The sequence below is a fragment of the Falsigemmobacter faecalis genome (genome assembly GCF_003863335.1).
Classification (GTDB): Bacteria; Pseudomonadota; Alphaproteobacteria; order Rhodobacterales; family Rhodobacteraceae; genus Wagnerdoeblera; species Wagnerdoeblera faecalis.
In genome coordinates this window covers 56,267-113,683 of the sequence record NZ_RRAZ01000005.1, presented here as the reverse complement: position 1 = coordinate 113,683, position 57,417 = coordinate 56,267, and the positions used below count along the sequence as shown (strand labels likewise).

General features: G+C 64.0%; 47 protein-coding genes, 1 tRNA gene and 1 pseudogene. 15 read left to right on the top strand and 34 right to left on the bottom strand.

Going from position 1 to position 57,417, the window contains the following annotated elements; genetic code table 11:
- Positions 1 to 78: 78 nt before the first annotated feature.
- From EG244_RS04715 to EG244_RS04705, 3 genes are all read right to left on the bottom strand, one after another.
- A tRNA-Phe gene (locus tag EG244_RS04715) sits at positions 79 to 154 on the bottom strand.
- Between the two features lie 134 nt (positions 155 to 288).
- Positions 289 to 858, bottom strand: a complete 570-nt coding sequence (locus EG244_RS04710; RefSeq protein WP_124963857.1) for a sugar transferase — start codon at positions 856 to 858, stop codon at positions 289 to 291.
- A gap of 193 nt (positions 859 to 1,051) precedes the next feature.
- A complete protein-coding gene (locus EG244_RS04705; RefSeq protein WP_124963856.1) occupies positions 1,052 to 1,489 on the bottom strand; it encodes a hypothetical protein in 438 nt (145 codons plus the stop codon).
- Positions 1,490 to 1,754: 265 nt separating this feature from the next.
- Here EG244_RS04705 and EG244_RS04700 point away from each other — a divergent pair, with 265 nt between their 5' ends.
- The 3 genes from EG244_RS04700 to EG244_RS04690 all read left to right on the top strand — a co-directional run bounded on the left by EG244_RS04700 (position 1,755) and on the right by EG244_RS04690 (position 5,291).
- Complete coding sequence (locus tag EG244_RS04700) at positions 1,755 to 2,702, top strand: TAXI family TRAP transporter solute-binding subunit (RefSeq protein ID WP_124963932.1); 948 nt, start codon at positions 1,755 to 1,757, stop codon at positions 2,700 to 2,702.
- Between the two features lie 88 nt (positions 2,703 to 2,790).
- The gene (locus tag EG244_RS04695; protein WP_124963855.1) at positions 2,791 to 4,905 is read left to right on the top strand and encodes a TRAP transporter permease; all 2,115 of its coding nucleotides are present in this window, start codon (positions 2,791 to 2,793) and stop codon (positions 4,903 to 4,905) included.
- Positions 4,902 to 5,291, top strand: a complete 390-nt coding sequence (locus tag EG244_RS04690; protein WP_124963854.1) for a DUF1850 domain-containing protein — start codon at positions 4,902 to 4,904, stop codon at positions 5,289 to 5,291. Before EG244_RS04695 ends, EG244_RS04690 begins: the two co-directional genes overlap by 4 nt.
- Here EG244_RS04690 and EG244_RS04685 read toward each other — a convergent pair.
- The 7 genes from EG244_RS04685 to EG244_RS04655 all read right to left on the bottom strand — a co-directional run bounded on the left by EG244_RS04685 (position 5,275) and on the right by EG244_RS04655 (position 14,085).
- On the bottom strand, positions 5,275 to 7,818 hold the full coding sequence (locus EG244_RS04685) for a sensor histidine kinase (protein ID WP_124963853.1): 2,544 nt from the start codon (positions 7,816 to 7,818) through the stop codon (positions 5,275 to 5,277). The genes EG244_RS04690 and EG244_RS04685 overlap by 17 nt on opposite strands.
- A 29-nt stretch (positions 7,819 to 7,847) precedes the next feature.
- Entirely contained in the window at positions 7,848 to 8,726 is an 879-nt protein-coding gene (locus EG244_RS04680) for a type II secretion system F family protein (RefSeq protein ID WP_124963852.1), read from the bottom strand.
- 3 nt (positions 8,727 to 8,729) lie between these two features.
- Positions 8,730 to 9,662, bottom strand: a complete 933-nt coding sequence (locus EG244_RS04675; RefSeq protein WP_124963851.1) for a type II secretion system F family protein — start codon at positions 9,660 to 9,662, stop codon at positions 8,730 to 8,732.
- A gap of 1 nt (position 9,663) precedes the next feature.
- A complete protein-coding gene (locus tag EG244_RS04670; RefSeq protein ID WP_124963850.1) occupies positions 9,664 to 11,064 on the bottom strand; it encodes a CpaF family protein in 1,401 nt (466 codons plus the stop codon).
- Complete coding sequence (locus EG244_RS04665; protein ID WP_124963849.1) at positions 11,064 to 12,401, bottom strand: AAA family ATPase; 1,338 nt, start codon at positions 12,399 to 12,401, stop codon at positions 11,064 to 11,066. The genes EG244_RS04670 and EG244_RS04665 overlap by 1 nt, the downstream gene beginning before the upstream one ends.
- On the bottom strand, positions 12,398 to 13,261 hold the full coding sequence (gene cpaB, locus EG244_RS04660; RefSeq protein WP_124963848.1) for a Flp pilus assembly protein CpaB: 864 nt from the start codon (positions 13,259 to 13,261) through the stop codon (positions 12,398 to 12,400). Before cpaB ends, EG244_RS04665 begins: the two co-directional genes overlap by 4 nt.
- 107 nt (positions 13,262 to 13,368) lie before the next feature.
- Positions 13,369 to 14,085: a tetratricopeptide repeat protein gene (locus EG244_RS04655; protein WP_199737783.1), complete on the bottom strand. Its 717-nt coding sequence runs from the start codon at positions 14,083 to 14,085 to the stop codon at positions 13,369 to 13,371.
- A 280-nt stretch (positions 14,086 to 14,365) separates the two neighbouring features.
- On the opposite strand from EG244_RS04655, the gene EG244_RS04650 reads away from it, so the two are divergent.
- From EG244_RS04650 to EG244_RS04640, 3 genes and pseudogenes are all read left to right on the top strand, one after another.
- Positions 14,366 to 15,970, top strand: a complete 1,605-nt coding sequence (locus EG244_RS04650) for a type II and III secretion system protein family protein (protein WP_158617236.1) — start codon at positions 14,366 to 14,368, stop codon at positions 15,968 to 15,970.
- Positions 15,971 to 15,984: 14 nt separating this feature from the next.
- Positions 15,985 to 16,431, top strand: coding sequence for a TadE/TadG family type IV pilus assembly protein (locus tag EG244_RS04645; protein ID WP_124963845.1), 447 nt, complete (start codon positions 15,985 to 15,987; stop codon positions 16,429 to 16,431).
- A 419-nt stretch (positions 16,432 to 16,850) separates the two neighbouring features.
- Positions 16,851 to 17,962, top strand: a pseudogene (locus EG244_RS04640) (IS481 family transposase).
- A 228-nt stretch (positions 17,963 to 18,190) separates the two neighbouring features.
- Here EG244_RS04640 and EG244_RS04635 read toward each other — a convergent pair.
- A complete protein-coding gene (locus tag EG244_RS04635) occupies positions 18,191 to 19,876 on the bottom strand; it encodes a pilus assembly protein TadG-related protein (RefSeq protein WP_158617235.1) in 1,686 nt (561 codons plus the stop codon).
- Between the two features lie 138 nt (positions 19,877 to 20,014).
- Here EG244_RS04635 and EG244_RS04630 point away from each other — a divergent pair, with 138 nt between their 5' ends.
- The 3 genes from EG244_RS04630 (at position 20,015) to trpB (ending at position 24,233) form a co-directional block, all read left to right on the top strand.
- Positions 20,015 to 21,220: an MFS transporter gene (locus tag EG244_RS04630; RefSeq protein WP_124963843.1), complete on the top strand. Its 1,206-nt coding sequence runs from the start codon at positions 20,015 to 20,017 to the stop codon at positions 21,218 to 21,220.
- Positions 21,221 to 21,259: 39 nt separating this feature from the next.
- Positions 21,260 to 22,936 carry an alpha/beta hydrolase gene (locus tag EG244_RS04625; protein ID WP_124963842.1) on the top strand — a complete coding sequence of 559 codons (1,677 nt, stop codon included), beginning with the start codon at positions 21,260 to 21,262 and terminating at the stop codon, positions 22,934 to 22,936.
- Between the two features lie 64 nt (positions 22,937 to 23,000).
- Positions 23,001 to 24,233, top strand: coding sequence for a tryptophan synthase subunit beta (gene trpB / locus EG244_RS04620; RefSeq protein WP_124963841.1), 1,233 nt, complete (start codon positions 23,001 to 23,003; stop codon positions 24,231 to 24,233).
- A gap of 212 nt (positions 24,234 to 24,445) precedes the next feature.
- Here the strand turns inward: trpB and der are convergent, their stop codons facing one another.
- From der to EG244_RS04595, 5 genes are all read right to left on the bottom strand, one after another.
- Positions 24,446 to 25,936 carry a ribosome biogenesis GTPase Der gene (gene der, locus EG244_RS04615; RefSeq protein WP_124963840.1) on the bottom strand — a complete coding sequence of 497 codons (1,491 nt, stop codon included), beginning with the start codon at positions 25,934 to 25,936 and terminating at the stop codon, positions 24,446 to 24,448.
- A gap of 66 nt (positions 25,937 to 26,002) precedes the next feature.
- A complete protein-coding gene (locus EG244_RS04610) occupies positions 26,003 to 27,346 on the bottom strand; it encodes an outer membrane protein assembly factor BamB family protein (protein WP_124963839.1) in 1,344 nt (447 codons plus the stop codon).
- Positions 27,347 to 27,397: 51 nt separating this feature from the next.
- Entirely contained in the window at positions 27,398 to 28,069 is a 672-nt protein-coding gene (locus EG244_RS04605) for a hypothetical protein (RefSeq protein WP_124963838.1), read from the bottom strand.
- Between the two features lie 94 nt (positions 28,070 to 28,163).
- Positions 28,164 to 30,005 carry an ABCB family ABC transporter ATP-binding protein/permease gene (locus EG244_RS04600; RefSeq protein WP_124963837.1) on the bottom strand — a complete coding sequence of 614 codons (1,842 nt, stop codon included), beginning with the start codon at positions 30,003 to 30,005 and terminating at the stop codon, positions 28,164 to 28,166.
- A gap of 275 nt (positions 30,006 to 30,280) precedes the next feature.
- Entirely contained in the window at positions 30,281 to 31,498 is a 1,218-nt protein-coding gene (locus EG244_RS04595; RefSeq protein WP_158617234.1) for a LysM peptidoglycan-binding domain-containing protein, read from the bottom strand.
- Between the two features lie 96 nt (positions 31,499 to 31,594).
- Here EG244_RS04595 and EG244_RS04590 point away from each other — a divergent pair, with 96 nt between their 5' ends.
- Positions 31,595 to 32,161: an LOG family protein gene (locus EG244_RS04590; RefSeq protein ID WP_124963835.1), complete on the top strand. Its 567-nt coding sequence runs from the start codon at positions 31,595 to 31,597 to the stop codon at positions 32,159 to 32,161.
- Between the two features lie 206 nt (positions 32,162 to 32,367).
- Here EG244_RS04590 and EG244_RS04585 read toward each other — a convergent pair whose 3' ends face one another.
- Positions 32,368 to 33,570: a pyridoxal-phosphate-dependent aminotransferase family protein gene (locus EG244_RS04585; protein WP_124963834.1), complete on the bottom strand. Its 1,203-nt coding sequence runs from the start codon at positions 33,568 to 33,570 to the stop codon at positions 32,368 to 32,370.
- A gap of 190 nt (positions 33,571 to 33,760) precedes the next feature.
- On the bottom strand, positions 33,761 to 34,504 hold the full coding sequence (gene tpiA, locus EG244_RS04580) for a triose-phosphate isomerase (RefSeq protein ID WP_124963833.1): 744 nt from the start codon (positions 34,502 to 34,504) through the stop codon (positions 33,761 to 33,763).
- 134 nt (positions 34,505 to 34,638) lie between these two features.
- Between tpiA and EG244_RS04575 the strand changes: the two genes are divergently transcribed.
- Positions 34,639 to 35,565, top strand: coding sequence for a carbohydrate kinase family protein (locus tag EG244_RS04575; RefSeq protein ID WP_124963832.1), 927 nt, complete (start codon positions 34,639 to 34,641; stop codon positions 35,563 to 35,565).
- Positions 35,566 to 35,727: 162 nt separating this feature from the next.
- Here the strand turns inward: EG244_RS04575 and EG244_RS04570 are convergent, their stop codons facing one another.
- From EG244_RS04570 to EG244_RS04535, 8 genes are all read right to left on the bottom strand, one after another.
- Positions 35,728 to 36,474, bottom strand: coding sequence for a TIM barrel protein (locus tag EG244_RS04570; RefSeq protein WP_124963831.1), 747 nt, complete (start codon positions 36,472 to 36,474; stop codon positions 35,728 to 35,730).
- 11 nt (positions 36,475 to 36,485) lie between these two features.
- Positions 36,486 to 37,529: a zinc-dependent alcohol dehydrogenase family protein gene (locus tag EG244_RS04565; RefSeq protein WP_124963830.1), complete on the bottom strand. Its 1,044-nt coding sequence runs from the start codon at positions 37,527 to 37,529 to the stop codon at positions 36,486 to 36,488.
- A 96-nt stretch (positions 37,530 to 37,625) separates the two neighbouring features.
- Positions 37,626 to 38,291, bottom strand: coding sequence for a glutathione S-transferase family protein (locus EG244_RS04560; protein WP_124963829.1), 666 nt, complete (start codon positions 38,289 to 38,291; stop codon positions 37,626 to 37,628).
- The gene (locus tag EG244_RS04555) at positions 38,288 to 40,231 is read right to left on the bottom strand and encodes an acetyl/propionyl/methylcrotonyl-CoA carboxylase subunit alpha (RefSeq protein ID WP_124963828.1); all 1,944 of its coding nucleotides are present in this window, start codon (positions 40,229 to 40,231) and stop codon (positions 38,288 to 38,290) included. The genes EG244_RS04560 and EG244_RS04555 overlap by 4 nt, the downstream gene beginning before the upstream one ends.
- A gap of 1 nt (position 40,232) precedes the next feature.
- The gene (locus EG244_RS04550) at positions 40,233 to 41,198 is read right to left on the bottom strand and encodes an NAD(P)H-dependent flavin oxidoreductase (protein WP_124963827.1); all 966 of its coding nucleotides are present in this window, start codon (positions 41,196 to 41,198) and stop codon (positions 40,233 to 40,235) included.
- Between the two features lie 3 nt (positions 41,199 to 41,201).
- Entirely contained in the window at positions 41,202 to 42,806 is a 1,605-nt protein-coding gene (locus EG244_RS04545; RefSeq protein WP_124963826.1) for a carboxyl transferase domain-containing protein, read from the bottom strand.
- Positions 42,807 to 42,816: 10 nt separating this feature from the next.
- Positions 42,817 to 43,311, bottom strand: coding sequence for a lysozyme inhibitor LprI family protein (locus EG244_RS04540; protein ID WP_124963825.1), 495 nt, complete (start codon positions 43,309 to 43,311; stop codon positions 42,817 to 42,819).
- Between the two features lie 31 nt (positions 43,312 to 43,342).
- The gene (locus tag EG244_RS04535; RefSeq protein WP_124963824.1) at positions 43,343 to 44,506 is read right to left on the bottom strand and encodes an isovaleryl-CoA dehydrogenase; all 1,164 of its coding nucleotides are present in this window, start codon (positions 44,504 to 44,506) and stop codon (positions 43,343 to 43,345) included.
- A gap of 204 nt (positions 44,507 to 44,710) precedes the next feature.
- On the opposite strand from EG244_RS04535, the gene EG244_RS04530 reads away from it, so the two are divergent.
- From EG244_RS04530 to gluQRS, 3 genes are read left to right on the top strand one after another with little or no spacing between them, the layout of a single operon-like run.
- Positions 44,711 to 45,013: a hypothetical protein gene (locus tag EG244_RS04530; RefSeq protein ID WP_124963823.1), complete on the top strand. Its 303-nt coding sequence runs from the start codon at positions 44,711 to 44,713 to the stop codon at positions 45,011 to 45,013.
- A gap of 41 nt (positions 45,014 to 45,054) precedes the next feature.
- Positions 45,055 to 46,395, top strand: a complete 1,341-nt coding sequence (trmFO, locus tag EG244_RS04525) for a methylenetetrahydrofolate--tRNA-(uracil(54)-C(5))-methyltransferase (FADH(2)-oxidizing) TrmFO (protein WP_124963822.1) — start codon at positions 45,055 to 45,057, stop codon at positions 46,393 to 46,395.
- A gap of 6 nt (positions 46,396 to 46,401) precedes the next feature.
- On the top strand, positions 46,402 to 47,241 hold the full coding sequence (gluQRS, locus tag EG244_RS04520; protein WP_124963931.1) for a tRNA glutamyl-Q(34) synthetase GluQRS: 840 nt from the start codon (positions 46,402 to 46,404) through the stop codon (positions 47,239 to 47,241).
- A 120-nt stretch (positions 47,242 to 47,361) separates the two neighbouring features.
- Here gluQRS and mraY read toward each other — a convergent pair whose 3' ends face one another.
- The 8 genes from mraY to EG244_RS04480 all read right to left on the bottom strand — a co-directional run bounded on the left by mraY (position 47,362) and on the right by EG244_RS04480 (position 56,839).
- Positions 47,362 to 48,444, bottom strand: coding sequence for a phospho-N-acetylmuramoyl-pentapeptide-transferase (gene mraY, locus EG244_RS04515; protein ID WP_124963821.1), 1,083 nt, complete (start codon positions 48,442 to 48,444; stop codon positions 47,362 to 47,364).
- Between the two features lie 2 nt (positions 48,445 to 48,446).
- Positions 48,447 to 49,889: a UDP-N-acetylmuramoyl-tripeptide--D-alanyl-D-alanine ligase gene (locus EG244_RS04510; RefSeq protein ID WP_124963820.1), complete on the bottom strand. Its 1,443-nt coding sequence runs from the start codon at positions 49,887 to 49,889 to the stop codon at positions 48,447 to 48,449.
- The gene (locus EG244_RS04505; RefSeq protein ID WP_124963819.1) at positions 49,886 to 51,370 is read right to left on the bottom strand and encodes a UDP-N-acetylmuramoyl-L-alanyl-D-glutamate--2,6-diaminopimelate ligase; all 1,485 of its coding nucleotides are present in this window, start codon (positions 51,368 to 51,370) and stop codon (positions 49,886 to 49,888) included. The genes EG244_RS04510 and EG244_RS04505 overlap by 4 nt, the downstream gene beginning before the upstream one ends.
- A 30-nt stretch (positions 51,371 to 51,400) precedes the next feature.
- A complete protein-coding gene (locus EG244_RS04500) occupies positions 51,401 to 53,188 on the bottom strand; it encodes a peptidoglycan D,D-transpeptidase FtsI family protein (RefSeq protein WP_124963818.1) in 1,788 nt (595 codons plus the stop codon).
- Complete coding sequence (gene ftsL, locus EG244_RS04495) at positions 53,185 to 53,538, bottom strand: cell division protein FtsL (RefSeq protein WP_124963817.1); 354 nt, start codon at positions 53,536 to 53,538, stop codon at positions 53,185 to 53,187. Before ftsL ends, EG244_RS04500 begins: the two co-directional genes overlap by 4 nt.
- Positions 53,539 to 53,542: 4 nt before the next feature.
- Positions 53,543 to 54,544, bottom strand: coding sequence for a 16S rRNA (cytosine(1402)-N(4))-methyltransferase RsmH (gene rsmH / locus EG244_RS04490; RefSeq protein WP_124963816.1), 1,002 nt, complete (start codon positions 54,542 to 54,544; stop codon positions 53,543 to 53,545).
- Positions 54,545 to 54,595: 51 nt separating this feature from the next.
- Entirely contained in the window at positions 54,596 to 55,108 is a 513-nt protein-coding gene (locus tag EG244_RS04485) for a division/cell wall cluster transcriptional repressor MraZ (RefSeq protein WP_124963815.1), read from the bottom strand.
- Positions 55,109 to 55,771: 663 nt separating this feature from the next.
- On the bottom strand, positions 55,772 to 56,839 hold the full coding sequence (locus tag EG244_RS04480) for an Mrp/NBP35 family ATP-binding protein (RefSeq protein WP_124963814.1): 1,068 nt from the start codon (positions 56,837 to 56,839) through the stop codon (positions 55,772 to 55,774).
- A 344-nt stretch (positions 56,840 to 57,183) separates the two neighbouring features.
- On the opposite strand from EG244_RS04480, the gene EG244_RS04475 reads away from it, so the two are divergent.
- The gene (locus EG244_RS04475) at positions 57,184 to 57,411 is read left to right on the top strand and encodes a DUF1127 domain-containing protein (protein ID WP_124963813.1); all 228 of its coding nucleotides are present in this window, start codon (positions 57,184 to 57,186) and stop codon (positions 57,409 to 57,411) included.
- Positions 57,412 to 57,417: the final 6 nt, after the last annotated feature.

Sequence of the window (57,417 nt, the reverse complement as noted above, 5' to 3'; positions counted from 1 at the left end):
GAAAAATATGCCCGATCAAAACGGAAATGACTCCCAACCGGCATCAGGAGTGTTCAGCATATAATCTGGGGGAAGAAGTGGTGCCCGGAGACGGATTCGAACCGCCGACACGCGGATTTTCAATCCGCTGCTCTACCAACTGAGCTATCCGGGCACTCTGTGACAGTGTTTCACTGTCGGTAGCGGGGTAATATCGAAGCCCATCCGCGCTGTCCAGAGGGCGCGGCAGAAAAAACACCGCAAAAGGCAAAATTCCCGATTGTTCCGAAAATTCCTGCACTTAGGCCTTTAGATTCCGGTTACGCCACGCAGAACAATCCGCAGATCCCCCAGCGGCCCCGCGTTGCGCATCCAGGCCAGCGTGATCGCAAGACGGCTCAGATCATCCGCGCTCTCTGCGGTCAGACTGTCAGGCGTAAAGATACCCGGCCGCATCTGCGAGACCAGGCGCACCACCTCGGGATCAAAGCCGGTGACATCCACCGGCAGCGCCCTCGGCCCGACCAGAGACATCGAGCCACCCAGCGCGTTGAAAATCATCGGCAGGGTGTTCAGCCGCGTGCGCATCACAAAGACCCCCACCCGTGTCAGCCGGGGGTCATCCGGCGTGCCGGAGGTTGCCTGAAAGGCGCGCAAGGGCGCATCCAGCCAGACGCAGCGAAAGCGAAGCTGGCGGAATATCTTACCATCCTGGCCGCGCCGCGACAGGCGCAAAAAGGCCGGTCCGGGGCTGTCGAGCCGGATCATAACCACCAGCACAAGGATCAAAGGCAGGAGAAAGGGAAGCGCCAGAGCCAGCAGGATCAGGTCGAAAACGCGGCGAAAAACCCGCTGATAAAGAGACGCGGATACCTGCATGCCACCTGCCCGAAGTCCCCCAAGGGGGGAGGATAACCAACCGCTGCAACTGACAGACGATATAGTTAATCCCTATCGGGAAAGATTCAGGAACACAGGTAAGGAATACCGGACGTTAAGAGTTTACGCCTTATACCACAGGGATTTAGCGACCACTGCGTCACTTGCGACAGCGGCGCAGCCACTGCCGGGCTCAGCCGCCACGACGCAGCAGGAAGCCGATCTCGCGGTTCAGCGCCTGATTGGCCCGGACATATTGCACACCTTGTTTGAACAGATCTGCGCTGAAGCGGGTCACCGGACCTTCACCCGCCTGCAGCTGCTTTCCCAACTGATCCTGCACCCAGACCGGCACCTCCACCAGCGCACAACTGGAAAGATCGACCGCCACGACCTCAAGATCCTGGCCACCGGTGCCGCCGGTTGAGGCGTCAAACCGGCCGAGGCCGACATCCCCGGCACCTGCAGGCGTCACGACCACGACATCCGTCTCTGCCGCGATATAGCCAAGGCGCTGCGCACAGACCGCAACGGAGAACTGCTCCCCGGCGGTGGCGGGTTTCTGATCGGCAAAACCTGCGGCGGGAAGCGCCAGAGCGGCCGAAGTGATGAGGGCTGAGAGAATACGCAAAGGCCTGTCTCCTTACTAATTATGAGAGCACAGGGGCGAAAGACGCCCCGCGACGGCCGCAGAGGCCTTCGCAGATCACAACGCCCGATGCGCAACCCGGCTCCCGCCGCCGAAAAGACAGGCAGGATTTCCGCATTTCGACCCGCCTTCCCCGGCGTCACAGCCGAACAATAGCGCCCGAACCGACAAAAAGAGCTTAACAGACGCGCCTCCTGTCGTCAGGCTCTGGCAATGTTACTCAGGGAGGAGAACAGCTTTGTCTAAAATCAGAACCATCCTCGCCGGAAGTCTTGTCTCGGCGGTTGCCCTTACCGCTGCTGCCACCGCCGCACGGGCAGAGTTTATCAATATCCTCACCGGCGGCACCTCGGGGGTTTACTACCCGCTGGGCGTGGCCCTGTCGGAAATCTACGCCAAGGGGATCGAAGGCTCGCGCACCCAGGTGCAGGCCACCAAAGCTTCGGTGGAAAACCTGAACCTGCTCGCCTCTGGCAAGGGGGAGCTGGCCTTTGCTCTGGGCGATTCTGTGCAATCGGCCTGGGCGGGCGACACCGAGGCGGGCTTCAAGACCCCGCTGACCAATCTGCGCGCCGTGGGCGGGATCTATAACAACTACGTTCAGGTGGTGGCCGAGGCCGCGGCCGGGGTGAAAACGATCACCGATCTGAAAGGAAAATCGATCTCCGTGGGCGCCCCGGCTTCGGGGACCGAACTGAATGCGCGCGCGATCTTTAAAGCCGCGGGCATGAGCTATGACGATATGTCGAAGGTCGAATATCTGCCCTTTGGCGAATCGGCAGAGCTGATCAAGAACCGTCAGATCCAGTCCACGCTGTCTTCGGCGGGCCTGGGCGCAGCCTTCATTAAGGATCTCGCCACCACACATGAGATCACCGTGGTCGAAGTGCCTGCCGAGATCGTCAACGCCATCGGCGCGCCCTATGTCGCTGACGTCATTCCGGCCGGGACCTATAAGGGCCAGGACGCCGATGTGCCGACGGCAGCGATCACCAATATTCTGGTGACCAGCGATAAGGTCTCGGAAGAGACGGTCTATCAGATGACGAAGCTGCTGTTTGAAAACATTGACGCGCTGAAGTCGGCCCATTCTGCCGCCGCAGCGATTGATGCGGCCAATGCCATTAATGCTCTGCCGATCCCGCTGCACCCGGGCGCAGAGAAATACTACCGCGAAATCGGCGTTCTGAAGTAAGCCGCAGCGCCTTTACACGGCCTGTTGCAGCGGCGGCCCTCTCCCGGGGCGCCCGCCGCTGCCTTCTGCCCTTCTTTTCTGAAAGAGAATGACGGTGAGCCAGATCCCCCCTTCCGACAGCCAGCCCACTGCCGAAGAAGCCATTGAGGGCCTTCCCCCGGGCTTCGGCAGCGGCCTGACCGGCCAGATTGCCTATGGCATCGCCTTTTGCTTTTCCCTGTTTCAGATCTGGGTCGCGGCCTATGGGCTGCTGGCAAGCCAGGTTGTGCGCGCCATGCATGTGGCCTTCGTGCTGCTGCTGGGCTTTGCGCTGATTGCCAACCTGGTGGCGAAGACCCGGTATTCCAAAGCTTTTTTCTGGGGCCTGGGGATGCTGGGCTTCAGCACGGGGCTTTATAACTGGATCTTTTACAAAGAGCTTTTGCTGCGCTCGAACTACCTGACGATGACCGATCTGACGATGGGCGCGATTATGATTGCGCTGGTCTTCTGGCTGGGGCGGCGGTTGATGGGCTGGCCGCTGGTGATCATTTCGGGCTGTTTTCTGGCCTATTCCGCCTTTGGCGAACACCTGAGCGGCATGCTGCAGCACCGTGGCTACGACTGGGAAATGCTGATTGAGCATTTCGGCTATGGCACGGAGGGTATCTACGGCTCTCCGGTCTATGTCTCTTCGGCCTATATCTTCATCTTTGTGGTCTTCGCGGCCTTTCTGGAACGCGCAGGCATGCTGGAGCTGTTTAACGATGTCGCGCTTGGACTTGTGGGCCATTGGCGCGGCGGTGCGGCGCAGGTCTGCACGCTGTCTTCGGCGCTGATGGGCACGGTCTCCGGCTCGGGCGTGGCCAATGTGGTGGCCTCCGGGCAGTTTACCATTCCCCTGATGAAGAAATCCGGCTTTCGCGCCGCCTTTGCGGGCGGGGTCGAGGCGACCTCTTCCATGGGCGGGCAGATCATGCCACCGATCATGGGTGCGGTCGCCTTTATCATGGCCGAGACGCTGAACATTCCCTATGGCGATGTCGTCCGCGCGGCGCTGATCCCGGCCTTCCTTTATTTTGGCGTCTGCTTTTGGGTGGTCTATCTGGAATCCGGCAAGCTCAATCTGCTGGGCATCCCCAAGGAACAGCTTCCAAGCCCTTGGGAAGCTTTGAAAAAGCAGTGGATGCTGCTGATCCCGCTGGGCACGCTCGTCTATCTGCTTTTTGCAAACTACACGCCGATCTTTGCCGGATCTATGGGACTTGCGCTGGTGGTTGTGCTGATCCTTGGCACCGCTGTGGCGGCGCAGATCGGCCCCCTGGCCTTTCGCTTTGCCTTCTGGATCGCGCTTGGCATCGCCTCAGCGGCTTTCCTGAAATATGGCGTGGATCTGCTGGCGATGGTGATCGGCGCCATGCTGGTGCTGTGCTTTGTGCTGAAAGGCGCGCGCGAAGCCCTGGTGATCGTGCGCGACTCGCTCGCGCTCGGGGCCAGGAACGCACTTCCGGTCGCGGCGGCCTGCGCCATTGTCGGCGTGGTGATCGGCACCCTGACCCTGACGGGGATCGCCTCCACCTTCATCGGCGCCGTGCTGCGGATCGGAGAGGAAAGCCTGTTCCTGTCGCTGATCCTGGTGATGATCACCTGCCTTGTCCTCGGGATGGGGATCCCGACGATCCCGAACTACATCATCACCTCATCGCTCGCCGGGCCCGCGCTGGAACAACTCGGCGTGCCGCTGCTCATCAGCCATATGTTTGTCTTTTATTTCGGCATCCTGGCGGATCTGACGCCCCCGGTGGCGCTCGCCTGCTTCGCGGCTGCCCCCATGGCGAAAGTCTCGGGCCTGAAGATCTCCATTGATGCCACCAAGCTGGCAATCGCGGGTTTCGTCGTGCCCTTTGTTGCGGTCTATTCCCCGGCCCTGATGCTTCAGGCGCCACATCCCGGATCGGTGATCGCAGAGACCCTTGGATATCCGGCAGAGGTGATCTGGATCACCCTGCAAACGGTTCTGGCCGTGGGTCTTTGGGGTGTGGCTGTGGTCGGCTTTCTGAAGGCAACGGCCCCCTGGTGGGAGCGCGCACTGGCGCTTGGAATAGGGATTTTCCTTGTTATTCCGGGGTTCAGCTATGACGTCGCGGGTCTGGCTTTGGTGGCGCTGTTCCTTGCGCAACATCTGATGCGCAATCGCGGCTCTGCGGGGCTCGTCGCGGGATGATCTGCCTGCTGACTGCCGCGGGGCTGATTTCCCTCGCGGCAGAGACTTTTACGCTCTCCTGGCAGCATTCCACCGCCCGAACCCTCTGGACCGAGACCTGGGAGGCAAAGAACGCGACCCTGCGCCCGATCCTTGCCCGCATCGAGGGACCGGGCGCGGGGATGGAGGCCCCGGAGGGTGCATGGCGCGAGGGAAGCATCTGGATCTGGCATCCGCAGATCGCCCCCCTGCGCGAGGTGCACCTCGCGGCCTCAGGCACCACAGGCAGTGGCTGGCGCCTCTGCGCGGGGGAGATCTGCCATGACGTGGGCACCCGGGCCGGAACGGCCCTGCGGCTGAGTGCAACAGAAGGTGCCACGCCCTGCCCGCTCAATCCTGACCAATGACACGCTGAAAATCACTGAGAAAGCTCTGTATTTCGGCCTCACCCTCTTGGTCTGCCGCGTGAGTGACTTCTGCTTCAGCCGACCCGCTGGCAAAGAGATCGATGACGAGATCGCGCAATTGCGTCAGCCCCACAGGTTTGGTCAGCACGCGGGTGGCACCGCCCTGCTCCATGGCCTCGCGCAACTCGGGCATGGCAGGTGAGACCACGCCAATCACCGGCAATGTCCGATCCTCCCGCCGCAGGGCGCGGATCAGATCCCCGTGCCCTGTGCTGCCCGTCCCGCGTCCGACGAACAGGACATCCGGTCGCTCAACGCGCAGACGGGGCAGCAGGGCGTCACGCTCCGCCAGGACATCCACCCGCCCGAACAGCCCGCGAAGCCGGGCCGACAGCACTTCCGCGGCAACAGGATCATCCTCCAGAAGAAGCGCGCGGCGCATGGGCATCAGAGCGGTGATATCGTCGCGCTCCTCTTCTGGTTCGGTCACATGAAGCACCCGGGCCGGATGGGTGACGATAAAACAGCTGCCGTCGCGATCCGGAGAGGCCTCCTCCAGCACGACATTTCCACCAAGCTGACGCAGAGATTTGCGGACGGCAAAAAGCCCAAGCCGCGCCTGCCCGTCGATCCCGCCCGAGATCAGGCCGAAGGGTTCAAAGAGGCTGGCCTGCCGCAGATGATCAATACCCACGCCATTGTCGCGCACCAGCCAGGTCACAGTCGCCTCCTGGCCCTGCCCGCGTGTCAGAAATCCGCTGACCGAAATCTCGGTGGAGCGGGCATGCGCGATGGCATTATCAATGAGGCGGCACAGCGCCAGGAAGATGCGCCCATGATCACCGTGAAGCCTCAGATCACCCTGACGCGCCGGCACAAAATGAAGCGCCACCCCGGCATATTTCGCCTGAGACGCGAAGGTCTCAGACAGCCACCCCAGCATTTCACTGATATCCCAGGGACCCGTACCCGTCAGGCCACGACTGGTCCCCGCCCCGCTGCGCAACTGGTCAAGACTGTCAGAGAGAAGGCGCAGCGACAGCGCAAACGCCCGCGCTGATTCAGCCCAGGGACGCCCGGAAGTGAGGTGTTCGACCTCCTCCTGAAGCACACTGACCGGGGCCCGCAGGTCGCGCGCCACTGCAATCCGCAAACGCTCTTCACGCGACAGAGCCGAGTAAAGCAACAGCTCAGACTGCTCAGCCCTTTCGCGCTGAACGTCTGCCTCCTGGCTCTGACGCTCCAGCACGATCCAGCATTGCGGATAGCGATTCTCCAGCACGCGAACAGAGAACAGCTGGCGCGTCCACTCCTGCCGCGCCTCGCCCGGTGCCCCGGGGGCGCGCAGGCGAAAGCGCATGGGAAAATCAGCCGGCTGCTCCCCGCGCTGTAGTTTTTGCATCAGATCAAGTGCCACTTTCATCTCAGTCAGGCGCAGGAAATCCGTAAGAGGCAGACTATAGCCGCCCCCAAACGGCTCACCGCCACCAAAGGGGAAATGCACCGCGCCGCTGTCAAAATTGACCCGCAGCACCAGGATGTTCAGCCGCTCCTGCAGGGCAACGAGAACCCTCGGCTGCGGAAGTCCGATCGCGCGCTGTTCACCCTCAGGGCGTACCCGCTCGCGCAGAAAGAGCGCCGCAAGGGTTGCCAGAACCAGCACGGCTGCCATCGCCCGCATCGGCAGCGGCGCGGGGATCAGGCAGGCCACAGCAAGAGGGGCCGCAGCCGGGAGGATAAGTGCCGCCGCCATATCCGGCAAAGAAGAATTTCCCACCAGCAGAAGAAAAAGCGCAGCCCCCAAAAGGGCAAGAACCGCGGTGCTGCCCAGGGGAAGGAAGGCAATATCAGGCAAAAGCTGAACGGACAGAAGCAGTGCCGGAACCCCGATGGGGATCAACAGGGCCTGCACGCCCTTTCCGGCACCCTCACGGTGAACTCGCCCCAATGCGCGCCGTGCCGGACCCGCGGCTGCCAGCGGGAGAAGCGAGAGCGCTGCACAGAGCCCGAGAAGGCCAAGCCCCGGCAGGCGCCGCTCCATCAAATCCCCCATACCCCCGACAACCCAAAAGCCTGCTGTCAGGATGACCACTCCCATGATCGCGCCGGTCAGCTTGACGTTGATGCTGCCGCCAGGATCGCCGATCTCTGGCATACCCCGCGCCATAGCCTGCAAAAGAAGCATCAAAACCCCACCCGCACACCATGCGGCGGCGGCCGGAATAAGTGCCAGTTCCGGAACCCCTTCAAGGCTCAGAAGGTGGCCCGAAAGAAGAACCAGCAGGGCAAGCCCGGACCCGGCGAGAAACCTTGGCGTATCCCCCTCCCGACGGGAACGGATCAGGGCCAGCAGGACCCCATGCGTACAGGCCGAAGCGACGACGACCAATAATTCCGGGCGCTCAGGCCAAACTGCGAGCTGCCCGGCCAGGACCAGGCCCCCAAGGGGCAAAGCGACCAGGGTCAGAAGCCACAGGGTCAACTGTTGCGCCCCTCCGGGGGCCGCGGTCTTCAGCTGCTTTTGCATAGCGCTTTCCTTCTGCGGGGGGGGGGGCGTTACATCAGTTGAGTGATCCGATAGACCGAAGGGGCCAGCAGCAGGATCAGCAGCGGGGGCACCGTGAACATCATCGTCCCCAGGCTCATCTTTGTGGGCAGGACAGCGGCTTTCTCTTCGACTTTTCGCACACGCCGGTCCCGGAGGTCGGCCGCGAAAACCCGCAGACTATGGGCAACCGGTGTGCCCATGCTGGCAGACTGCACCACCAGAGTTGCAAACTGCCTCAGATCATCGTTACCGGTCGACTGTGCGAGATGGTTGAATGCATCCTGGCGATCGGCGCCCGCTGCCAGAGATTTTGTCAGAACCTGAAACCGCACGGCCAGATCGGGATGCACAGCTTCAAGCTCAAGCGAGACGCGCTGTGCAGCGAGATCAAGCGACTGACCCGCTTCAACACAGACGAGCATGAAGTCAAGCGCATCGGGGATCGCAATCTCAATCCTGCGGCGCCAGGCACTGCGGCGTTTTTCGACCACGAAGCTTGGCAGCCAGAAGCCCAGTCCGCCCGCCACCCCGGCAGCCAGAAGTCGCAGGAGCGTCGTCTGATCTGCGAAAAGATCGCTCAGCATAGTCAGCCAAAGGCATAGCCCGGCAAAAAGGGCGGCGGCGGCTAACTTTACGACATAGAAGACAGTCACCGCCAGGGGGTGGTCAAACCCGGCCTGCGCCAGCATCCGCGCTTCAGCCCTTTGATCGCGACCTGCGCCCGGGCGATTTCCGTTGCGCAGATCACTGTCATCGAAATCGGGATCACCCTCCTCGCTTACGGGCCTGCGCAGCATCAGCACGGCAGCGGCGGCGACAGTGGCCGCACCACCGAGGAAGAGAACCATAAGCCATGAAGACGCGGACTGCGGGATCAGAACATTCATCGCCTACTCCACCTGCACCAGCCAGCGCATGTAAAGCAGGTTCAGCACCAGGAGTGCGCCTACGATGGCCAGCAGGGGTTTAAAGAAATCCAGACCCTGTATGTCTTCAAAATGCGCCGGATTGATCAGAAGAACGAGACCAGTGGCAATCAGAGGGAAGGCTGAAAGAAAACGCCCCGACCATCGGGCCTCCGCGATGATGGCGGATATTTTGCGGCGCATCTGCTGGCGTCCGCGGGCAATCTCTGCAAGCCGATCAAGAACATCCGCCAGATTGCCGCCCGTGGCGGACTGAATTGAGACTGCAGCCGCCAGAAATCTGAGATTCTGATTATCGCAGCGCTCCGCAAGGTCGCGCAGAGCACTTGCCACACTTTGCCCGTAGCTGATGCGGTCAGCGGTCAGAGTGAACTCGGCCGCAAGTGGCCCGGTCAGATCACGCCCGGCGCCATGGATTGCAAAGCCGACCGGCTGACCAATTCGCAGAGCACGAACGATCATCTGCATCGCTTCTGGCACAGAATCATCGACGGCAGCCCGGTATTTTGCCTCCCGGTAGCTCCCCCACATCAGCCAGACGGCAGGAGGCGCCAGCAGACCGGCCAGCATCCCCGCCCAGGACCCCGTGACAAGAACCACCATCGCGCTCAGCACCACCGCAAAGAGGGCTGCGAGAAACCAGGCAATAAAGGGCCGCTCGCGCGCGCCTTCGGCAGTGACCTCCCCGAAAAGAGAGAACTTTCTTCGTCCACCGTCATCAAGGCGCAGCGCAGGCCCGCGCGCAGCATCGCTCTCCGTGTCGCCCGCCGCAGCGAGGCGAAGCAGGATCTGTCGGCGCATCAACTGCCGCCGTCCCAGCAGCGGAAGCGCGAGCCCGGCGCTGATCAGCACGATCCCGGCCATCAGCGCCAGCGTTAAAAGCAACGGAAGGCTCATGTCAGGCTCCGTAGATTTCTGTGGGCAAAGTAATACCCCGACGGCGGAAAAGGTCGGTGTAGAACGAGCGGACACCAGCGGCGCGAAACTGCCCTTCCACGCGGTTATCGGTGCCGAGACCTGTCTGCTCGAACCAGAAAAGTTCCTGCATGGAGATGACATCGCCTTCGCAGCCGGTGATCTCAGTCACTGAGGTCACCTTGCGGCTGCCATCCTGAAGCCGGTTCACCTGCACAATGAGATGCACTGCGCCCGCAACCTGCCGCCGAAGCGCGGAAAGCGGGATCTCAATACCCGCCATTGCGACCATATTTTCGATGCGGCTTGCCGCCTCGCGGGCCGAGTTTGCGTGAATTGTCGTCATGGATCCGTCGTGACCGGTGTTCATCGCCTGCAGCATATCGATGACCTCATCGCCGCGGGTCTCGCCGATAATGATGCGGTCGGGGCGCATTCGCAGGGCATTTCGCAGGCAGTCACGCTGTGTCACCTCGCCCTTGCCTTCGACATTGGGCGGACGGCTTTCCATGCGGCCAACATGGCTTTGCTGCAGCTGCAACTCGGCGGTATCTTCGACTGTAATGATGCGCTCGCGCCTTGAAATGAAGGCAGAGAGAGCGTTGAGAAGCGTTGTTTTGCCTGATCCCGTGCCGCCTGAGACGATAACATTCAGCCGCGCAGAAACGGCCGCACGAAGATAGAGCGCCATCTTTTCATTCATCGCGCCAAGGGTGGCGAGTTGTTCAAGGCTGAGCTTGTCGCGGCGAAACTTTCGGATTGAAACCAGTGTTCGATCCACCGCCACCGGGGAAATCACAGCATTGACCCGCGAACCGTCGGACAGCCGAGCGTCCACATAGGGGGTGGATTCGTCCAGTCTTCGGCCGACAGACGAGACGATCTTTTGCAAAATCCGCCGCAGATGTGCCTCATCCTGAAACTGCACATCCGTCAGTTCAAGAAGGCCTCCCTGCTCCACATAGACCTGTTCGGGACCGTTGATCAGTATATCTGAAACACTGTCATCCTTTATCAGGATCTCCAGCGGGCCATGCCCCATAACCTCATGAAAAAGTTCATCAATCAGTCCATCCCGATCCGCTCGGCTCAGCGCCACCGCCTGATGGGGAAGCAGGTCCCGCAGAATCTGCGCAATTTCGCTTTTAATTTCCGTCTCGCTTGCGCGCAGCAGCGCCGCAAGATTAAGCGTCTCCAGAATTTCCTGATGTGCGAGCTGCCGTATCTCGGTGAGTTTTCGGCGCCGGCTGCGCTGTCCTTCGGGATCACTGAGCGGCGGGCCGTCGCCGTCTGCAGGCGTCGGCGGGCTGACCTGGAGGTCTTCTGGTTCCGCTGGCTGGACCATCACGGCTCCGGGGCGACTGTCACGAAATTTGTTGAACATTAAAATCCGCTCCCCTGCAGGCGCTGCTGTTTTGGAACCAGGGCCGCGATCTCTCCCGCGTAGGCCTGCAGGGCGAGGCGCAGAGCGCTGGCGGGCTCGGCCTGGATCAATGCGATACCGCTGTCAGCAGCTTCCCCTACCGCTTGCCCGCCATCAGGCAGCTGCAGATGCACCGGCAGCCCCATCCCTGTTTCAAGGCTGTGAATACGTGCCGCCCATTCCCGGGGAGGGCGCTGCGGGCGGAAGTTTACCACCGGGCAGATCTTTTCGGGCGGAAGCACCTGCGCACTGACGAGACTGCGCAGCCTTTTAAGATTTCCCGCAGAGCGGACATCCAGCCGGGCGATCAGGCAGATCCGGTCGGCAGCCAGATAGGCCGCTTCGGTCCAGTCGGTGACGCTGCCCGGCAAATCGAGAATCAGCAGATCGGCCGAATCCCGCGCGAGACCCAGCAGATACTGCAGATCCGCTCCGCTGACGGCATCAAGGGGCAGGATTTCCGGTGGGGCAGAGAAAACGGTCAGGTTCGGGCGCAGATGCTGCAGGCTCTGTCGGAACATATCGCCATCCACCGCGCGCGGATTGCGGTACGTTTCCAGCACCCGGGTCTCGTGCGGCAGCGCCAGACCGGCCGCGAGAGAGCCAAACTGCAGATCAAGATCCATCACACAGACGGACAGCTGCGGATCTGCTTCTGCGAGTTCAAGCGCAAGACCAGAGGCGAAAGTTGTTCCCCCTGCCCCGCCGCACAGCGACTGCACGGCGATGACCCGCAGTGGCCCACCGGAAGGACCGGCTGAAGTCTGCCGGCCGCCCGGCGCGGGCTGCGTACCCCTGCCCGGAAACCAGCGGGCAAAGCGGCGCGCCACCCCACGCGGGTTCGATGGAACAGGCATCTCAGGCAGTTGTTCAGCCGCCTCCGGACGGCGGAACAGAGTAGAGGGCGGGGGAAAAGGCGGGCCGTTGAGAACATGCACAGCCGGCAGATCCGGGAGTGAAAGCCGGGCTCCTGCCGGAAGCAGAACAACCTGCATCCCGGCGCGCCTGCCCATCTCAGACAGAACGGCGCGCAAAATCCGCGGCGTTGCCTCACTGCGCGCCGCATTCGGCGCAATGACCAGCATATCAAAGGTTTCCGCACTTTGCGTGGTGAGCCAGGAGACGGCATCGGTCAACTCGAGATCAACCCGCTCTGCATTGGCGGGCAGATGAGAGAGCCAGGAGGCAAGACGAATCACCGCATCCACGCCGTCGCAGATCGTGCAGACCCGCAGGGGAAGGCTACTGCCCTGAGACGTCAGCAGAGTGTCTCTCGGGGGAGATGTCATACGGTTCAACAGGGCACCTCCACGATGGAACGGGCTGCGCCGCGCACCACGGAAGTGTGGCAGCCGCGCAGCGGCACCGCCGAAGCGGCACTCCCGTTCAGGCTTGCGGCAGTGGCTTCGGCCCGCCGAACGGCAAGGGGCAAAGCGGCAAGATCTTCGGCCGTAATCGCGACCACCGGCGGCGCACCCGCAAGCACCTCCAGCCGCCCCAGCGGCAGAATGTGAAAGCGTCCGCCGCCCTGTGCCTCCAGCAACCGGGCTGCATCTTCCAGGCCTGCCTCCAGCGTGACTGCGCCAATGGCACGGGATTTACGGTCTGCCGCCGGTGTGCTGTCGATGGCCAGAACCCGCAGAGCATGACCGATCAGACGGGTCTCTGTGCTGCCGCCACCAAGCTGGCGGGTCCAGAACAGATCCATCTGCGCCCCCGGGACGAGCTTACTTTCAAAATCTGCGAAATTTTCTGTCACCACTCTGACGGCGCGCCCGCCCGGGGAAAGCGCGAAGTGATGATTCGGCCCGGATGCGACACCAACCTGCGCCTGAGCGACGAGCCCACCAGCGCTGAGATCGGACAGCGCGATGATCTTACCCTCTGGTCCCGCCTCCGGAACAGCGGTCAGCAGATTTGCAGGCAAATGCCGCGCGGGGACCTGCAAAGTCAGGAAATCTGCGCGGCTGAGCACATCGCCGCGAGGGATATCGCGCGCAGGCACTGGTACTGCCAGCGTCTCTCCATAAGCCGAGAGCGCCGCTTCAGCCGTGCTCAGCCTCGTCTCAAGCCCTCGCGTATAGCTGAAGCTCGCGAAGCCTGCGACCAGCGCCAGGGCCACACCCATTATCAACAAGGCAAAAATTCGAAATCTCATCACCCTCTCCCACAGCCGGTTCCGCCGGGTTCGTGGGTATAAGAGCGCGAAACTGACAACAGAGCCTTACGCTGCCGCGAATCACTCGACTGAATCTGCCTGCAGTTTTACTGAAAAACGAGATGTCCGATCGGCTGGCCAGCCGCACGACTGCGGCGTGCCTCTTCGGCACGACGCATCAGGGCCGAGATCTGCGCTTCATTCATATGCCCCGCCAATGTCTTGCGCGCTGCCGCCGGCTGTCCCTCCAGGACCTGTGCAATCGCCAGATTGGGCAACACCTGATTTCCCTGCGCAGGATCCCGGCGCAACTCCTCCATCAGGGCGATCCCGCCTGCACCGTCGCCGGAAAGCACCCCTGACAGCGCACTGTTGCTCAGCAGCACAAAATTCGTCGGATAGATTGCAAGTCCGGCCTGATAGACCGCCCGCGCCTCGGCATGACGCGAGAGATAGTCCAAAGTGACCGCCTTTCCCGTAAGCGCAGCCAGATTTTTGCGATCATGCATTAGGGAATCTTCGTAAAATACAAGAGCTTCGGATGCCTTCCCCTGCCCCAGAGCCAGGCGCCCCAACTCATTCAGGACCTGCGGATTTCGCGGAGAAAGCTGCCTTGCGCGATCAAGAGCAGACTGCGCCCGCGCAACCTGACCCATGGCTGCATAGCTACGGCCCAGCCCGATCAGCGCCGAAACTGAGCCAGGCTCGCTTTGCGAGACCTTTTCATAAAGTCGCGCCGCCTCTGCGTAATCACCGACCGAGAAGGAGGCCTGGGCCACCTGTGCCGTCTCGCTGACGCGGGCGGCATCCTCACCTCCGGTCATCGTGCAGCCGGTCAGAAGAAACAAAGACACACTCAAAACAGTCGCAGCGGGGGGTGGGCTAAACACGCCATTAACTCCGTCAGATTAGACCTGAAGCTAAGGCTACGCCCGGAAAGGCATGCGGTCGAGAGAAATAGCAACCTAAAGGCGAGTAATCGGACTCAGATACGCTGTGGCTCCTGCCGGATGCGCCGGCCGGGGCCGAACTTCCCGGAACATCAGCCGGTCCGCCACGGGTGCGACCGGACCTGTTCTCTCATGCAAAATGAGGCAAAGCCCTATGACCCGCCTGGTTTCTCTCTCCTGGATGCCGCTCCTCGGCGCGGCCATCGCCTTCAGCGCCACCGACACCCGGGCACAGGACGGCCCCGGGGAACCGCCCGCCATGGTGACGCTCCCTCTGGCGGCTCCTGAAACCGCTGCCCTGCCTGAGGCGGCAATCACCAGTCCCTCCCCCATTGCGGTTGAGGTGATAGCGCCCGCACCCGATGTCACATTGGCAGAGCCGCTGGTGACTGCACCTCCCCTGGCGCTGAGCACCGGGCGCCCGGACGGGCCTCTTATCCTGACGGTTCCGGATGCGCCGACTGACCCTGCCGCTGCAGATATGCCTGCGGAAGACAGAGCCACGCCGGACGCGCAGATCCCCGTATTGACGGTGACCGCGCCCGTCGCACTGAACGTCAACGAGGCCCGGTTCATCCGCCTTGATCATCCGGCAAAATCGGTCTTCCTGTCCAACCCGGGCGTCGCAGATATCGATCTGCAATCCGCACGTTACCTCTATATCGTCGGCCGCTCGATCGGAGAGACCAGCCTGTTTGTCCTTGGCAGCAACGACGAAGAGATTATGCGCTCGTCGGTCAATGTGCGCATCGATGCGGCGCGGCTGACCGCCGCGGCCCGCCGTGCCTCGGGCAGCGGTTCGGTGACTGTCTCGGCGGTGGATGGGGCAGTCTTTCTGACCGGTGCCGTCGCGAACCCCGAAGATTCTGAGGCTGCGAGGTCCGTCGTCGCAGGTCTGGCGGGCTCGGGCGTCATCGTTGTGAACCGCCTTGAAACCGGGAACCGAGCGCAGATCAACCTTCAGGTCCGCATCGCAGAGGTGTCGCGCTCTATCAGTGAGGATCTGGGCATCCGCCTCAGCGCGTCGCGCTATGGCGGGCGCAATACTTTCGAATCAGCAGATACAGGCGTGAATGGTCCCTTCACCGTCAGCGTCGCGAATGGCTCGCGGAATATTAATCTTGTGCTGGATGCCCTGGCGCGAAACGGCCTTGTGACCATCTTGTCCGAGCCCAATCTGACCACGCGTTCCGGAGAGACGGCGAACTTTCTCGCCGGAGGCCGCGTCCCCTATATCTATGGCAGCGGCGATGACGCCAACCTTCAGATGGAGGCGATTGGTGTGGAGCTGGAGTTCACCCCCACGGTCAGATCCTCCAACCGGATCGAGATCGTGCTCAATACCCGCGTGCGCGATATCGACCGTATGAACTCCTCAACCGCAGAGGCACCCGCTCTGACAGAGCGCAGCGCCACGACCACGATTGAACTCGGAAACGGCCAGAGCTTTGCCATCGCAGGGATGTTTCAGGCCAGCTCACAGCAGGGCTTCAACGGGCTTCCGGGCCTGTCGCGCCTGCCGGTCATCGGCGCGCTGTTCCGCTCATCACGCTTTGCAAGGGGCGAGAGCGAACTGGTGATCATCGTCACGCCCTATCTGGTTAAGCCGCAGAACGGTCGGCCGCGCGATCCCATTGCTGACATCCCGCTGGTCCAAAGCGGAATCGAGCAGGCGATCACCGGTCGCTTCACCCGCACCCGACGTCCAGGCGCACCTCTGAGTGCGACGGGATCTGCCGGCGGATTTATGCTTCAGTGAAGGGAGATCCCATCATGAAACGGCTCATCCGGACCGCGTTACGCCCGCTTCGCTCAGAGGAGGGGGCAGTGACCGCCGAGTTTGTCATTATCTTCCCCATCGTTGTTGCGCTTATCGGCTTTCTGGTGCTGATCAGCCTGATGATTTCGACCACCAGTGATGTACAGCAGGTCGCACATGAGCTCGCCCGCAAGAGCTTTCGACACCTGAACGGCTCCAACCCGCCAGAGGATGTCTGCCAAAAGCTCAGGCAGGACGATCTGGCGGGCATCGTCAGCGAAACCCTTCTGGTGCGGGCAGAAAAACTGACCCTGCGCCCCTGCCCCAGCCAGCCCGACGCTCAGGGCCGTGTGACCATCACGGTCGATTACAACTTTGGAGGTGACTTTGTTCAGGGCCTCGGTCGCAGCTTCGGGGTGGAACTCGGTACCATCACGCGCAGTTCGGTCACCTTTCTTTGACGAATCCTGAGCTGCCCGCCGATCCCCGGACAGTTTTCCCGCTGACTTAGACTACTGCTATCACCTGCTGCTTTTGTTCGATGTCTCTGAAGTAATGTACGACGGGCGGCTGTCGTCGTGGGAAGAGCGTGGACCGTAGTGATTGCAGAATGCGATCCCGCGATCGATGGTGGCTTTGGCCTGCGAACCGCCTTCCCAGGCACGCGGGCAGACCCATTCGCACGTCCGAGACCACCACGAACGCCTGAGGGAGATATTTTCGGCAGTAAGGCCATCACCGAACGCACTTTGCCGTTTCTGGATTACCGGGCCCAATCCGTTTTAGACTGTCAGCCAGGGGATGGACTTCAACTGCGAGCCCTGGACGTCCTTCCAAGCTGTTTGATCCCACGGCTTGATGGTGCGATCCTTTCGAAGGAATGGAAGGTACCCTATGGGACATAGTTCGCCATGGAAGCGCCACAACCACGCACGCAGTCCGAGCTGCTATAATGAAAGCTTGCCAGCCATCGGCTCAACGGCAGGCCCGAATGATCGCAGACTGCGCTCGCGGAGCTGATTCTGCAGCTGGGGATCAATCCGAAGACAGTCGCCAAATGGCGTAAGCGATCCTCAGCGGAAGTTCAGAAGACGGGGCCAAGGGGGCCCCGTTAACTGTCCTCTCCGAGAGCGAAGAGGCTATCGTTGTCGCCTTTCGCCGCCATTCTTTGCTTCCCTTGGATGATTGCCTCTATGCCCTTCAGCCGAGCATCCCGCATCTCAGCAGGTCGGCTCTTCATCGCTGTTTGCAGCGTCATGGGATTTCATGGCTCGAGGATGTCAGCGGCGACAAGCCCAGGCGGCAGAAGTTCAAGCGCTACCCGATCGGCTTTTTCCACATTGATATTGCCGAGGTGCAGACGGCGGAAGTATGAGGAGGATCAGGAAACGATCCGGGGGATCGTTTTCCCGACGATTGGCTCTGTCTCTTTGTCGGTTTTGACAGCACGAGCAAATTCGCTGTGACACAACGGGTCGACAAGGCAGACCGGAAGACGGCTTGGGAGCTTCCCGAACATCTTCTTCGGACTGTGCCGTATCGCATCCTTACGGCTCTGACCGAGTGAGCCCATCGGCGAACGGAACCCAGTTTGCTGACCAGCCTCGGAACAGAAACCAAGCTTACTCTCGGCCCATGCGCTTCGACATGATCTGCGAAGCGCATGGTATCGAGCATCGGTTAACCAAATTCAACCACCCGCGGAGTTTGGAAGATCAGAAAACAGTCCCGGGGACTGTTTTCCCGACAAACGGTCAGGTGGAGCGAATGAACCGCACCATTAAAAATGCGACGGTAAAACGCTTCCATTACGAGAATCATAGCCAGCTCAAAGCTCCTCCCGCCGACGACATGGCAGCTTACAACTACGCCCGCCGACTGAAGACCCTGAATGGCCTCACGCCTTATGAATACATCTGTAAAAGCCGGATTTCAGAGCCGGAACGATTCATCCTCAATCCGATCCACCAGATACCGGGACCGAACACCTAGCTGTGCGCAGCCTGCTTTCGATGCAAAGTGCCCGGGATTGTCCCAGCCGTCGGCAGCAACTGCGCTGCGCTTTTGCCCCCTGACCGCATGACGCCTGGCACCGGCCGTACTTTCGGCAGCCTGTGTATCTTGCTTCCCCCGGCACCGGCGTGCCAGCTGGACTGGCCCTGTGGCTTCAGGCGCCTCCGGAGCCTCAGCCGAAGCCCTGTTCCATGGCGGCCGGCGCATTCACTGCACCAGTCCGCCGCTGCAGGCGGTACCTGCAAGAACCACCTCTGCCTCTGCGACGGTGAGACCGAGGAAAGCCTTCAGTTGCGCGACGAGGGCATCAAGCAACAAAGGCTGCACCAAAAGGCTGTTCACTGTGGTGAGAACATTCCCAAGCAGCGTGGCCAGCGATGCCGTTACCCCTGTGACCAGCGTCGTGAGGGGACAAAGAACTGCACCTAAAATGCCGCTGCACTTTTTTTGCCGGTCGGTGACATCTGTCTTGACCTGCCCCAGCACATTTTTGAGCCCCGTGGTCAGCCCGCTCACAGAAACGGGGCTGCTGATCTTCACCGCAGTCCCGATCTGCCCATAAGTGATCGGCAGCCGCTGCGTCGCACCGCTGAGAGGGATCGGCGCCATATCCCTCTCAGGGATATCCGTCGCAAGCCGCAGCAGAGAGAGGCGGACATCAAGCGTGACCGGACTGCTGGTCACGTCAAAGACTGCCGCCACATCAGAAGGCCGGGAGGCCGCGCAGTTCAGCGAGGTCAGTCTGGCCTCGGCTGTTGCGGCCCCTGTCTTGACGGCCAGATCCAGCAGGCTGAGGGTGGAGGCGGTGATCATCGCCCCGCTCTGGCTGACCCGCGCCACCTGCTGCGGGTTATCATCGACGCGCGCCAGCACCCAGACCGGCGGCCGGATCAGCCCGACTGTGGCCGAAACATTGGCCAGACGGGTCACGTCAGAAAGGCCTGGCAACAGGCTGTCGACATCCAGTCCCACATTCGTGCCCAACCGCTCATCGGGACGCGCCTGAAGCTGCGCCAGCACCCCCAGAAATTCCAGAACCGAGACAGAAATATCGGGCAGGATATCCCCGGCCCTGAGCCGTGCCAGCCCGGGCGACATCATCATAATATCCTGAAAGGTGATGCTGTTGAGCGAGGGATATGTGTCCGGAATGGCCTGCGGCGGCAAAGCGCCCAGTCGCACAAGGCCCCCCAGCAGTTCCGGCACCGCAAGCGGCAGGCGCAGAACATCGTTAAAAGTCAGCGTCTCTGCCGCCACCCCCGCTGTTGCCAGACCAAGAAGATCGTCCAGCTTTACCCTGGTATTCGCCAGACCTTCATAACTCAGCACATTGGCAGTGAGCCCCAGCCCCAGCGGGTTCAGCAAACCACTAAGCCCGGAATGCTGCAGATCAAGGCCCACCAGACGGTTCCGCAGCATGAAAAGCGCAACGCCACTGCTTTGGGCCGCCACCGCCTGACGGCGCACCAGAATCGCATCGCGCGACAGCACCGGACCCAGCAGAATCGGTCGGAAGGGCGAGGGCACATCCACTTCAACCGCCGTCACCCCCGCGGGCGAGTTCTGATCGGCGACCGCGACAAAACCGCCGTCGGGCGTATAGCTGCCCAGCCGGATATCGCGGTCCGCCAGGGTCAGATCACCATACCTGGGGTTGGCCGCAACGACGCGGCGCACGGCGGCGCGTACAGCTGCCGGATCGGGCAGATGACGCGCTGCGCTTTGCGCCGCGAGATCCGCCTGAGCCTGGGTATAGCGCCGCTGCGCATTGAGCTGGCTGATATCCGTGGCCGCCCCGCCGACCAGCAGCAACGCCGGAATCAAAACCACAATAAACGGCAATACCGCACCCGAACGATCACCGCAAAAGCGGCGCAGCACAGAGTAAAACATCTTCACACACCTTCCGTCACACCCGGGGGGCAGTATTGCAAAGGCGCTTGAATGAAAGGTTAAGCTGCGGCCCCTTGCATCGGCCCGGGCATGGGGACACAAAGTCCCCGCGGCATCCGGCCGCAGCGAAAGGCCCGCATGTCCGCTCCCCCTCTCTCCGCCCCCGCTCCGGCCCGCAACGCTACCGCCTGGATCATCATCTTCGGCGTCAGCCTGTGCCATCTGTGCAATGATGTGCTGCAGTCGCTGCTGTCAGCGCTTTATCCGCTGCTGCGCGATGAGTTCAGCCTGAGCTTCGGGCAAATCGGCCTGCTGACCTTTGCCTTTCAGATCACCGCATCGCTGCTGCAGCCGGTGGTGGGGATGGTCACCGACAAACGCCCCTTCCCGCGCTCGCTGCCGCTTTCAAGCGCCGCAAGCCTTGCCGGGATCCTGATGCTCGCCTGGGCGCAGTCCTATGAGATGCTCTTTGCAGGCGCGATGCTGATCGGTCTTGGCTCGGCGATCTTTCACCCTGAGGCGTCGCGCGTCTCCCGCATGGCGTCGGGCGGGCGTTTTGGCACTGCGCAGAGCTTTTTTCAGGTCGGGGGCAACTTCGGAACGGCCATCGGCCCGCTTCTGGCTGCCTTCATTGTGGTGCCCTTTGGCCGCCCGACGATCGGCTGGTTTGGCCTGATCGCGCTTTGCGCCATGGTCATCCTGTGGCAGATCGGCAGCTGGTATATCCGCACCATGGCCCGCAACGCCGGCAAAAAGGTCACGAAATCCGTGGTCAAGCTGAGCCGGAAACGGGTCATCATGGCCATCGTGATCCTGGCCCTGCTGACATTTTCCAAGAATTTCTACACCGCCGGGATCAACAGCTATTTCACCTTCTTCCTGATCGAGCGCTTTGATCTGACCACCCAGCAGTCGCAGATGATGCTCTTTCTGTTCCTCGCCGCCATGGCGGTGGGTGTCATGCTCGGCGGGCCCTTTGGCGACCGCTTCGGCACGGTGACGGTGCTCTGGATCTCGATCCTTGGCGTGCTGCCCTTCACCCTGGCGCTGCCCTATGCCGATCTGTTCTGGACCGGCGTGCTTTCGGTGATCATTGGCATTCTGCTGGCCTCTGCTTTTCCGGCGATCGTGGTTTACGCGCAGGAACTGGTGCCCGGACGCGTCGGGCTGATTGCCGGGATCTTCTTTGGCTTTGCCTTCGGGATGGGCGGCATCGGCGCCGCCGTGCTGGGAGAGGTTGCGGATGCGAAGGGGATTTTCTTCGTCTATCAGCTCTGCTCGGTTCTGCCAGCCATCGGGCTTTTGACGATGTTTCTGCCACGCCGCAGTCAGATCTCTGGCTGAGAACTGGACAGTTGCCCGCGCGGGCGACACTCTTCACCTATGTCACAAACTGCCCTGAGTTCTCTCTTCCGCCTCTCCGCCCCGGCCGCATTCGCCGGGGCGCTGGCGTTTTCCGCCGCCCTCACGCCTTCGCTGGTGCCGCGCAGCGGGATGTTGCAGGGCGGTCTGGCAGGGCTGGCCTTTGCGGCGGCCTATCTTGTGGTCGTGCTGGTCCTGATGTCCTGGCAGACGCTGGGCCTGCCGTTGCCGCAGGGGCGCGGGGCTGAGCGCGCAGGCGCCGTGCTGAAGGCGCTTGGTGCCGTGCTGAAGGCGCTTGGTGCCACGATCATGGGGATCTCGCTGGCGCGGGCCTCTGCCTGGCAAAATGAGATCCGTCTCCTGATGGATCTGGAGCCGGTGGAGACGGTGCGCCCCTTAACCATTGCACTCACGGCAGCGCTTCTGGCCTTTGTTCTGATCTGGCTGGGTCGTATTTTCCGCCTTGCGGTCGGGCTGATTGAGCGGCGGCTGAGCAGCCATCTGCCGCCCCGCCTTGCTTTCGTCACCGGGCTGCTCGGGGCGATATTCGTCTTTAACCTCCTCGGAAATGATGTGCTGCTGGGGCGGATCTACGGCGCGCTCGATCAGAGCTACGCGGTCATCGACCGCGCCCTGCCCGAGGACCAGCCGCCCCCTGAGGATGGCCTGCGCAGCGGCGGTCCCGGCTCGCTTTTGAACTGGAGTGAGCTCGGCGCGGAGGGGCGCAACCGGATCGCGGATCCGCTGAATGCTGCGGCGATCACTGAGATCACCGGTGCCGCCGCCCTTGAGCCGCTGCGGATTTATGTCGGTCTTGGCTCGGCTGCAACGCCCGAGGCCCGCGCCGATCTGGCGCTGCGCGAGGCGATTCGCATCGGCGCCTTTCAGCGCCGCCGTCTGGTGCTGGCCACTCCCACCGGCACCGGCTGGGTGGATCCGGCCGCAATGGTGCCACTGGAAGTGGTCACCGGAGGGGATCTGGCCACGGTCTCGGTGCAATATTCCTATCTGCCAAGCTGGCTCTCACTGCTGACGGTGCAAAGCTATGGCGTGCAGACCGCTCAGGCGACCTTCACCGCCTTTCACCGCCACTGGCAAAGCCTTCCCGAGACGGAGCGCCCGGAACTCTGGCTCTTCGGGCTGAGCCTCGGGGCGCTGCACTCGGATCTCTCCGCCGATCTCTATGATGTGATCGCCGCTCCCTATCATGGTGCCTTTCGCGTTGGCCCGCCCTTCGCCGGGCAAAGCTGGCAGCATCTGACCGCCGACCGCGACCCGGGCAGCCCGGCCTGGAAACCCGTCTACGGCGGCGGGCGCGTGGTGCGCTTTCTCAACCAGACCTCCGCCGGCAAGCCCCCGGCCCCGGATCCGGACTGGGGACCCGTGCGGATTCTCTATCTGCAATATCCCTCTGACGGAATTACGTTTTTCTCACCAAGCCTGATCTGGCGTCGCCCGGAATGGCTCAGCGGGTCTCCCCCCCATGATGTCAGCCCCAACCTGCGCTGGCTGCCGCTGGTGACCTTTTTCCAGCTCGGCTTTGATCTGCTGACCGCCACCACAACCCCGGCAGGTTACGGCCATGTCTATGCCGCGCGGGACTACCTTTACGGCTGGCAGGCGCTCTTTGGAGGCCCGCCGCTGAACGCTGAGGCAGCGGCACGGCTGTCGACGCTCTTTCGCGCCCGCAACCTGTGAGACCTGTTCCCTCTGCCGCCTGGCCTGTTATATGGGGCCGACAGCCAGTGCAGGGGGATGCGTCATGTCCGAGACCACCAAAAACAGCTTCATGACCGGCCCGGATGAACAGGGGCGCTTTGGGATTTTCGGCGGCCGCTTTGTTTCCGAAACTCTGATGCCGCTGATCCTGGAACTGGAAAAGCAGTATAATTTCGCCAAGACCGACCCGGATTTCCGCGCAGAGATGGAAGATCTCTGGAAGAACTACGTCGGCCGCCCCTCGCCGCTTTATTTTGCGCCACGCCTGACGGAAAAACTCGGCGGGGCAAAGGTTTATCTCAAGCGCGAAGAGCTGAACCACACCGGGGCACATAAGATCAACAACGTGCTGGGCCAGATCATTCTGGCGCGCCGTATGGGCAAAACCCGCATCATCGCCGAAACCGGCGCCGGGCAGCACGGCGTGGCGACCGCCACGGTCTGCGCCAAATTCGGCCTGAAATGCGTGGTCTATATGGGCGCTCATGATGTGGAGCGTCAGGCCCCCAACGTCTTCCGCATGCGCCTTCTGGGCGCCGAAGTGATCCCGGTCACCTCAGGCCGCGGCACCCTCAAAGATGCGATGAATGACGCGCTGCGTGACTGGGTCACCAATGTCGCAGACACCTTCTACTGCATCGGCACCGTGGCCGGCCCGCATCCCTATCCGGCCATGGTCCGCGATTTCCAGGCAGTCATCGGCGAGGAAACCCGCTGGCAGCTGCAGGAGCAGGAGGGCGAGGGCCGCCTTCCTGACGTCATCGTTGCCGCAGTCGGCGGTGGCTCAAATGCCATGGGCCTCTTTTACCCCTTCCTCGACGACACTTCCGTGCGCATCATCGGCGTCGAGGCCGGCGGCAAAGGCGTTGACGACCGGATGGAACATTGCGCCTCCCTCGCAGGCGGCCGCCCCGGCGTGCTGCATGGCAACCGCACCTATCTGCTTCAGGACGCAGACGGGCAGATCCTTGAGGGCTATTCCATATCAGCGGGCCTCGATTACCCCGGTATCGGCCCCGAGCATTCCTGGCTGCACGACATCGGCCGCGCCGAATATGTCTCCATCACCGATGCCGAAGCGCTCGAAGCCTTCCAGGAACTCTGCGCGCTGGAGGGGATCATCCCGGCGCTCGAATCCTCGCATGCCATTGCCCATGTGATGAAACTGGCGCCGACACTGCCGAAAGATCAGATCGTGGTCGTCAACCTGTCGGGCCGCGGCGACAAAGACATCTTCACGGTCGCAAAACATCTTGGCTTTGACATGAAAATCTGACGTCCGGGTGTCAGCCGGAGAGACTGCTCACCGGCTGATGTCGTTCCGGCTGATCCCCCGGAGAGGGCTTTCCGCCCTCCCCGGACCCCTCCCGAGAGTATTTTTAAAAGCCAAAGACGAAAGAAGGCGCCCCGATCGGAGCGCCTTTTATTTTGGCTTTTTGAAATACTCTGCGGAGGGTCCGGGAGGTGCAAAACCTCCCGGCGGCAGCCTCAGGTGCGACCCGCCCGCTCTTTGCCCGTCTTGCCGGCTTTGCCGTCCATATGCTTGCGCAGACGCGACGGGGTGTGGAATTTCTTCTCACGATAAGGGTTTTCATTCCCCTGACCGCGCAGGAAGATCCGGATCGGCGTGCCCGGCATATTGAAGTCGGCCCGCAGCCCGTTGATCAGGTAACGCTTGTAGCTTTCCGGAATATCTTCCGGACGCGAACATTTGATCACAAAACCCGGCGGACGGGTTTTCGCCTGGGTGATATAGCGCAGCTTGATGCGGTGACCGCCCGGAGCCGGCGGCGGGTGCGCCTCGGTCATGGTTTTCAGCCAAAGGTTCAGCCTGTTGGTCGCAATCCGGCGGTTCCAGACGGCATGGGCCTTCAGGATAGCGCCGCGCAGGCGGTCAAGCCCGCGGCCGGTTCGCGCGCAGATTGTCACCAGGGGTGCGCCGCGGAGTTCGGGAAGCAGGCGCTCAAACATCTCTTTGAGTTCGGCAAGCTTCTCGTTTTTATCCTCGATCAGGTCCCATTTGTTCACGGCGACCACGACGGCACGGCCTTCGCGCTCAGCGAAGCCTGCGATGCGCAGATCCTGAACTTCGAAGGGGATCTGCGCGTCGAGCAGCACCACGACCACTTCCGAGAAGCGCACCGCGCGCAGACCATCGGCGACGGAAAGCTTTTCGAGCTTTTCGTCCACCCGGCCTTTTTTACGCATACCTGCAGTGTCCCAGATCCGGATCGGGGTGTCTTCCCACTGAGCGCGGATCGAGATGGCGTCACGGGTGATCCCGGCTTCGGGGCCGGTCAGCATACGGTCTTCGCCGAGGATCTGGTTCACCAGCGTCGATTTACCCGCGTTCGGGCGGCCGATCACGGCGATCTGCAGCGGCTTTGCCGTGGTGATCAGCGGCTCGCCGTCGAAATCTTCTTCGCTGTCCTCGGGGACGTCGACATCGACTTCCGGGGCATCGGCCTCAGCGCGTTCCTGGAACTCAGAGGCCATCGGGCGCAGCATATAGTAAAGATCGTCCATGCCCTCGCCGTGCTCGGCGGAAAGGCGCAGGGGCTCTCCCAGGCCAAGGCTCCAGGCCTCGAGGGCTTCGGCCTCACCGGCTTTGCCTTCGGCTTTATTCACGCCCAGAATCACCCGCGCGTTTTTCTTGCGCAGGATGTCAGCGAAGGTCTCATCCGAGGGGGTAACGCCCACACGGCCGTCGATCAGGAACAGGCAGACGTCTGCCATATCCACCGCGCGCTCGGTCAGGCGGCGCATCCGGCCCTGCAGCGAATCGTCGGTCACTTCTTCGAGACCTGCGGTGTCGATGACGGTGAAGCGCATATCCATGAGCTTCGCATCGCCCTCGCGCAGGTCACGGGTCACCCCGGGCTGGTCATCAACCAGCGCCAGACGTTTGCCGACAAGGCGGTTAAAAAGCGTCGACTTGCCCACATTCGGGCGCCCGACGATGGCCAGCGTGAAGCTCATACGTGATTCTCCGTCAGCGTGCGAGAAGACAGCACGCGAAGACCGGGGGCTTACACGCTTTTGGCCTCAGCGGAAAGCCCGAAGCTGTCCTTTTGCCGTCAGAACATAAATCGTGCCGCCCGCAACCGCCGGAGGCGCGACTGCGCCGTCGCCCATGGCGATCGCGCCGAGGGATGCGCCATTCTCAGGCGAGAAGAAGCGCATCTGCCCGTCGGAAGACACCACCACCAGGCGGCCACCGGCCAGGACCGGGCCATAATGGCCATAGACCTCAAGCTGTTTACGGGCCGGCGTGCGGGTATATTGCCCCAGCGGCACCGACCAGATGATCTCACCGGTCTCTGCGTTCAGGCGCAGAAGGCGGCCCTGGTCGGAGACGGTGAAGACCGAGCCTCCGGCAGGCCAGACGGCATTCATGCTGCCCTCTTTGGCATCCCAGAGCATCTGGCCATTGGCTGCGTTGAAGGCCACCGTGCGGCCCGAGGAGGAGCCGACATAGACCTTGCCGCCCGAGACGACCGGATCGCCGGTGATCTCCTGGAGATAGGCAACCGCAGCACCAGGGCGCTGGCCTGCCACGGCGCCCTGCCAGGTGATCTCACCCTTGTTGCGGTCAATCGCCACGACCTGACCCGAAGAATAGGGCACGACCACGGTATTGCCGTTCAGCGCAGGCGCCGTGCCGCCGAGGATCCCGGTGCCCTGACGCACGCCGGTATGGGCCCATTTCACGGTACCATTGGCGGCATTGATGGCCCAGGCCCCGGCGTCACGCCCGGTGACATAGACGGTGCCGCCCTGAACGACCGGCGCACCCGAGACGGGGGCCGAGAACTTCTGCCGCCAGAGAATACCGCCGGAGGCGGGATCCAGCGCGAGAAGCTCCCCAAAGCCGGTGGTGACGTAAAGGCGCCCCTCGCCATAGGCCAGACCGCCGCCGTTGGCCGCATCCGCATTCTCGCCCGCAGGGGCGAGGTTGACGCTGTAAAGCGTGCCGCCATTGGCGGTGGCGGTGGCCACCAGCTGGTTCCGGCTGTCGATGGTAAAGGCGCGCCCGCCGGCCACGATCGGCGCGGCAGAGAGGCGGTTGCGCTTGCCTGCCCCGGTACCGATATTGGCGGCCCAGATCATCTGCGGCTGCGCTGAAAGCGCCAGATGCGGCATGGAACGGGTGGCAGAGCCTGCGCGGTGGCTCCACTCAGCATTCGCCTGGGGCGCACCGGCGCTGAAGGGCGCAGAGCGGTTCTGCGGCGCAGAAGGGTCTGCGACAGAGCCTCCGGCGGCGGCCAGCACCTCATCCACCGGGGTGCGGGTGTCAAACCGCTGACCGCTGAGGATCACGTCTTTTTCACATCCGGCGAGAACCACCGAAACTGCCACTGCCCCAAGGACTGCGCCGAGTTTTGCCACGAAGCCTCTTCCCCTTACCTTCACTGACGGGGCCGGAGGCCCCTCAGGATGTCAGTTCTGTGCGGGCAGCGGCGCGTCGCCGCCCAGGATCACAATCATCTGCCCGGCGCGGCCGCGCAAGCCCGTCGGTGCCTCGGTCGAGGTCTGAAGCGTGCGGAAATCCGCCAGGGCAGCCTCACGCTCGCCTGCGGCGACCTTATCAAAGGCGAGTTGCTCAAGCGCCAGCGGGCGGAAGGCCCGGCCAGGTGCGGCCAGCGCCTCAAGGCCTGCCTGGCGGGCGGCGGGCTCATGGCCTGCGCCCGGGGCAATCAGCCAGCGCAGCGAGGCCAGATCGCGCCAGACCGGCGAGACGGCGCCGTCTTCGGCCACAGCCTTCAGGGCTGCCAGAGCCTCTGTGCGGGCGGCGGCATCCGCAGAGGCATAGGCCTCTCCGGCGGCCAGCAGCACTTTCAGCGCGGCGCGGTCACCGGTGCCGTCCACCGCCATCAGGGCTTTCTGGCGGGCCACCGCATCCGGGGCATCCATGGCCGCCAGAAGCGCATCGCCATAGACTTCCGCATCGGCGCGTTTGACCGATTTATCCCATTCATAATAAGCCGCACCGCCCACGAGCGCGATCACGCCCGCAATACCGATCCAGCCATAGCGTTTGAGATAACCAAAGAGGCGCTCACGGCGAACCTCTTCGGTCACTTCGTCGATGAAACTCTCGTTGTTTGACACGGGATCAGGCCTCTTTTCGCTCGATCCGTCTTACACTTATGCGCTCTCGCTTGCCAAGCCCCGTGACAGAATCCGTGACACGGGAGGCGGGCGCTTACGCGCCCGTCTGCATATCCGAGGCCTGCCGCGCCCACATCGCCGCATAGCGACCGCCTTTGGCGAGCAGTTCATCATGGCGACCGCGCTCGACAATCTGACCGGCGTCAAGGACCAGGATTTCATCGGCATCCGCAATGGTCGAGAGGCGGTGTGCGATAGAGATCACCGTGCGGCCCTGGCCCATTTCGCGCAGGGAATCCTGAATATCCCGCTCGGTCTGGGTATCGAGCGCCGAAGTCGCCTCATCGAGCAGCAGGATCGGCGGGTTCTTCAGAATGGTGCGCGCAATCCCCACGCGCTGCTTTTCACCGCCCGAGAGTTTCAGCCCGCGCTCACCGACTTTCGTCTCATAACCTTCCGGCAGAGAGATGATGAAATCGTGAATTTTCGCGGCTTTGGCTGCGGCCTCAATCTCTTCGCGGGAGGCACCGGCGCGGCCATAGGCGATGTTATAAAGCACGGTGTCATTGAAAAGGACGGTATCCTGCGGCACCACACCGATCGCCTGATGCAGCGAATGCTGGGTGATGTCGCGCAGATCCTGGCCGTCGATTTTCACCGCGCCCTCCCTCACATCATAAAAGCGGAACAACAGCCGCCCGATGGTGGATTTGCCCGAACCCGAAGGCCCGACCAGCGCCAGGGTCCTGCCCGCAGGCACCTCAAAGCTCACGCCTTTCAGGATCGGGCGGCTGGCGTCATAGCCGAATTTCACATCTTCAAAGCGGATCGCGCCGCCTTTGACCGCCAGCGTCGGGGCTTCGGCTTTGTCCGTAATCTCAGCGGGTTGATTGAGAAGACCGAACATCTCGCCCATATCGACCAGCGCCTGACGGATCTCACGATAAACCGTGCCCAGAAAGCCCAGCGGCATGGTGATCTGGATCATATAGGCATTGACCATGACGAAATCGCCCACGGTCAGCTCGCCCTTCTGCACGCCCATGGCGGCCAGCACCATGACGATAATCAGGCCCAGGGTGATGATGACGGCCTGACCGAAGTTCAGCATCGACAGCGACTGCCCGGTCTGGACGGCGGCTTTTTCATAGCCCGCCATAGCCGCGTCATAGCGCGAGGCCTCACGGGCTTCGGCACCGAAATATTTCACCGTCTCATAGTTCAGCAGGCTGTCGACGGCCTTCTGGTTCGCCTCGGTGTCGAGATCATTCATTTTGCGGCGCAAAGCCACGCGCCACTCGGTCACCCGCAGGGTCCAAAGGACATAGACCGCCACCACGATCACCACGGTCGCCACATAGGCAAAGCCAAAGAGGACCGCAAAAATGATCGAGACCAGCAGCAGTTCCAGAATCAACGGCCCGATCGAGAAGATCAGAAAGCGCAGCAGGAAGTCGACGCCCTTCACCCCGCGCTCAATGATGCGCGACAGCCCGCCCGTGCGGCGGGTGATGTGATAGCGCAGCGACAGGCGGTGAATATGGCTGAAGCTCTGCCGCGCGAGTTCGCGCAAAGCGCGCTGGCCCACTTTCACAAAGATCACATCGCGCAGCTCGGTAAAGCCCGCCGTCAGCAGCCGCGCCGCCCCGTAAGCCAGCGTCAGCCCGATCGCGCCCAGCCCCAGCGCCGAGAGCCCGTGGTCGGCCGGAAGTTCCCCCGCCAGCCCATCCACTGCACCCTTGAAGAACCACGGCACCGAGACCGAAATGAATTTCGCCAGCAGCAGCACCACCAGCGCCGCTGAGACGCGCCGGCGCACCCAGGCCTGATCCTTCGGCCAGACAAAGGGAATGACCCGGCGCAGCGTGTCACGGGCCGAAGCGCGGGGGGTATCAGCGGAGGCGGGCTCCGGTTTGGCTTGTGCGAGATGCCGCATGGCTGTCCGTTCCTTGGGGTTGCGGACAGATAGGCCGGGGGGACGTGGGTTTCCAGCCCCCCGGGCATTTTGCCCTCAGATCCCGGCCCCCGCACCGTCAGACCCCGCGCCGCGGGCCACCCGCATCTGCGCGAGACGTGCCGCCGCGCCCCGGCCTCTGTGGTCTGCGCCCCGCCACCATCAGGCGGCCTGGGGCTGCAGGCCCCGCAAGCTCCCACTGCGCTGCAACCACGTGATAAGCGCCCGGGGCGCTCCCAGGGGCGCGACCTGCCCCCTCAGTTCTGCGGGAGAGAGAAGATCTGACCGGGATAAATCAGATCCGGGTTGCGGATCTGATCGCGGTTGGCCTCAAAGACTTTCACATAGTGCAGACCATCGCCAAAGCTCTCGCGCGCGATGCCCCAGAGCGTGAACCCCGGCTGCACGGTGATCACGCCCGAGCGTTCCTCCACGGCAGCTTTTGGAAGGCTGTCGGGGTTTTCGCGCAGAAAGGGCGTCTCGGCGCGGGCCATCACCCGGCCATCTGCGGCGGTCTGATCGGCCCGCAGAGTGTAAAGTCCGGGCGGCACCTCGGGCAGATCCGCGCTCCAGGCGCCCCGGGCGTCGGTCTTCACATCGAGGTGCTTTTCGTTGTCGAGATAGATCCGCACCCCCGTCTCCGGCTGGCTGTGGCCCGAGACCTCGACCGTGCCCGCCGCCCCATAGGCGATGGCATCGATGCTCAACCCCTCGGCCAGCGGCCCGCGCAGCACGGCGATACCGCTGTCGGAGACCAGGAGGCTGGTCGGTGCCGTCGGCGGGCCAGCGGGCGCCTCCTGAGCGGCAGTTTGGGCCGGGACGGCAGGGACGGCAGGCTCTGCCCCGGCGGCAGTCTGCACGGCAGAAGACCCTTCGGGCGGGGCATTTTCGGCGGGCGGTATGGCACCGCCAGGGGCCGCGGCCAGAAGCGCCTCTGCAGGGGCCGGGGCGACCAGCAGCTCAGCGGAGAGGCTGGCGCGCCCGTCCTGTGCCTCAGCCCGCAGAATGAGGCTGCGGGCCTGTGCGGAGGGCGCAAGATCGAAAAGCAGCGCAAAGCGGCCCTGCTGGTCCGGCGCGGCCGTGGCCAGCACATCTTCACCCAGCAGCAGATCCACCCGGGTGCTGCCCGGCGCACGGCCTGCAAGCACGGCACTTCCGTCGCGGCCATGGCTGAAGGTGTCGATCTGCGGGGCCGCCAGCGGGGCAGGTTCAGCCGCCTCCTGCTCGGGCGGAGCCACCGCCGCCGTGGGCAGCTGCTCTGCAGGGGGTGCGGGTTCTGCGGCGGGTTTGACTTCCGCACCCGGTGCAGGGGCGACAGCGACGGAGGCGGCGGGCCCCTGGGGCAGAAGTGCCTGACGGCTTTCTGCTGCGACCGGCGTCTCCGGGGGCGATCCGCGCGTTGTGAAAAACAGCGCTGCAAGCGCCGCAGCAACACCACCGGCGACCCAGACGAAGGGCGCGACCTTTTGTCCCATCATTTCCCCCTGCGGCCCCATTCTCCGGGGGTCCTGCTTGAGTGAGCATAAGAAGGCTTATACCAGAGGTCAAAGCCCGAGTGCAGGAGACCCGCCATGAGCCCCGCCCGCCTGACCCCCCGTTCCGTCTGCGTCTTCTGCGGCGCGCGCAACGGCAATCGTGAGATCTACGCCGAAGCCGCCCGCGCCACCGGTCGCATGATCGCCGAAAACGACTGGCGGCTGATCTACGGCGCCGGCGATGTCGGCCTGATGGGCGAAGTGGCGCGGGCAGCTCAGGGCGCAGGCGGTGAGGCGCTTGGCATCATCCCCCAGCACCTGATGAAGCGCGAACGCGGCCGTCAGGAGCTGACGACCATGATCATCACCCAGGACATGCATGAGCGTAAAAAGGTCATGTTCATGAACTCGGATGTGGTGGTGCTGCTGCCGGGCGGCGCGGGCTCGCTGGATGAACTCTTTGAGGTGCTGACCTGGCGGCAGATCGGGCTTCATGAGAAGCCGATCTATCTGGTGAACACCGAAGGCTACTGGGATCCGCTGCTGACGCTGATGGATCACATCATCGCCCAGGGCTTTGCCGAGCCCTTCGTGCGCGATTTCCTGACCGTGGTCCCGGATACCGAGGCCCTGCAGGCCGCGCTGAAAGTCTCGCTGGCGTAAGGCCAGCCCCCCTGGAAATCGCAAAAGGCGCCCCTGTGTGGGGCGCCTTTTTGGTTTCACTCAAAGAGCCCGTGTAGCCCTGCTGTCGGCCTGCAGCCCGAAGGCCCCAACGAAGCCCCGCCCCCTGAGACGCGACCCGAAGCCGGCAACAGGCCTCGCCCGCTGCCATCCGTGGAAGGCCCCCCCCAGAGCCCCGGCCGCAGCACTTATTTTCCGGCGATCAGACGCGCCGCAGCGGTCACCCCGCCCGCACCATGGGGGATGTCGAGCGCGATCATCCCGGCCTCCATCACCGCCAGGGTGCCAAGGATCATATGCGGATTGAGATGCCCCATATGGCCCACGCGCAGATGGCCGTCGGACATCCGCTCGCCCGGCTCTGCCATGCCAAGGCCGATCCCCAGCGTCACGCCGCCCTCCTGCTCACACCAGCCGCGCAGGCGGGTCGCATGGGGCGAGGGGATGATCGCCGTGGTGACCGAGCGGGCGCGCGCCGCCGGATCTGCCATATTCAGATGGATCCCCGAGCCGCCCTGACCCCAGGCCTCAAAAGCGGCCCAGACCGCGCGGGCAAGGGTGTCATGGCGGGCCCAGGCGGCCTCCATCCCCTCTTCATGGACCAGCATCTTCAGCGCTTCCTGCAGGCCAAAAAGATGATGCGTAGGCGCGGTGCCGAAGAAATTCTCCCAGAATTCTTTGGCCCGTGCCCGCAGGGTCCAGTCCCAATAGGGCGTGCGCAGATCCGCGCGGCTGCAGGCCTCCATGGCCTTATCCGAGACCCAGACAAACCCCAGACCCGGCGGCACCATCAGGCCCTTCTGGCTCGCGGCCACGGCCACATCGACGCCCCAGGCGTCAAACTCAAAGCGGTCACAGCCCATCGAGGCGATGCAGTCCACCGCCAGAAGCGCCGGATGGCCCGCCGCATCCATGGCTTTGCGCACGGCGTGAACGTCGTTCAGAACCGAGCTGGCGGTATCCACCTGCGTCAGCAGCACAGCCCTGATCTTATGGGCTTTGTCTGCGCGCAGCGCCGCTTCGACGCGGGCCGGGTCCACGGCGGCGCGGCGGCCAAAGTCGATCGCCTCGACCTCAATGCCAAGATCGCGGGCATGGCGCGCCCAGCCCTCGCCGAAATGCCCGGTCACCAGCGAGAGTGCCTTATCGCCGCGACTGAACAGATTGGTATTCGCCGCCTCCCAGGCCGCATGGCCATTGCCCATATAGATCGCCACATTCTGCGTGGTGCGCGCCACCGCCTTCAGATCGGCGCGCAGCTGCGGCACGGCATCGGGCAACTCACCGGCATAGATATTGGGCGCAGCCCGGTGCATGGCATTGAGCACCCGGTCCGGCATCACAGAGGGGCCGGGGATCGACAGCAACGGGCGGCCCTGAGAAAGGCTCATGGTTCTCTCCTGTTCAGACAGCCAAGGGCTAACAGGACACCGCGCCGCGTCAACGGTGACTGCGACATTCTGACCACCGATCCGGCAGTCTGCCGCCCTGCCCCGCCCGGCGCATCCCAAAGCGCAGCAGTGCCAAAAGGAAAGGCAGGCCCGAAAGCCTGCCCCGAAAACCGTTCTGCCGTAAGACCGCTCAGGCGGCGTTCAGCGCCGCGATGATCTGCGCGAAATCCGCAGCCTTCAGCGAGGCCCCGCCCACCAGCGCGCCATCCACATCCTGCAGCGCAAAGATCTGCGCCGCATTCTCAGGCTTGACCGAGCCGCCATAGAGCAGCGGAATATCAGCCGCCGCCGCCCCAAAGCGCTGCACCAGATCGGCGCGCAGGGCGGCGTGAACGGCGAGGATATCCCCCTCAACCGGAACGCGGCCGGTGCCGATGGCCCAGACCGGCTCATAGGCCACCACGAGACGGGCGGGATCGGCCCCCTCTGCCAGCGAGCCTGCCAGCTGCGTGGCCACCACCTCCAGAGTGCGGCCCGCATCGCGCTCAGCCAGGGTCTCTCCGACGCACAGGATGGCCGTCAGCCCCGCGCTTTGTGCCGCCAGCACCTTTGAGGCCACCAGCGCATCGGTTTCCCCGTGGTCAGCGCGGCGCTCCGAATGGCCCAGAATCACATGCGAAGCCCCTGCATCTTTCAGCATGGCCGCAGAGATCTCACCGGTATGCGCGCCATGGGTATTGGCGTGGCAATCCTCGCCCCCGAGGCCGATACGGCCCTGCGCCAGGCGCGCGGCGCGGTCAATCAGCGTGGCGGGCAGGCACAAAAGCACGTCACAGTGTTCGGGCTGCGGAGCCGCGCAAAGCGCCTCCACCTGCGCCAGATCTGCGCGCAGGCCGTGCATTTTCCAGTTTCCCGCTGCCAGTCTGCGCGCCATCTGTCTCTCCTTCAATCTGTCGATCTGCGGGATGCCACAAGCCCGGGAGCAAAGCAAGAAAACCGACGTGCCGCCGCTGGCCCCGGGCCGCTGTTGCTGGCAGACAGGGGCATCAACCATTGGGAGCCCGGGCCATGATCCTGTGTTGCGGCGAAGTGCTGATCGACCTTGTCCCGCGCCCGGGCGACCACGAGGGCGCGTTGCTGCCCCTGCCGGGGGGCGGGCCGTTCAATACGGCGATTGCCCTCGCGCGGCTGGGGCTGGAGACCGCGTTTTTCTGCCCGGTCTCGACGGATGGCTTTGGCGCGAAAATCGCCGCGCGTCTGGTGGCCGAAGGGGTGCAGAGCCAGGGCCCCCGCACGCCCGCGCCCACCCCTCTGGCGGTGGTCACCCTCGATCCCGAGGGCCGGGCGGATTATGCCTTTCACATCGAAGCCACCGCGCTGCACGCCTTTACACCGGACGCGCCACAGGTGGACGCCCTGGCGCAGGGGCCTGCCGACATCGCCGTTTTCGGGGGGATCTCTCTCGGGCTGGAGCCCTGCGGGACGGGCTTTGAGGCGCTGTTCCGCAGGCAAAAAGCGGCCGGTGCGGTGATCGTCATCGACCCCAATATCCGCCCCGCCGTCATCGCCCCCGGAGACATCCCCCGCGCGCGGCTGGCGCGGATGATACCGCAGGCCGATATCCTCAAACTCTCGGAGGAAGACCTGGCCTGGCTGTCCGCTGAGCCTGAGGCGCAGCTGCGCCACTGGCTTTGCGCCGGTGTCAGCCTGATCTGCCTGACGCTGGGCGCGGGGGGCGTGCGCATCCTCACCCCGCAGCAGGACTTTCACCTGCCCGCCCTGCCGGTGACGCCCGTCGACACCATCGGGGCCGGAGACAGCTTTACGGCCGGGCTCCTGAGCCTGCTGTGGGACGCCGGTCTGCGCAGCCCTGAGGCGCTGCGCGATCTCTCAGAAGACAGACTGCGCGCGGCGGCTGATTTTGCCCAGCGCGTGGCGGCGCGGACCTGCAGCCGTGCGGGGGCCGATCCGCCGCAGCGCCACGAAGTTGACTGACAGCCTGTTCGAAAAGCAGTTTCGCGGCTGCCCTCAGAAGCCTGTCAGTCTGAAGCTGGCAGAAATTGCCAGGGGATCCCTGGCTTTTCGGCGCCGGACAACAGCGGGTTTTCCGCCACCGAAGCGCCCCTTCGGCCTGCTCCCAAAGCGATCTGCCGCCGGCTAAAGTACAGACGCGCGCAGCGAGGTCAGCACCTCAGCAGGCGGCAGGGAGGGGCGATACTCCAGCCCGATATCGAGGCCCTGCTCAAGCGCCAGCGCGCGGATCCCCGGCCAGCAGGGCAGCCCCTCTGCGAGAGGATCGCCGCGATCCTCAGCCCGCGCCAGTTGCAGATGCCCCAGATGCGGGGCCAGGCCGCGCAGCCGCGACAGCGCCGCAGGCCCGCAGATCTGACTGAAGTGATACCAGTCTGCCATCAGCCGCAGCCTTGGGTCCGGCAGCGCGGCGGCCACGGCCTCAAAACGCTCAGGGCTGTTGAGCCAATAGCCCGGCATGGTCGCCGGTGAGATGACCTCAAGCAGCAACAGCCGGTCGGTGCAGGTCAGCGCAAACTCCAGATTGCGCAGCAAAACCGCCTCCGCCCCCGCGCCGCTGACCCGGCCCGTCATGACGTGGATGGCGCGGGCCTCCAGCGCCTCCGCCGCATCACGCGCGGCGAGAAACTCCGCGCGGAACCGCGCCTCTTCGCCGGCCAGGGCCGCGGAGCCTGCGGTGCTGCCCATGGCGCAGTTCAGACTGCACAGGCGCAGCCCCTCACTGCGCAAAAGATCACCGATCAGGCGCAGATCTTCACTCTGCGCCTGATCGTGGAATTCCACCGCCCCAAAGCCTGCCCGTGCCGCTGCCGCAATCCGCTGAGGAAAGGGCAGATCCGTGAAGAGAAAGCCTAAATTGGCGGAAAATTCCATCAGCCTCTCCCTCAGCTCAGGAAGTCAGAGATCACCGCCACACCAGGCGGGGTCGGCCCGTCAAAGGCGCGCAGCTCGGCACTCGCAGCCGAGAGCCCGATCTCGCGCGCGATCAGCGGGCGGATGTCCACGCGGCCCGCCTCAATCAGCCCAAGAAGTGAGGGGTAGCGCCAGGCGGGCATACCGCGCGTGCCGTAAAGCGCGAGGTTCTTCATATAAACGGTGTTCATATTGATCTGCATGGTGGCGGTATGGCCCACCGGCATGCCGACCTGCACATGCCGCCCCAGCGGGCGCAGGCAGTCGATCGAGCCATTGGTGGTCACCTCAAGGCCCAGCGCCTCGATGGAGACATGCGCACCCAGCCCGCCGGTGATCTCGCGGATCTTTGCCGCCACATCGCCGTCACGGGCATTGACCGCCGCCTCTGCGCCCAGCGACAGCGCATGGTCAAGTTTTTCCTGCACCACATCGACCACGATGACCCGCGCGCCCAGCGCCTGGCCCAGCAGCAGACAGGACAGCCCGATGCCCCCGGTGCCATGCACCGCCAGCCATTCGCCCGCCTGCACGGCTGCGCGGCCCGTCAGCGCATGCCAGGCAGTGGTCACCCGACAGCCCAGCCCCGCCGCCATCACCGGCGAAAGGCTTTCCGGCAGCCGCGTCAGGTTCTGCGCCGAGCGCGGCACAGCGATATATTCCGCAAAAGCCCCCGGCTCGATAAAGCCCGGCAGGCGCTGGTCAAAACAGGTGTTCGACTGCCCCGACTGGCAAGCCGGGCAGGACCCGCAGGCAAGGATGAAGGGCGCGATCAGCCGGTCGCCGACCTTCCAGCCCGAGCGCGGACCGGCCTCGACCACTTCGCCGCAATATTCATGGCCCGGGATCTGGCCCGGTTTGACGCGCGGATGCTCTCCGACCCAGCCGTGCCAATCCGAGCGGCAGACCCCGCAGGCCAGGGTTTTCAGAACGACCCCATCCTCTTCGCAGGACGGATCCGGCAGGGTTTCAATCGAAAGATCGGCCCGATAGGCCCGTAAAACTGCAGCGCGCAATGCCGCCCCTCCCTTAAATTTCCCCGCTCAGGGAGCCCGAGGGCCGCGCCAAGGTCAAGGACCCGCGCAGCGCTGCGGCAAAGATTTCGCCTCCGGTCAGGCCTCCGGGCGCGGGTAGAAGTCGGCGCGGTAGATCAGCGGCGGCCCGTCGGCGGCCAGTGCCGCCTGAAACCCGGGCCGCGCCGCAATCCTGGCCTGCCAGTCCGACAGCCCCGGCACCTCATCCGCGGTCAGGAAGTATTTCGCCTGCCAGACGCCATAGCCCACCGCGATATCGGCCGCTGAAAACCCCGAGGGCAGCAGCCAGTCACGCCCCTCCATGCGCCGCAGCGCACCGGTGAGGGTTTTTGCCAGCCGCGCCGCCTCCAGCCGCATGACGGTGGCAGAGCGCATCTGCGGCTCGCGCAGGATCACATGGTGCTGGGTGAGATTGGCCAGATGCTGCCCGATGGTTTCGCCGTAATGCAGCCCCTCCAGATAGGCGCGCCGCTCCGGATGACCCGGCGCACGCCCGAGAGCGGGCGCCCGGGTTTCCGCCAGATAGTCAAGGATCGCGCCGCTTTCGGCCATGGCCTCGCCATCGATCTCCACCGCCGGAACCCGCCCCGCCGGAGAGCGCGTCAGATGCTCCCGCGTGCGCAGAGAGCTGCCGTCAAAGCCCATCAGATGCAGCCGGTGCGGCAGCCCCGCTTCGTGCAAAAACCACAGCACCCGCAAAGAGCGCGACTGCGGCACATGCCACAACTCAATCCCGGCGCTCATTCCGCCTCCTCCGCAAGGGTGATCAGCGCGGCCCCCGCCTCGACCTGCGAGCCAGGCTCCACCAGGACTTCGGCGATTTCGCCATCGCGTCCGGCGGTCAGCATATGTTCCATCTTCATCGCCTCCAGCACCGCCAGACGGTCCCCCTGAGAGACCCTCTGACCGGGGCGCACAAAGACCGCCTTCACCAGCCCCGGCATGGGCGAGAGGGTCACATTGCCCCCGCCCCCCGCCGCGACCGCGCGGTCCAGCGGATCCTGCAGGATATAGCGAAAGCTGCCGCGAGCAAAGACATCCACCACCCGCCCGCTTCGGCGCAGCCGCTGCCGCGCGGGGCGGCCACCGATCCACCAGCCCCCGGCCCGCCGCTCGCAGAGCATGACCGCGCTTCCGGTATCAATTTCCGCCCTGTCCGGCCCGGTGAAAGACAGACCAATCCTTTGAACGCCCTCGGGTCCTTCCAGCGTGACCCATTGTTTCAGCGGCTCCCAAAGCGCAAATCCGGTCAGGGGGGCCGCCCCCTCCCAAAGCCCCGCAGCCGCCAGCGTGGCGGCGGCCAGATCTTCAGGCTGCGGGCCCGCCTCACGGGTCAGCAGGCTCAGGTCCCGCTCAATCAGGCCGGTGTCGACCTCACCCCGGGCGAAGCCCTCATGCGCGGCAAGCGCCGAGAGGAAGCCGAGGTTGGTCACCGATCCCGCCACCTCCGTCGCCCCCAGCGCGGCGGAGAGTTTGCGCAAAGCAATCTCGCGCGTGGGGCCATGGGTGATGATCTTGGCGATCATCGGATCATACCAGGGGCTGATGCTGTCCCCCTCGCGCACGCCGCTGTCAGCGCGGATGCCTGGCGGGAAGCGCAGATGATCAAGCCGCCCGGTGGCAGGCAGGAAGCCTGCGGGCACATCTTCGGCGTAAAGGCGCGCCTCAAAGGCGTGGCCGCGGATCTGCAGATCCTCCTGCCGGGCGGGCAGCGGCTCGCCTGCGGCCACCCGAAGCTGCCATTCGACCAGATCGACCCCGGTGATGGCTTCGGTAACCGGATGCTCCACCTGAAGCCTTGTGTTCATCTCCATGAACCAGAAGCGGTCCGGCTGCAGCCCCTGAGAGCCATCGACGATGAACTCAATGGTGCCCGCGCCCTTATAGCCAATGGCCTCTGCCGCCCGCACGGCAGCGGCCCCCATGGCGGCGCGCATCGCTTCTGTCATGCCGGGGGCGGGGGCTTCTTCGATAACCTTTTGGTGGCGGCGCTGCAGCGAGCAGTCGCGCTCAAAAAGATGCACCGCGCGGGTGCCATCGCCAAAGACCTGCACCTCAATATGGCGCGGCGCGGTGATATATTTCTCAATCAGCACGGCGGGATTGCCAAAGGCCGTGCGCGCTTCGCCCTGGGCGCTGAGCAGCGCATCGGCGAAATCTTCCGCACGGCTCACTTTGCGCATGCCCTTGCCGCCGCCGCCCGCCACGGCCTTGATGAGCACCGGCCAGCCGATCTCAGCGGCGGCGCGGGAGAGATGCGCCGGGTCCTGGTCTTCGCCCTGCCAGCCCGGCACCACCGGCACCCCGGCCTGCGCCATCAGGCGCTTGGCGGCGTCTTTCAGACCCATGGCGCGGATCGCAGAAGCGGAAGGACCGATAAAGACGAGGCCCGCCGCCTCCACCGCCTCTACAAATTCGGGGTTCTCAGAGAGAAAGCCATAGCCCGGGTGAATGGCCCCTGCCCCGCTGGCGAGCGCCGCCTCAATGAGACGCGCGCCCCGCAGATAGCTCTCCGCCGGGGCGGGACCGCCGATCAGCACCGCCTCTCCCGCAAGCGCCACATGACGCGCGGCGGCATCCGCCTCAGAGTAAACGGCGACCGTGGCCACCCCCATGCGGTGGGCGGTCTCTATAATGCGGCAGGCGATTTCACCGCGATTGGCGATCAGGATTTTAGCAAACATCTCAGCCCCTTCTCTGCGCATTGAGGCGGCTGAGCGCCTCTGTGGTGATGCGGTCCAAAATCTCCGCCGCCGGGCGGATGTCGCCGATCAGTCCGACGGCTTCGCCCACAACGGGCGTGCCACTGCGGGCATCCCCCCGGCTCTGCGCCGCAGCCCAGGCCAGCCGCGCCGGGGCCTGAGCGGGATCGCGCAGCGCCTCGGTGTTGCTTTGCCAGCGGTCGGTAAACTCGCTTTGCAGCGTGCGGATGGTATAGGGCGCGGGCCAGTGCAGCATCCTGGCCGCATCGGGCACCGAGCCGCGCAGCGTCTGATCGCCCGTCGCCGCGAGCGCCGCGTCCTGAAAGCCCGCCGGTACCAGAGCCTCCTGCGCCGCCCAGAAGCGGGAGCCGATCAGCGCGCCTTCCGCCCCCAGCATCAGCGCCGCCGCCAGCCCGCGCCCGTCGGCAATGCCGCCTGCGGCCAGAAGGATGCACCCGGGCGCATGGACGGCGAGGTAATCCGCCACCTCGGGCACCAGAGTAAAGGTCGCGCGGCCCGCGCCATGCCCCCCCGCCTCCGCCCCCTGGGCGACGATCACATCGGCCCCGGCTTCAACCGCGGCACGGGCCGCATTCATATCCTGCACCTGGGCGATCAGCGGCACCCCCGCGGCGCGGATCCGCGCGGCAAAGGGCTGCAACCCGCCAAAGGACAGCATCACCGCTTTGGGCTGGCGTTCCAGGGCCTCTTCAAGAAGCGGCTCCGTCAGCTTCCAGGTGATGAAGCCGATGCCGACAGGATTGCCTGCGGCCAGCGGGATCTGCTCACCGATCCAGGTGCTGTCGCCATAGCCGCCGCCCAGAAGCCCAAGGCCCCCGGCAGCCGCCACCGCCCCCGCCAGCTGCCCGCCCGCAACCCCCGCCATAGGCGCAAGGGCGATGGGGTGGCGCAACCCGAAGGCCCTGGTAAAGCGTGTCTCCAACCCCATGGCTTACATCCTGAACACGCCGAAGCGCGTCGGCTCAATCGGGGCATTCAGCGCCGCCGAAAGCGACAGCGCCAGCACATCGCGCGAGCGGCGCGGATCGATGATGCCGTCATCCCAAAGCCGGGCTGCGGCATAAAGCGGATGGCTTTGATGCTCAAACTGCGCCAGCGTCGGGGCCTTGAAGGCGGCCTCTTCCTCAGCGCTCCAGGAACCGCCTGCCCGCTCAATCCCGTCGCGGCGCACGGTGGCCAGAACCCCTGCCGCCTGCTCTCCGCCCATAACCGAGATGCGGCTGTTGGGCCAGGTCCAGAGGAAGCGCGGCTGATAGGCCCGGCCCGACATGCCGTAATTGCCCGCCCCGAAAGAGCCGCCCACCAGCATGGTCACTTTCGGCACATTGGTGGTGGCCACCGCCGTCACCAGCTTGGCGCCGTGACGGGCGATGCCCTCGGTCTCATATTTGCGGCCCACCATGAAGCCGGTGATATTTTGCAGGAAAACCAGCGGGATATTGCGCTGGCTGCACAGCTCAACGAAATGCGCGCCTTTGACGGCCGACTCGGAAAACAGCACCCCGTTGTTGGCGATGATCCCCACCGGGCAGCCCCGCACATGGGCAAATCCGGTGACCAGCGTCTCACCAAAGCGGGCCTTGAACTCATCAAAGCGCGAGCCGTCGACCAGCCGCGCGATCACCTCGCGGATGTCATAGGGCGTGCGCAGATCGGCGGGCACGAGGCCTAAGATCTCTTCGGGGTCACAGGCGGGCTCTTCCGGGGATTGCCACTCAACACCCGCAGGTTTCACGCGGTTCAGATGGCTGACCGCCCGCCGCGCCAGGGCCAGAGCATGGCCATCATCTTCGGCCAGATAATCCGCCACGCCCGAAAGACGGGTATGCACATCGCCGCCGCCCAGATCCTCAGCCGAGACCACTTCGCCGGTGGCGGCTTTCACCAGGGGGGGACCGGCGAGAAAGATCGTGCCCTGCTCTTTGACGATGATCGTGACATCCGACATGGCCGGCACATAGGCGCCGCCCGCGGTGCAGCTTCCCATGACCACGGCGATCTGCGCAATCCCTGCCGCCGACATCCGGGCCTGGTTGTAAAAGATCCGGCCAAAGTGGTCGCGGTCGGGAAAGACCTCATCCTGCTGCGGCAGGTTCGCGCCGCCGCTGTCGACCAGATAGACGCAGGGCAGATGGCATTCCGCCGCGATCTCCTGGGCGCGCAGATGCTTTTTGACGGTCATCGGATAATAGGTGCCGCCCTTCACGGTGGCATCATTACAGACCACCATGACCTCCCGCCCCTCAACCCGGCCGATGCCGCAGATGAGGCCCGCACCCGGGGCCGCGCCGTCATACATACCATGCGCCGCCGTGGCCCCGATTTCCAGAAACGGCGAGCCGGGATCAAGAAGCCCCGCCACACGCGCACGCGGGGGAAGTTTGCCACGGGCGACATGACGGGCGAGCGCGGTCGCACCGCCCCCTGCCCGCGCCGCCCCGGCCGCGGCCGCGACCTGATCGAGCAGCGACAGATGCGCCGCACGATTGCTTCGGAAGCTCTCTGAGCCGGTCAGGATACGGGAGGTGAGTTTCACAGGCTGCTCCTCACATCGAGTGAATGCTGCGCAGGCGGATCGCCTGCAGCGCGGTGAGTTCCATAAAGCAAGACGATGAGGTCAGCGTGGCGACAGAGCCGCCGTAATAACGCTCGGCCTCAAAGCGGCAGGTGGCATCGCGAAAGCTGATCCAGGCGCGCTGCGCCTCGCGCAGGGATTTCACGCTCTCAGGTGCGGCGGGGGAGGAGTCTTTGTTGTTCTGATCCATGGCCCTGGCCACGGTCACCGCCTCTTTCCAGGCCGCATTCAGCAGATCATCCCAGAGCTTCACTTCGGCGGCGAGGCAATCGGCCATGCCCACCGTGGTGCCGCCGCCCGGCGTCTCAAAACAGGCGCTGGCCGATGTCCCGATGCACAGCGCCGCCTGCTGGCCGCCCTTTGGCTCGGCAGCCTCCAGACACTGCGTGGTCAACCGGCTGTCAAAGCTTTGCGCGAAAGCGGGGGTGGCCAGGAGCAGCGACACCAGCAGAGCAGGGAGTTTCATCAGGCAACATCTTTCATCATTTAACGCAGGTTCAGGCCATCGCGGCCATCAGCTCACGACCAATCAGCATCCGGCGGATTTCACTGGTGCCCGCGCCGATTTCCATCAGCTTGGCATCGCGGAAGAGGCGGCTGACCACGCTGTCATTGAGAAACCCCGCCCCGCCCAGCGCCTGAACTGCCTGATGCGCCTGAACCATCGCCTGCTCAGAGCAGTAAAGCACACAGCCCGCCGCATCCTGGCGGGTCACTTCGCCCCGGTCGCAGGCGCGGGCCACCTCATAGAGATAAGCGCGCGAGGTGTTCAGCCCGACATACATATCGGCGATCTTGCCCTGCATCAGCTGGAAGTTCCCGATCGGCTGGCCGAACTGCTCACGCCCGGCGACATAGGGCATTACCTCATCCAGGCAGGCGGCCATAATCCCGGTGCCGATGCCCGAAAGCACCACGCGTTCATAATCGAGACCCGACATCAGCACGCGCACGCCCTTGCCCTCAGCGCCCAGCACATTTTCAAAGGGGACTTCGACATTGTCAAAGATCAGCTCGGCGGTATTTGAGCCGCGCATCCCCAGCTTGTCGAAATGCGGGCTGGTCGAAAAGCCCGCCATCTGGCGCTCAACGATAAAGGCGGTCATGCCTTTTGAGCCGGCCTCCGGATCGGTCTTGGCATAGACCACCAGGGTATCGGCATCGGGGCCGTTGGTGATCCAGTATTTATTGCCGTTCAGAACGTAATAGCCGTTGCGCTTTTCGGCCTTCAGTTTCATCGAAACCACATCGGATCCGGCATTCGGCTCTGACATGGCCAGCGCGCCGACATGCTCTCCCGAAAGAAGTTTCGGCAGATATTTCCGCTTCTGCTCTTCGGTGCCGTTCAGCTTGATCTGATTGACGCACAGATTGGAATGCGCGCCATAAGAGAGTGAGACCGAGGCCGAGGCCCGCGCGATCTCTTCCGTGACGATGGCATGGGCCAGATAGCCCAGACCCGCGCCGCCATAGTCCTCAGAGACGGTGATCCCGAGAAGCCCCAGATCCCCCATCTCGCGCCACAGATGCGGCGGGAAGTGATTGCTGCGGTCAATCTCAGCCGCCAGCGGCTTCAGACGCTCCTGCGCCCAGCGGTGCGTGACCTCGCGGATCGCCTGGGTATCCTCATCCAGTGCAAAGGACATGGCAGCGGTGAACATCCGGGCTCCTCCCCATTATTGAACGCACGTTCAATTCAACACCGCCCGGAGCGGAGCGGTCAAGGATTCGCTTGCGCCCTTTCCCCCGCGACATGGCGGCGGGGTTCCCCTCAGACACGAGCCTTTGATTGAAAGTTAACCGATTCTGCGGCAGGATGCGCGACGAGAGAGCCGGCAGGGCTCCTGTGAACATATGAGGCAGATATGCGTAAGTTTCTGATTGCCGGAACTTTTTTGATCGCCACACCCTTTGCCGCCTGGGCAGGCCCGATCGGCAATGCCTGCGCGGAGTCGCCCCGCGCCCGTGGCGATCGTGCTTTGTGCAACTGCATCCAGCAGGCCGCCGACCGCACGCTCACCCGCTCAGAACAGCGCCGCGCGGCGAAATTCTTCCGCGATCCCGATGCCGCCCAGCAGGTCCGCGCGTCGAAATCCAACGGCGACAATGAATTCTGGGCGCGCTACCGCGCCTTCGGCGATATGGCTGAGGCGTTCTGCGCACGCTGATCCCCCTTCCCTAAAGCACCTCGGGGGGCTACATGCCCCCTATGACACGCGTTCTTCATATCGTAGGCGCCGGCATGGCCGGCTCGGAAGCGGCCTGGCAGGCCGCATCGCTTGGTGTGCCGGTGGTGCTGCATGAAATGCGCCCCAAAGTTGCCACCTTCGCTCACCGCACCGGCTCTTTTGCCGAGATGGTCTGCTCCAACTCCTTCCGCTCGGATGACAGCGAGCGCAATGCCGTGGGGCTGCTCCACTGGGAGATGCGCGCCGCGAAAGGCCTGGTGCTGGAATCGGCTGAGCGTCACCGCCTGCCCGCAGGCGGGGCGCTGGCGGTCGACCGTGATCCCTTTGCGGAATATATCACCAAGCGGCTGCGCGCCCATCCGCTGGTCACCGTCTCGGACGAGGAAGTGACCGAGCTTCCGACCGAAGGCGACTGGATCATCGCGACCGGTCCGCTGACCTCGGATGCGCTTGGCAAAAGCATTCAGGCGACGACCGGTGCCGATGCGCTGGCCTTCTTTGATGCCATCGCGCCCATTGTCTATGCCGAGAGCATCGATATGTCGAAGGCCTGGCGTCAGTCGCGCTACGACAAGGGCGAGACCGAGGAAGAGCGCACCGCCTATATCAACTGCCCGATGACGCGCGAGCAGTATGAGGCCTTCATCGATGCCATGCTGGCCGCCGATAAGGCCGAGTTCCATGAGGGCGAGACCGCCGGTTATTTCGACGGCTGTCTGCCGGTGGAAGTCATGGCCGAGCGCGGTCGTGAGACCCTGCGCTTTGGCCCGATGAAGCCCGTAGGGCTGACCAATCCGCATCAGCCCGATGTGAAGGCCTATGCCGTGGTGCAGCTGCGCCGCGACAATGCGCTTGGCACGCTTTACAATATCGTGGGCTTCCAGACGAAGATGAAATATGGCGCCCAGACCGAGGTCTTCCGGATGATCCCGGGCCTTGAGAACGCCTCTTTCGCGCGGCTGGGCGGTATTCACCGCAATACCTTCATCAACAGCCCGACGCTGCTCGATCATCAGATGCGGCTGAAATCGCGGCCGAATATCCGCTTCGCCGGTCAGATCACCGGGGTTGAGGGCTATGTCGAAAGCACCGCCATGGGGCTGCTGGCCGGCCGGATGGCCGCGGCGGAGATCCTTGGCCGCGATCTCGCGCCGCCGCCGCGCGACACCGCCACCGGCGCGCTTCTGGCGCATATCACCGGCGATGCCGATGCAAAGACCTTCCAGCCGATGAATGTGAACTTCGGTCTCTTCCCGCCGATCGAGGCCAAAGGCGGGCGCCGGGGCCGCAAGGACCGCTACCTCGCCTATACGACCCGGGCGAAGGAGAGCTTCACGGGCTGGCTCGCCTCTCAGGAGTAAGGCGTGGTGGCCCCCGTCACCCGCTTTGCGCCATCGCCGACGGGGCCTTTGCACCTTGGCCATGCCTTTGCGGCGATGGTGGCGCATGATCTGGCGCGCGCGCATGGCGGTCGTTTTCTGCTGCGGATTGAGGATATTGATCCGCAGCGCTCAAAGCCGCAGTGGGAAGCGCAACTGCTCGACGATCTGCGCTGGCTGGGGTTGAGCTGGGATGCTGAGCCCCTGCGCCAGTCCGACCGCCGCCCGGTTTACAGCGCGGCGCTGGACCGGATGTGGCAGGCGGGTCTTATCTATCCCTGCCGCTGCAGCAGGCGGGATATTGAGCTGGCCCTTGGTGCGCCCCAGGAGGGTGCGTCCCATGCCGAGGGGCCGGACGGTCCGGTTTATCCCGGACCCTGTCGCTGCAGACCGGAGGGGCCCCGCCCCGGCGATCAGCATCTGCGCCTGAATATCGCTGCGGCGGCGCGGGACACCTCGTTTACGGAGACCGCGGACGGCCTTGCGGGCGATATCCGCACCTCCGCGCGGGATTATCCGGAACGGATCGGCGATATCGTTCTGGCGCGCAAAGACTTCGGTACGTCCTATCACCTCTCAGTCGTGCTGGATGATGCGGCCCAGGGGATCACCCATGTGACGCGGGGGGCGGATCTGTTTGAAGCGACCCGGATCCATGTTCTGCTGCAGGAGCTGCTGGGGCTGCCGCAGCCGGTTTATCATCACCATCCGCTGATCCGCGATGCCGAAGGGCGGCGGCTGGCGAAACGCGATGATGCGCGGGCGCTGGCGAAGTACCGCGCTGAAGGGGCGAGCCCGCAGGATATCCGGCGGATGGTGGGGCTTTGACGGGGGCTTTGACGGGGGCCTTGCTCTGTGGTGGATATGAAAAAGAAGATGAGTATTTAAGAAAAGCCAAAATGAAAGCGCGCGCCGGGTGAGGGCGCGCGCGTTTGGTTTTCGACAGGCTCAGCGCACTTTGAGGGTGGCGAGGCCGATGAGGGCGAGGATCAGCGCGATGATCCAGAAGCGGATCACGATCTGCGCTTCGCCCCAGCCCTTTTTCTCAAAGTGGTGATGGATCGGGGCCATCAGGAAGACGCGGCGGCCAGTGCGTTTGAAATAGGCCACCTGGATGATCACGGAGAGCGCCTCAACCACGAAGAGGCCGCCGACGATCGCGAGAACGATCTCATGTTTGATGCAGACCGCGATGGCGCCGAGCGCGCCGCCAAGCGCCAGCGAGCCGGTGTCGCCCATGAAGACGGCTGCGGGGGGGGCGTTGTACCACAAAAACCCGAGGCCGCCGCCGATCAGCGCGGAGCAGAAGATCACCAGCTCGCCGGTGCCCGGCACGAAGTGGACGCCGAGATAGCTGGTCAGGTTGGAGTTGCCGACCACATAGGACATGATCCCGAAGGTGCCTGCTGCGATCATCACCGGCATGATGGCGAGCCCGTCGAGGCCGTCCGTCAGATTGACCGCGTTGGCGGCGCCCACGATCACGATCATCGCGAAAGGCACGAAGAGGATGCTGAGGTTGATCAGCGTGTCCTTCAGCACCGGGACGGCCAGTTGGTTGGTGAGTGCGGGGGGGTGATTCACGGCTGCGGCATAGCCTGCGATGGCGGCAACCAGCAGGCCAAGGCCCATGCGGACTTTGCCCGACACGCCTTTGGTGTTCATCTTGGTCACCTTGGCGTAGTCATCCGCAAAGCCGATGAGGCCGAAGGCGAGGGTCACGCCGAGCACGATCCAGACATAGGGATTGTCGAGCCGCGCCCAAAGAAGCGTCGAGACGATGCCCGCCGAGAGGATCAGCAGGCCGCCCATGGTGGGGGTTCCGGCCTTGGAGAAATGGCTGGCCGGGCCGTCATCGCGGATCGGCTGGCCTTTTTTCTGCTTGCGGCGCAGCAGGTTGATCAGCGGACGGCCGAAGATAAAGCCGAAGATCAGCGCCGTGAAAAAGGCAGCGCCTGCACGGAAGGTAATATAGCGGAAGAGGTTGAAGAGGTCGCCCCCTTCGGAAAACCGCGTCAGTTCGTAGAGCATTCTTAACCTTCCGTCTGTCTCTCAGCCGGGGTTTTGCGCAGGTTGCGCAGCGCCGCGACCACCAGTGAGACTTTGATCCCTTTGGATCCCTTTACCAGCAGCACATCCCCGGCATCGACCAGCTGCGCGGCGCGCGCGACCAGCTCGGGTGCCGTGGCCACCCATTCACCACGCTGCCGGATGGGCAGCGCCTCATATAACACCCGGGAGCGCGGGCCCACGCAGTGCACCAGATCCACCCGCTCCATCCCCGGCAGCGCCGCGAGATCGGCGTGCAGCGCCAGCTCATCGGGGCCAAGCTCCAGCATATCGCCGAGCACCGCGATGCGGCGGCCCTTCTCAATGCGTCCGATGCCATGGCGCGGCCCTGCGGCCAGCAGAAGGCCAAGGCCTGCCGCCACAGAGACGGGATTGGCGTTGAAGGCATCGTCGATCAGCTCAAAATAAAGCGTCTCATCGAGCGGATCGAGCGCGATCTTTTCGCGCATCCCGCGCCCTGCAGGCGGGGCCCAGGTCACGAGATCGGCGGCGGCAACGGCCTCATCTGCGCCAAGGGCTGCCGCTGTGGCCAGCGCGCCGAGCGCATTGACTGCGAAGTGCCGCCCCGGGCTTGCGACTTTGAAATCGAGTGGCCCGAGCGGCGTGCGGGCGGTGCCGACCGTGACATCGGGGGTCACGATCGCGGAGGTCAGCGCCCAGGTCGCCTCTCCCTCGCCGAAGGTGACGATCTCTGCGCCGGCCCGCTCTGCCGCCCTGAGAAGGATCGGGGTCACATCGAGGCCGAGGGGCAGAACGGCGATGCCGGCCGGCTCAAGTCCTTCGCAGATCGCGGCTTTTTCCTCGGCGATGCCGTCGATCCCGCCGAAGGCCGCGAGATGGGCCGGGGCGACCGTGGTGATCATCACCACATGCGGCCGCGCGAGGCGCGCAAGAGGCGCGATCTCTCCGGGGTGGTTCATGCCGATTTCCAGCACCGCAAGATCGGTATCGCGCGGCATCCGCGCCAGCGTCAGCGGCACGCCCCAATGGTTGTTGTAGCTGGCTTCCGCGACATGCACTTTGCCCTGAGCGGCCAGCATCACGCGCAGCATCTCTTTGGTCGAGGTCTTGCCGACCGAGCCGGTGATCGCGGCCACCTTCGCGCTGCTGCGGGCCCGACCGGCCCGGCCCAGGTCTTCAAGCCCGCGCAGAACATCGGCGACGATCAGCAGCGGTGCGTCTTCGGGCAGCCCTTCGGGGCGGTGCGAGACGAGGGCGGCGGCGGCGCCCTTCTCCAGCGCCTGTGCCACGAAATCATGCCCGTCGCGCATATCTTTCAGCGCCACGAAAAGATCACCCGGCAGGAGGGTACGGGTGTCGATGGAGATGCCGGTGATCGCAAAATCCCGGGTCGCGGTGCCATGGGTGGCGGCTGCGGCCTCGGCTGAGGTCCAGAGTGCTGTCATATCAGACCGTCCAGTGCAGCGACGGCGACACTTGCCTGTTCTGCGTCGTCAAAGGGATAGATGTGTCCGGCGATTTCCTGGCCCGTCTCATGACCCTTACCGGCGATCAGCAGCGCATCGCCGGGCTGCAGGGCATCAACGCCCAGAAGGATCGCCTCGGCGCGGTCGCCGACCTCGGTCGCCTCAGGGCAGCCTTCGCGGACCTGGGCGCGGATGGCCGCCGGATCTTCCGAGCGCGGATTGTCGTCGGTGACAAAAACCACATCGGCGAAATCAGCCGCCGCGCGGCCCATCAGGGGGCGCTTGGTTTTATCGCGGTCACCGCCCGCGCCCATGACCACAATGATGCGGCCCATGACATGGGGGCGCAGCGCCTTTAGCGCGGTGGCCACGGCATCGGGGGTATGGGCGTAATCGACATAGACCGCCGCGCCATTGCGGCGGGTGGCCACAAGCTGCATCCGCCCGCGCACGGTGGTGAGTTTCGGCAGCGCGTCGAAGACCTCATTCGCATCCGAGCCGGTGGCCAGCGCAAGCCCCGCCGCCACAGCGACGTTTGCGGCCTGAAAGCCGCCCACGAGGTTCAGCCGCAGTTGCCGCGGCGCGCCGTTCCAGGCGAAACGCACCTCCTGGCCCGTCGCGTCAAAGCGCTGGTTCAGGATGCGCAGATCGGCGTCCGGATGCGTCCCGGTGCGCAGAAGCGCCAGCCCGCGATCGGCGGCAGCATCGGCCATGCGGCGCCCCTCGGGGCTGTCGATATCGATGACGGCCACGCCCTCATCGGGCAGCAGGCGGGTAAAGAGGCCGAGCTTGGCCTGGAAATACCCCTCCATCGTGCCGTGATAATCAAGGTGATCCTGGGTGAGATTGGTAAAGCCCGCCGCCGCAAGCCGCACGCCTTCCAGACGGCGCTGGTCAAGCCCGTGAGAGGAGGCTTCCATCGCGCCGTAGCCGATGCCCTCAGCCGCAATTCCTGCCAGCAGGCGGTGCAGGGTGATCGGCTCGGGCGTGGTATGGCCCGAGGGGGCGCTGAAATCGCCCTCAACCCCGGTGGTGCCGATATTCACCGCCGCATGGCCAAGCGCCTGCCAGAGCTGGCGGGTGAATGCGGCCACCGAGGTTTTGCCATTCGTCCCGGTCACGGCGACCATGGTCGCAGGCTGGCTGCCCGACCAGAGGGCGGCCGCATGGGCCAGGACTTCGCGGGGATCTTCGGCCAGCACCAGAGCCGCCTCAGGATGTGCGGCCAGCGTCTCAGCGGCGTGTTTCGCGCCCGCAGGATCGGTCAGCACGGCCCCCGCCCCCATGCGCAAAGCGGTGTCGATGAACTCAGCCCCATGAATGCGGCTGCCCGGAAGTGCCGCAAAAAGGAAACCCTGTTTCACAAGGCGGCTGTCGACGGCCAGGCCGGTGATGCGCGTCTCGCGCCCGCCCCTTGCGGCAAGACCTAAGTCTGCAAGGCTCCGGCTTTCGGCTGTCATAAGGCCCTCCTGCGTGCGCGCAGATCAGTTTCAGTTACGCACCGCTGTTACAGCGGTTGGTGCGGGGGCTTCAACCTCTGCCGGACGCAGACCCAGCAGCGGGGCGATTCTGCGCACAACTTCGCCGGTCACCGGAACAGCCGTCCAGCCCGCCGTGCGGCGCGCAATGGTGCCACTGGTCTCCACCGGCTCATCAAGCGAGATCACAATGACATAGCGTGGGTCATTCATCGGGAACGCGCCCGCGAAATTCGCCATGACTTTGTCTTTGTAATAGCCGCCCGTCGGCTTTTGTTTATCCGCCGTGCCCGTCTTGCCGCCGAGCAGATAGCCCGCCACTTCGGCCATTCTGGCCGAGCCGCGCACCACGACCTGACGCAAAATCTCGCGCATCTGATCAGAGGTCTGCCGTGAGATGACCTGAGCCATCTGCGGTGCCGGGCCGTCACGCTTAACCAGTGTCGGCTGGACCGTATAGCCGCCGTTCACCAGCGTGGCATAGCCCGAGGCCAGGTGGATCGCACTGGCCGAAAGGCCATGCCCGTAAGAGATCGTGGCCGAGTGAATATCCGACCAGCGTTTGGGCACCAGCGGGCGGGCGCGGCCCGCCTCAGAGACCTCAACCCCGGTCACATCGAGGAACCCCAGCTCTTTCAGGAAGGCCTGCTGGCGGGTGGCGCCGATCTGCTGGATCAGCCGCGTGGTGCCGATATTGGAGGATTTGGTCATGATGTCAGTGACCGACAGCGCCGGGCCGTAGTTGCGGAAATCGCGGATCCGAAAGCGGCCCAGCTGCATCGGCCCCTGGGTATTGATCATGGTATTGGGGTTGGTCAGCCCCAGCTCCAGCGACTGCGCCACCGGGAAGGCCTTCATCACCGAGCCCAGCTCATAGACGCCCTGAATGGCACGATTGAACAGCGGGCTGTCGCCGGGATCACCGCTGACCGGCAGCGGCGGGCGGTTGTTGGGATCAAAATCAGGCAGCGAGACCATAGAGATGATCTCGCCGTTGCGGGCGTCCATCAGAATGCCCGAAGCGCCCTTGGCGTTCAGAAGCTTCATCCCCGCATGCAGCACTTCGGCAAAAGCCGCCTGCACCGAGAGATCAATCGAGAGCTGCAGCGGCTGATCAAGCCGCGCGGGATCGCGCAGACGCTCATCGAGGGTCTTCTCAATCCCTGCAACGCCGATCACTTCCGCCGAATGCACCCCCTCATCGCCAAAGCGGGTGCCGCCGAGGACATGGGCGGCCAGGCGGCCATTGGGGTAAAGCCGCATCTCACGCGGACCAAAGAGCAGGCCCGGCTCACCGATGTCGTGGACCGCCTGCACCTGCTCGGGCGAAAGCGTGCGCTTGAGCCACAGAAAGGCTGAGCCGGAGGTGAATTGCTTAAGAAGTTTCTCCTCCTCCATCTCGGGGAAGATCTTCGCCAGCTCCCGCGCCGCGCGGGGCGCATCCACCATATCGCGCGGATGCGAATAAAGCGCATGAGTAACCATATTGGTCGCCAGCACATGACCGTTGCGATCAACAATATCGGCGCGCTGCGCCTGAATGCCCTTGCCCGCCACCGAGGCGCGGGGCTCTTCCGGCTCGGTGCCGGCCAGCACGGCCATTCGGATCCCCACGGTCATAAAGGCCGCACAAAAAGCCATGACCAGCAGCAGAAGTCGCCCCTCAGCGCGCTTGCGGGCCTTGTCGCGCAGCACCTCATGGCGGGCGCGCAGGTTGTCGGCCTCAATTACATCCGGGTTCTCGCCGGTTTCACGGGCGCGCAGGATGCTGGCAAGCGGGCGAAGCGGCGTGCGGATCACGGCAGGATCTCCCCGGAAGTGTCCGCCTGCTCAGAGACCAGCGTGGTGTCTTCAGGCGGCGGATCGGGCGGCATCGGAAGCTGAGAGGATTGTGCGAACTGCTCGGGCTGCATCGGCAGCAGCCCGAGACGGTCGAAATTGGCCGCGACCAGTTCCGCCAGACGGTCGGGGCGGTTCTGATAGGCCCATTCGGCATTCTGCAGCGCAATGGCTTCCTGCAGACGGCGGATGTCACGGGTCAGGCGGTTCGCCTCGCGCACCGAAAGCTTGGTGGCGTAGTTTTCACGATAGGCCCAGAAGCCGGAGGCGAGCATGGCCAGAAGCGATACAATAACCACCAGCGTCCGCATGTGATCAGCGCCCTTTCCGCCTGTTACCCGTTGCCCCGGATTTCAGCCCCGGCACGCCGACCGTGGCCGGATCGACCGGCCCTGCCGGTGCCTCCGTCCGCCGCCCGATGCGCAGCAGCGCCGAGCGCGAGCGCGGGTTCAGATCCAGCTCATCGTCATCTGCGCCCACGGCTTTGCGGGTCAGAACGTCAAAGCGCGCCGCCTCAGCAGGGCCACCGGGGGCATAGCGGTTGCCACCACCGTCGCGGCCCGCACGCTCCTGGAAAAAGCGCTTCACGATGCGGTCTTCCAGCGAATGGAAGGTCACCACCGCCAGCAGGCCGCCGGGTTTCAGCGCGCGTTCCGCCGCCATCAGCCCTTCCACAAGCTGCTCAAATTCGGTGTTCACCGCGATGCGCAGAGCCTGGAAGCTGCGGGTGGCCGGATGGCTTTGCCCCGGCTTCGGGCGCGGCAGGCAGGAAGAGACGATCGAGGCCAGATGCGCCGTGGTGGTGATCGGCCCCTTGCCCCGCTCGGCCACAATCGCACGCGCAATGCGGCGCGAGGCACGCTCTTCGCCGTAGTGATAAAGAATATCGGCGATCATCTCTTCTTCGGCGTCATTGACCAGATCAGCGGCGCTTTGCCCTTCGCTGCTCATCCGCATGTCCAGAGGACCGTCGCGCAGGAAGGAAAACCCGCGCTCAGCCAGATCAAGCTGCATCGAAGAGACGCCCAGATCGAGCACCACGCCATCGAGCTTTTCGCCCGCATGTTCATCGAGTTCTGAGAAAGTGCCCTGCACCAGCCGCAGACGGCCGTTATAGTCGCCAATCCAGGGTGCGGCCATTTCATGGGCCAGCGGATCGCGGTCCACGCCGATCACCTGATAGGCACCCGCCTCCAGCAGACGACGGCTGTAGCCGCCCGCACCAAAGGTGCCATCCAGCCAGATGCCCCGGATCGGGGCACAAAGTTTCAAAATCGGCTCAATGAGAACCGGGATATGCGGAGATGTATCCGTCATGCTGCCCCTCCGGGGTGCCAGCCTGCAGTGGGTCGAGAGGGGCGCATTCGCTCAGCTCTCTGCCGCAGGCGGGAGCATGCTGAGGATATTGCCGCTGCCACCGGCCATACGGGCCCGTGCCGCGGCCAGCTTGCGGCCCCGTTCAGCTTCAAATTCTTCCGGCGACCAGAGGCGAAACAGCTCCAGCGAACCGGCAAAAACGGCCTCACCCCCGTCACGGGGCAGGCCGATCTGATCACGCAGACGCTGGGCAAGAATGGTGCGGCCATCGCCGTCCACTTCCACCACTTCCGAGCCTGCAACGTAAAACAGCTCAAGGATTTCGCGCTCATCCGAGCCCTCAGGCAGCAGCGCGATCCGGTTGAGCAGCTTATCAAAAGCTTTGATCGGATAGATATCCAGGCAGCGCCGCTCGGGGTTGCCATAGACCACGCGCATCCGCACGCGCCTGCCTTCCGGGGTGAAATCAGGATCGCCGCTTTCCAGCACTCTGCGGAAATCTGCAGGAATGGAGACGCGCCCCTTCCCGTCAATCCGCTGGGTGATCGTGCCGGAAAAATGCACGCGCTGTCCCTTCGTGCCTCACCTGCCGCACGCCTGTAAGCGATTGGCTGCCCAGAAATAAAACAGCGGACCGAGCCGCTGCCACTGCCCGATCCGCCGTCTTCTGTCCCGTTTCCGGGGAGACCCGCTGGGCCGCACCTGGGGGGGGTCTTCTGCTCGCTGGCCCGTCGGGTTCTTGTTCTTGCCCGGAAGTTGGGGGCGCCTGTGAAACCTGCCTCAGGTTCGGGGTTATTCGGCTCCCCTTAATCACTGCTCCCGTCTCCGGTTGACCTATGGATGCCATGGATCACCACGGACCGACAAGGGGGATTATGGACCTACATGGAACTATGAGGGGGATTTCGCCGCGACATTCCGACTCGGGGGAGAGTCGTTTGCGGATTTCCAGGCGAAGCCGCTCTGACGAAACACAATATCCAGGCGGCCCCTGTGGATAAGAAAGTTCCACCATTTTCCACGCCCTTGCAAATCTGTCACAGGCAAGCGGGCGTCTTCACGGATCAGAAGGGGAACACCCTGGCGTTCACATCCGAATCACCGGGACACACGGCGCAGTGATCCGCGCCGCGCCCTGGAAATGACGGCGCCCGCAGCCTCGGGAGAGACTGCGGGCGGCATCAGACGTCCTGAGTTCCATGAAAGACCACAGGGCCGTGACCCGGGTCAGGCCACCCCATCCGCGATCAGCCGCTGCGCAAGCCGCGCATAAGCGCGCGAGACCGGACCGTCCCCCACGGCAACCGGCGTTCCGGCATCCCCCGCCAGACGCACCTCAAGGCTGATCGGAATTTCGCCAAGGAAGGGCAGGCCCTCGCGCTCGGCCTCGGCGCGCACGCCGCCATGGCCGAAGATATGCGCCTCATGTCCGCAGTTCTCGCAGACATACATCGACATATTCTCAATCAGACCCGCGACCGGCGTCTTCAGCGTGTCAAACATCTTCAGCGCTTTGCGCGCATCAATCAGCGCCACGTCCTGCGGGGTCGAGACCACGACCGCCGCCGTCACCGGATAGCGCTGACACAGCGTCAGCTGCACATCCCCCGTTCCGGGCGGCAGATCGACGACCAGCACATCCAGCTCCCCCCAGGCCACCTGGTTCAGCATCTGCTGCAGCGCGCCCATCAGCATCGGGCCCCGCCAGATCACCGCATCCCCCTCTTTCAGCATGAGGCCGATCGACATCAGCGTCACGCCATGAGCATGCAGCGGCATGATCGTCTTGCCATCGGGAGAGGCGGGGCGCTGATTAACGCCCATCATGCGCGGCTGGCTGGGGCCATAGATATCGGCATCCAGCAGCCCGACCCGGCGGCCCTGCTTTGCCAGCGCCACGGCAAGGTTGGAGGAAACGGTGGATTTGCCCACGCCCCCCTTGCCCGAACCGACCGCCAGAATGCGCGCCACGCCCGGCACCGGCTGCGGCCCGCCCTGCTGCGGCGTGGGGTGGCGACCGATCTTCAGATCCGGCGGCGGCGCCTTCGCCGCGGGCGCGGTCATGATAACAGAGACCGACTGCACATCCGGCAGCGCCAGAAGCGCCGCCTTGGCCCGGGCTTCAACGGGGGCCAGAAGACCGGCGGTTGCGGCATCGGCCACTTCCAGCACGAAGCGAATCTCTCCATTCTGGATCTGCAAAGCCCGGATCAGATCGCGCGACACCAGATCGCCGCCCCCCGGAAGAGAGATCTGCGCCAAAACCCCCATAACCTCGTCGCGCGTCACCGCCATGATCGGAACTCCTGTTGTCTTCGGTCTGACCGCCCTCCTTTTACGAATATTTCCCCGGGGCCGCCAGTGAGAGAACAAAAACCTCCCACCATGCCGCAGCACAGCATAAATGATTAATGCTGCTCTGCAGCGAAGATCTGAAAAGCTTAAAACCTGTGCAAATCGTAAGAATTCAAGTGCATATGACCCGTGCGAGCCATGCGCCTGGTGCAACGCGGCGTTGCCGGAAGCGCGTATTGTGCAATTGCAGCAAATAGGTCAAATAGGGTTCACCGGCAGGCAACGAGCCGTCGGGCACCAGATGTTAAGACTTTCGTTGAAACAGTAATCGACCGGACCCTGAAATGGCACTCGCATCGACCAACGCTCCGCTGTCCGCCGCCTCTGCTGGCAAGCTGCAGGGCAACGGCTTCTTTGCCGCCCTGCGTGACGGCTTTGTGCGCTACCGGGTTTTCACCCGCACGCGCCGCGAACTGAACGAACTGTCCTCGCGTGACCTCGCCGACCTCGGCATCTCGCGTTCGGGCATCACCCGCGTGGCTCTCGAAGCCGCTTACGGGAAAGACGTGTAATTCTTT

What these genes read in the sequence shown, in the direction of transcription:
- EG244_RS04710 (WP_124963857.1), bottom strand. Translation starts at nt 858, where the DNA reads ATGCAGGTATCCGCGTCTCTTTATCAGCGGGTTTTTCGCCGCGTTTTC.
- EG244_RS04695 (WP_124963855.1), top strand. Translation starts at nt 2,791, where the DNA reads ATGACGGTGAGCCAGATCCCCCCTTCCGACAGCCAGCCCACTGCCGAA.
- EG244_RS04690 (WP_124963854.1), top strand. Translation starts at nt 4,902, where the DNA reads ATGATCTGCCTGCTGACTGCCGCGGGGCTGATTTCCCTCGCGGCAGAG.
- EG244_RS04685 (WP_124963853.1), bottom strand. Translation starts at nt 7,818, where the DNA reads ATGCAAAAGCAGCTGAAGACCGCGGCCCCCGGAGGGGCGCAACAGTTG.
- EG244_RS04680 (WP_124963852.1), bottom strand. Translation starts at nt 8,726, where the DNA reads ATGAATGTTCTGATCCCGCAGTCCGCGTCTTCATGGCTTATGGTTCTC.
- EG244_RS04675 (WP_124963851.1), bottom strand. Translation starts at nt 9,662, where the DNA reads ATGAGCCTTCCGTTGCTTTTAACGCTGGCGCTGATGGCCGGGATCGTG.
- EG244_RS04670 (WP_124963850.1), bottom strand. Translation starts at nt 11,064, where the DNA reads ATGTTCAACAAATTTCGTGACAGTCGCCCCGGAGCCGTGATGGTCCAG.
- cpaB (WP_124963848.1), bottom strand. Translation starts at nt 13,261, where the DNA reads ATGAGATTTCGAATTTTTGCCTTGTTGATAATGGGTGTGGCCCTGGCG.
- EG244_RS04655 (WP_199737783.1), bottom strand. Translation starts at nt 14,085, where the DNA reads ATGACCGGAGGTGAGGATGCCGCCCGCGTCAGCGAGACGGCACAGGTG.
- EG244_RS04650 (WP_158617236.1), top strand. Translation starts at nt 14,366, where the DNA reads ATGACCCGCCTGGTTTCTCTCTCCTGGATGCCGCTCCTCGGCGCGGCC.
- EG244_RS04645 (WP_124963845.1), top strand. Translation starts at nt 15,985, where the DNA reads ATGAAACGGCTCATCCGGACCGCGTTACGCCCGCTTCGCTCAGAGGAG.
- EG244_RS04635 (WP_158617235.1), bottom strand. Translation starts at nt 19,876, where the DNA reads ATGTTTTACTCTGTGCTGCGCCGCTTTTGCGGTGATCGTTCGGGTGCG.
- EG244_RS04630 (WP_124963843.1), top strand. Translation starts at nt 20,015, where the DNA reads ATGTCCGCTCCCCCTCTCTCCGCCCCCGCTCCGGCCCGCAACGCTACC.
- EG244_RS04625 (WP_124963842.1), top strand. Translation starts at nt 21,260, where the DNA reads ATGTCACAAACTGCCCTGAGTTCTCTCTTCCGCCTCTCCGCCCCGGCC.
- trpB (WP_124963841.1), top strand. Translation starts at nt 23,001, where the DNA reads ATGTCCGAGACCACCAAAAACAGCTTCATGACCGGCCCGGATGAACAG.
- der (WP_124963840.1), bottom strand. Translation starts at nt 25,936, where the DNA reads ATGAGCTTCACGCTGGCCATCGTCGGGCGCCCGAATGTGGGCAAGTCG.
- EG244_RS04600 (WP_124963837.1), bottom strand. Translation starts at nt 30,005, where the DNA reads ATGCGGCATCTCGCACAAGCCAAACCGGAGCCCGCCTCCGCTGATACC.
- EG244_RS04595 (WP_158617234.1), bottom strand. Translation starts at nt 31,498, where the DNA reads ATGGGACAAAAGGTCGCGCCCTTCGTCTGGGTCGCCGGTGGTGTTGCT.
- EG244_RS04590 (WP_124963835.1), top strand. Translation starts at nt 31,595, where the DNA reads ATGAGCCCCGCCCGCCTGACCCCCCGTTCCGTCTGCGTCTTCTGCGGC.
- EG244_RS04585 (WP_124963834.1), bottom strand. Translation starts at nt 33,570, where the DNA reads ATGAGCCTTTCTCAGGGCCGCCCGTTGCTGTCGATCCCCGGCCCCTCT.
- tpiA (WP_124963833.1), bottom strand. Translation starts at nt 34,504, where the DNA reads ATGGCGCGCAGACTGGCAGCGGGAAACTGGAAAATGCACGGCCTGCGC.
- EG244_RS04575 (WP_124963832.1), top strand. Translation starts at nt 34,639, where the DNA reads ATGATCCTGTGTTGCGGCGAAGTGCTGATCGACCTTGTCCCGCGCCCG.
- EG244_RS04570 (WP_124963831.1), bottom strand. Translation starts at nt 36,474, where the DNA reads ATGGAATTTTCCGCCAATTTAGGCTTTCTCTTCACGGATCTGCCCTTT.
- EG244_RS04560 (WP_124963829.1), bottom strand. Translation starts at nt 38,291, where the DNA reads ATGAGCGCCGGGATTGAGTTGTGGCATGTGCCGCAGTCGCGCTCTTTG.
- EG244_RS04555 (WP_124963828.1), bottom strand. Translation starts at nt 40,231, where the DNA reads ATGTTTGCTAAAATCCTGATCGCCAATCGCGGTGAAATCGCCTGCCGC.
- EG244_RS04550 (WP_124963827.1), bottom strand. Translation starts at nt 41,198, where the DNA reads ATGGGGTTGGAGACACGCTTTACCAGGGCCTTCGGGTTGCGCCACCCC.
- EG244_RS04540 (WP_124963825.1), bottom strand. Translation starts at nt 43,311, where the DNA reads ATGAAACTCCCTGCTCTGCTGGTGTCGCTGCTCCTGGCCACCCCCGCT.
- EG244_RS04535 (WP_124963824.1), bottom strand. Translation starts at nt 44,506, where the DNA reads ATGTTCACCGCTGCCATGTCCTTTGCACTGGATGAGGATACCCAGGCG.
- EG244_RS04530 (WP_124963823.1), top strand. Translation starts at nt 44,711, where the DNA reads ATGCGTAAGTTTCTGATTGCCGGAACTTTTTTGATCGCCACACCCTTT.
- trmFO (WP_124963822.1), top strand. Translation starts at nt 45,055, where the DNA reads ATGACACGCGTTCTTCATATCGTAGGCGCCGGCATGGCCGGCTCGGAA.
- mraY (WP_124963821.1), bottom strand. Translation starts at nt 48,444, where the DNA reads ATGCTCTACGAACTGACGCGGTTTTCCGAAGGGGGCGACCTCTTCAAC.
- EG244_RS04510 (WP_124963820.1), bottom strand. Translation starts at nt 49,889, where the DNA reads ATGACAGCACTCTGGACCTCAGCCGAGGCCGCAGCCGCCACCCATGGC.
- EG244_RS04505 (WP_124963819.1), bottom strand. Translation starts at nt 51,370, where the DNA reads ATGACAGCCGAAAGCCGGAGCCTTGCAGACTTAGGTCTTGCCGCAAGG.
- ftsL (WP_124963817.1), bottom strand. Translation starts at nt 53,538, where the DNA reads ATGCGGACGCTGGTGGTTATTGTATCGCTTCTGGCCATGCTCGCCTCC.
- rsmH (WP_124963816.1), bottom strand. Translation starts at nt 54,544, where the DNA reads ATGACGGATACATCTCCGCATATCCCGGTTCTCATTGAGCCGATTTTG.
- EG244_RS04480 (WP_124963814.1), bottom strand. Translation starts at nt 56,839, where the DNA reads ATGGCGGTGACGCGCGACGAGGTTATGGGGGTTTTGGCGCAGATCTCT.
- EG244_RS04475 (WP_124963813.1), top strand. Translation starts at nt 57,184, where the DNA reads ATGGCACTCGCATCGACCAACGCTCCGCTGTCCGCCGCCTCTGCTGGC.